Source organism: Chitinophaga sp., from assembly GCF_039596135.1.
In the GTDB taxonomy this organism is placed as follows: domain Bacteria; phylum Bacteroidota; class Bacteroidia; order Chitinophagales; family Chitinophagaceae; genus Chitinophaga.
Map to the genome: position 1 here is coordinate 230,687 of NZ_JBCNKH010000002.1, position 57,671 is coordinate 288,357.

At 45.7% G+C, this 57,671-nt stretch carries 39 protein-coding genes (2 of these 39 running past the window's edge); 24 read left to right on the forward strand and 15 right to left on the reverse strand.

Annotation, left to right across the window (positions count from 1 at the left end; genetic code table 11):
• Positions 1-874 carry the 3' portion of a TolC family protein gene (locus tag ABDW16_RS02930; protein ID WP_343667619.1) on the forward strand. 560 nt of this gene lie to the left of the window's left edge, so 874 of the gene's 1,434 nt are visible here — the last part of the coding sequence; the start codon falls outside the window, past its left edge; its stop codon occupies positions 872-874.
• A gap of 166 nt (positions 875-1,040) precedes the next feature.
• Here ABDW16_RS02930 and ABDW16_RS02935 read toward each other — a convergent pair whose 3' ends face one another.
• Positions 1,041-1,586: a hypothetical protein gene (locus ABDW16_RS02935; protein WP_343667620.1), complete on the reverse strand. Its 546-nt coding sequence runs from the start codon at positions 1,584-1,586 to the stop codon at positions 1,041-1,043.
• A gap of 232 nt (positions 1,587-1,818) precedes the next feature.
• The gene (locus ABDW16_RS02940; protein ID WP_343667621.1) at positions 1,819-2,505 is read right to left on the reverse strand and encodes a DUF4397 domain-containing protein; all 687 of its coding nucleotides are present in this window, start codon (positions 2,503-2,505) and stop codon (positions 1,819-1,821) included.
• Positions 2,506-2,742: 237 nt separating this feature from the next.
• Here ABDW16_RS02940 and ABDW16_RS02945 point away from each other — a divergent pair, with 237 nt between their 5' ends.
• From ABDW16_RS02945 to ABDW16_RS02955, 3 genes are all read left to right on the forward strand, one after another.
• Positions 2,743-3,546: an AraC family transcriptional regulator gene (locus ABDW16_RS02945; RefSeq protein WP_343667622.1), complete on the forward strand. Its 804-nt coding sequence runs from the start codon at positions 2,743-2,745 to the stop codon at positions 3,544-3,546.
• 120 nt (positions 3,547-3,666) lie between these two features.
• Positions 3,667-5,127: a serine hydrolase gene (locus ABDW16_RS02950; protein WP_343667623.1), complete on the forward strand. Its 1,461-nt coding sequence runs from the start codon at positions 3,667-3,669 to the stop codon at positions 5,125-5,127.
• 448 nt (positions 5,128-5,575) lie between these two features.
• A complete protein-coding gene (locus tag ABDW16_RS02955) occupies positions 5,576-9,415 on the forward strand; it encodes a gliding motility-associated C-terminal domain-containing protein (RefSeq protein WP_343667624.1) in 3,840 nt (1,279 codons plus the stop codon).
• A gap of 100 nt (positions 9,416-9,515) precedes the next feature.
• On the opposite strand, the gene ABDW16_RS02960 is transcribed toward ABDW16_RS02955, so the two are convergent.
• The 3 genes from ABDW16_RS02960 to ABDW16_RS02970 all read right to left on the reverse strand — a co-directional run bounded on the left by ABDW16_RS02960 (position 9,516) and on the right by ABDW16_RS02970 (position 11,810).
• Positions 9,516-10,307, reverse strand: a complete 792-nt coding sequence (locus ABDW16_RS02960; RefSeq protein ID WP_343667625.1) for an AraC family transcriptional regulator — start codon at positions 10,305-10,307, stop codon at positions 9,516-9,518.
• Positions 10,308-10,310: 3 nt separating this feature from the next.
• Positions 10,311-11,387, reverse strand: a complete 1,077-nt coding sequence (locus ABDW16_RS02965) for an aldo/keto reductase (RefSeq protein ID WP_343667626.1) — start codon at positions 11,385-11,387, stop codon at positions 10,311-10,313.
• Positions 11,388-11,477: 90 nt separating this feature from the next.
• Positions 11,478-11,810 (reverse strand): MGMT family protein, encoded by a 333-nt coding sequence (locus tag ABDW16_RS02970; protein WP_343667627.1) that lies wholly within the window; start codon positions 11,808-11,810, stop codon positions 11,478-11,480.
• A 148-nt stretch (positions 11,811-11,958) separates the two neighbouring features.
• Between ABDW16_RS02970 and ABDW16_RS02975 the strand changes: the two genes are divergently transcribed.
• Positions 11,959-13,425, forward strand: a complete 1,467-nt coding sequence (locus ABDW16_RS02975) for an RICIN domain-containing protein (RefSeq protein WP_343667628.1) — start codon at positions 11,959-11,961, stop codon at positions 13,423-13,425.
• Between the two features lie 77 nt (positions 13,426-13,502).
• Here the strand turns inward: ABDW16_RS02975 and malQ are convergent, their stop codons facing one another.
• Positions 13,503-14,873, reverse strand: coding sequence for a 4-alpha-glucanotransferase (gene malQ, locus ABDW16_RS02980; RefSeq protein ID WP_343667629.1), 1,371 nt, complete (start codon positions 14,871-14,873; stop codon positions 13,503-13,505).
• A 114-nt stretch (positions 14,874-14,987) separates the two neighbouring features.
• Positions 14,988-15,701: an NUDIX domain-containing protein gene (locus tag ABDW16_RS02985; protein WP_343667630.1), complete on the reverse strand. Its 714-nt coding sequence runs from the start codon at positions 15,699-15,701 to the stop codon at positions 14,988-14,990.
• A gap of 185 nt (positions 15,702-15,886) precedes the next feature.
• Between ABDW16_RS02985 and ABDW16_RS02990 the strand changes: the two genes are divergently transcribed.
• The gene (locus ABDW16_RS02990; protein ID WP_343667631.1) at positions 15,887-17,296 is read left to right on the forward strand and encodes a sugar MFS transporter; all 1,410 of its coding nucleotides are present in this window, start codon (positions 15,887-15,889) and stop codon (positions 17,294-17,296) included.
• Here ABDW16_RS02990 and ABDW16_RS02995 read toward each other — a convergent pair.
• From ABDW16_RS02995 to ABDW16_RS03005, 3 genes are all read right to left on the reverse strand, one after another.
• On the reverse strand, positions 17,293-17,970 hold the full coding sequence (locus ABDW16_RS02995; protein ID WP_343667632.1) for a DUF1361 domain-containing protein: 678 nt from the start codon (positions 17,968-17,970) through the stop codon (positions 17,293-17,295). The two genes, ABDW16_RS02990 and ABDW16_RS02995, sit on opposite strands and share 4 nt — an antisense overlap.
• A gap of 20 nt (positions 17,971-17,990) precedes the next feature.
• Entirely contained in the window at positions 17,991-18,758 is a 768-nt protein-coding gene (locus ABDW16_RS03000) for a ferritin-like domain-containing protein (protein WP_343667633.1), read from the reverse strand.
• Positions 18,759-18,906: 148 nt separating this feature from the next.
• Positions 18,907-19,854, reverse strand: coding sequence for an aldo/keto reductase (locus tag ABDW16_RS03005; RefSeq protein ID WP_343667634.1), 948 nt, complete (start codon positions 19,852-19,854; stop codon positions 18,907-18,909).
• 100 nt (positions 19,855-19,954) lie between these two features.
• Here ABDW16_RS03005 and ABDW16_RS03010 point away from each other — a divergent pair, with 100 nt between their 5' ends.
• Positions 19,955-20,908, forward strand: a complete 954-nt coding sequence (locus tag ABDW16_RS03010; RefSeq protein ID WP_343667635.1) for an ABC transporter ATP-binding protein — start codon at positions 19,955-19,957, stop codon at positions 20,906-20,908.
• Complete coding sequence (locus ABDW16_RS03015; protein WP_343667636.1) at positions 20,896-21,657, forward strand: methyltransferase domain-containing protein; 762 nt, start codon at positions 20,896-20,898, stop codon at positions 21,655-21,657. Before ABDW16_RS03010 ends, ABDW16_RS03015 begins: the two co-directional genes overlap by 13 nt.
• A gap of 45 nt (positions 21,658-21,702) precedes the next feature.
• Here ABDW16_RS03015 and ABDW16_RS03020 read toward each other — a convergent pair whose 3' ends face one another.
• From ABDW16_RS03020 to ABDW16_RS03030, 3 genes are read right to left on the reverse strand one after another with little or no spacing between them, the layout of a single operon-like run.
• Complete coding sequence (locus ABDW16_RS03020) at positions 21,703-23,949, reverse strand: nitric-oxide reductase large subunit (protein ID WP_343667637.1); 2,247 nt, start codon at positions 23,947-23,949, stop codon at positions 21,703-21,705.
• Between the two features lie 33 nt (positions 23,950-23,982).
• A complete protein-coding gene (locus ABDW16_RS03025) occupies positions 23,983-24,345 on the reverse strand; it encodes a group III truncated hemoglobin (RefSeq protein ID WP_343667638.1) in 363 nt (120 codons plus the stop codon).
• Between the two features lie 41 nt (positions 24,346-24,386).
• Complete coding sequence (locus tag ABDW16_RS03030; RefSeq protein ID WP_343667639.1) at positions 24,387-24,818, reverse strand: Rrf2 family transcriptional regulator; 432 nt, start codon at positions 24,816-24,818, stop codon at positions 24,387-24,389.
• Positions 24,819-24,964: 146 nt separating this feature from the next.
• Here ABDW16_RS03030 and ABDW16_RS03035 point away from each other — a divergent pair, with 146 nt between their 5' ends.
• The 4 genes from ABDW16_RS03035 (at position 24,965) to ABDW16_RS03050 (ending at position 30,025) form a co-directional block, all read left to right on the forward strand.
• The gene (locus ABDW16_RS03035; protein ID WP_343667640.1) at positions 24,965-27,181 is read left to right on the forward strand and encodes a DUF5703 domain-containing protein; all 2,217 of its coding nucleotides are present in this window, start codon (positions 24,965-24,967) and stop codon (positions 27,179-27,181) included.
• Positions 27,182-27,306: 125 nt separating this feature from the next.
• On the forward strand, positions 27,307-28,830 hold the full coding sequence (locus tag ABDW16_RS03040; RefSeq protein ID WP_343667641.1) for a carboxypeptidase: 1,524 nt from the start codon (positions 27,307-27,309) through the stop codon (positions 28,828-28,830).
• A 119-nt stretch (positions 28,831-28,949) separates the two neighbouring features.
• On the forward strand, positions 28,950-29,519 hold the full coding sequence (locus tag ABDW16_RS03045) for a Crp/Fnr family transcriptional regulator (RefSeq protein ID WP_343667642.1): 570 nt from the start codon (positions 28,950-28,952) through the stop codon (positions 29,517-29,519).
• Positions 29,520-29,584: 65 nt separating this feature from the next.
• A complete protein-coding gene (locus tag ABDW16_RS03050) occupies positions 29,585-30,025 on the forward strand; it encodes a carboxymuconolactone decarboxylase family protein (RefSeq protein WP_343667643.1) in 441 nt (146 codons plus the stop codon).
• Positions 30,026-30,114: 89 nt separating this feature from the next.
• Here ABDW16_RS03050 and ABDW16_RS03055 read toward each other — a convergent pair whose 3' ends face one another.
• Together ABDW16_RS03055 and ABDW16_RS03060 are read right to left on the reverse strand one after the other, a co-directional pair.
• On the reverse strand, positions 30,115-32,220 hold the full coding sequence (locus tag ABDW16_RS03055; protein ID WP_343667644.1) for a prolyl oligopeptidase family serine peptidase: 2,106 nt from the start codon (positions 32,218-32,220) through the stop codon (positions 30,115-30,117).
• Between the two features lie 147 nt (positions 32,221-32,367).
• Complete coding sequence (locus ABDW16_RS03060; protein WP_343667645.1) at positions 32,368-33,033, reverse strand: response regulator transcription factor; 666 nt, start codon at positions 33,031-33,033, stop codon at positions 32,368-32,370.
• Between the two features lie 1,347 nt (positions 33,034-34,380).
• On the opposite strand from ABDW16_RS03060, the gene ABDW16_RS03065 reads away from it, so the two are divergent.
• The 12 genes from ABDW16_RS03065 to ABDW16_RS03120 form a co-directional block, all read left to right on the forward strand.
• The gene (locus ABDW16_RS03065) at positions 34,381-36,114 is read left to right on the forward strand and encodes a gliding motility-associated C-terminal domain-containing protein (RefSeq protein ID WP_343667646.1); all 1,734 of its coding nucleotides are present in this window, start codon (positions 34,381-34,383) and stop codon (positions 36,112-36,114) included.
• 31 nt (positions 36,115-36,145) lie between these two features.
• The gene (locus tag ABDW16_RS03070) at positions 36,146-37,156 is read left to right on the forward strand and encodes a type IX secretion system membrane protein PorP/SprF (RefSeq protein WP_343667647.1); all 1,011 of its coding nucleotides are present in this window, start codon (positions 36,146-36,148) and stop codon (positions 37,154-37,156) included.
• A 57-nt stretch (positions 37,157-37,213) separates the two neighbouring features.
• Positions 37,214-39,454, forward strand: coding sequence for an OmpA family protein (locus ABDW16_RS03075; protein ID WP_343667648.1), 2,241 nt, complete (start codon positions 37,214-37,216; stop codon positions 39,452-39,454).
• Positions 39,455-39,895: 441 nt separating this feature from the next.
• Positions 39,896-44,005: a glycosyl hydrolase family 18 protein gene (locus ABDW16_RS03080; RefSeq protein WP_343667649.1), complete on the forward strand. Its 4,110-nt coding sequence runs from the start codon at positions 39,896-39,898 to the stop codon at positions 44,003-44,005.
• 270 nt (positions 44,006-44,275) lie between these two features.
• A complete protein-coding gene (locus ABDW16_RS03085; protein WP_343667650.1) occupies positions 44,276-46,078 on the forward strand; it encodes a carbohydrate-binding protein in 1,803 nt (600 codons plus the stop codon).
• Between the two features lie 27 nt (positions 46,079-46,105).
• On the forward strand, positions 46,106-47,707 hold the full coding sequence (locus ABDW16_RS03090) for a glycosyl hydrolase family 18 protein (RefSeq protein ID WP_343667651.1): 1,602 nt from the start codon (positions 46,106-46,108) through the stop codon (positions 47,705-47,707).
• A 54-nt stretch (positions 47,708-47,761) separates the two neighbouring features.
• Entirely contained in the window at positions 47,762-48,919 is a 1,158-nt protein-coding gene (locus tag ABDW16_RS03095) for a carbohydrate-binding protein (protein ID WP_343667652.1), read from the forward strand.
• A gap of 36 nt (positions 48,920-48,955) precedes the next feature.
• Positions 48,956-51,040: a T9SS type A sorting domain-containing protein gene (locus tag ABDW16_RS03100; RefSeq protein ID WP_343667653.1), complete on the forward strand. Its 2,085-nt coding sequence runs from the start codon at positions 48,956-48,958 to the stop codon at positions 51,038-51,040.
• Between the two features lie 330 nt (positions 51,041-51,370).
• On the forward strand, positions 51,371-51,961 hold the full coding sequence (locus ABDW16_RS03105; protein WP_343667654.1) for a sigma-70 family RNA polymerase sigma factor: 591 nt from the start codon (positions 51,371-51,373) through the stop codon (positions 51,959-51,961).
• Positions 51,962-52,187: 226 nt separating this feature from the next.
• On the forward strand, positions 52,188-53,186 hold the full coding sequence (locus ABDW16_RS03110) for a FecR domain-containing protein (RefSeq protein WP_343667655.1): 999 nt from the start codon (positions 52,188-52,190) through the stop codon (positions 53,184-53,186).
• A gap of 413 nt (positions 53,187-53,599) precedes the next feature.
• Positions 53,600-57,235, forward strand: coding sequence for a SusC/RagA family TonB-linked outer membrane protein (locus ABDW16_RS03115; protein WP_343667656.1), 3,636 nt, complete (start codon positions 53,600-53,602; stop codon positions 57,233-57,235).
• A 16-nt stretch (positions 57,236-57,251) separates the two neighbouring features.
• Positions 57,252-57,671 carry the beginning of a RagB/SusD family nutrient uptake outer membrane protein gene (locus ABDW16_RS03120; protein WP_343667657.1) on the forward strand. 1,032 nt of this gene lie beyond the right edge of the window, so only the first 420 of its 1,452 coding nucleotides appear in the window; the start codon lies at positions 57,252-57,254; its stop codon lies off the right edge, out of view.

A 57,671-nucleotide genomic window follows, 5' to 3' on the forward strand; every position in this document is an offset into this window, starting at 1 on the left:
AAATTCATATTATGAGTTGCTGGCGTTGGATAACCAGCTGGAGATTGTGAAGAAGAACATCGAAATTCAGACGAACGCACTTGAGATTGTAAAATTACAGAAAGAGGCAGCGAAGGCAACCGAGCTGGCGGTGCGTAAATTCGAAGCGGAGGTGTTGAATACACAGAGTTTGCAGTATGATATCAAGCAGCAGATAACAGAGACAGAGAATAAGATCAACTTCCTGTTAGGTCGTTATCCACAACCGATCGCCAGAAATACACAGGGCTTTAATGAGCAGGTGCCGGCGATAGTACATGCGGGTATTCCGGCAGATTTGTTGTCGAATCGTCCTGATATCAGGAAGGCAGAGTTGGAGTTGGCAGCGGCGAGACTGGATATCAGGGTAGCGAAGGCGCGGTTTTATCCGTCATTGGGATTGAGTGGTGGTATTGGGTATGAGGCGTATAGTCCTTCTTATTTGTTCTCTACACCAGCTTCGCTGATGTATTCATTGGCTGGGGATTTGGCGGCGCCGTTGGTGAATAAGAATGCGATTAAGGCTTCTTATTTGACGGCGAGTGCTAAGCAGGTTCAGGCGGTGTATAATTATGAGCGGACGGTGCTGAATGCTTATAGGGAGGTGACGAACCAGTTGTCTAAGATTGGAAATTTGGAGAAGAGTTATGAGTTGAAGTCGAAAGAAGTGGATGCACTGACGCAGAGTATAGATATTTCTAATGACTTGTTTAAGTCGTCCCGGGCGGAATATTTAGAGGTTTTGATGACCCAGCGTGATGCACTGGAGTCGAAGTTTGAGCTGATCGAAACTAAGAAGCAGCAGATGAATGCGGTGGTGAATATTTACCAGGCATTGGGCGGCGGCTGGAATTGATCGCGGTTTTAATTTTTACGAGGTGAAGGGCCGGGGGAGTATTTCTCCGGCCTTTTTTTAATTAGTCTATTCAAGCCATGACTGTTTTCTACGCATATCCTGCGTAGAATAAGGAATTCTTCCTTAACAAATGATTTGCAAGGAATCACACTGAGTTAAGTAATGTTTATTCCAACAGCAACTCCTTCACACTCACATTCCCCGGCAAATCTTCCACCAACACCCTTATCCGCCCTTTTTTCGGCATTTGCGTCACCTTAAAACTCCAATTCACGCCATTCCTTTCCTGCACCGCCCTTCCTTCCTCAATTACCTTTCCTCGCTCATCCTGTACTCTCACGCTCACTGACGCTACCCGAAACTCATTCTTCGCTGCCACCACAACTACATCTGTGGATTCTATTTTAATATCCTGTATCTGTGGCGAATGAAACGCATCCCGCACAGCCATATTATATGCATTCTGCCCAGGCCCCGCCAGGGACTTATAATAAGCCTTGACCACAGGATCCTGGATCGCCACTTTCGCATATGCGCTGGCAACAGTCATTTTCCATCTCACATCGAGCTGTTTCTGAGTCGGTTTCTTTGTGGATTTTCCGCGTTTTACGGCTACGATAATCTGGCCGTTTCGCTCATAGATGGTGATCTGGTCACCTAGTGTGCCCCGCACGTGTTGCAGGAGCAGATTGTTGTCTTTTACAATGGCCATAAGGCTAAAATTTGAGGTTCAAACAATACACTGAATGTACGACTTTAATATGAAGAGATCATCAAATTGATAAAATAAAGTCACTAAATAGGCACCTCATTATCGATTAGATAATGAGGTGCCTATTTAGTGACCTTGTAATGACGATAAAATGATGATATCTTACCGAAGCTTCGCCATCCTTTCTCCGTCAATCCCTGTTTCTTTATTCACAAATGCTGAACTATTATTTTTAGTTATGCACGATCAAATGAGCAGTGGTTCCAGTGCTGGAAACACCAGCCAAATAAACGGTATAGACCTTACCTGCCAATAAATCGGAAAATTCATAGTTCCCGACATTCCCATTCAATGCTGTACCATATACCCGTATAGAAAGGGTGCCAGGGTTTACGGTCTTATAGCCACTTGCTATATTCCTCGACACATTCGTAACCAGGTCATTTCCGGCCGAATCTTCAATCTTTATATCTGATGGGGCATCGTCACTTAAATGGATAAATCGTACTCTCACTTTACCACTGGCAGGAGCAGAAAGGTCATCCTCAAATACTTTCACACGCTCGCTTCCATTCCCACCTGCTAAGAACACAGTATAACTTTTACCATCGCCCACCCACAATTCACCTTCTGCATAAGTACTACCGGTGCTATCATTCCTATACTCTGCTACCAGCCGGGTACCAGAGACAGTTTTAATATAACCGGATGCATTGGTGAATGCAAGTCCGCCATTTACCAGGGCTGTTCCTGCCAGGTAAAAGCTTTGTGGAGTGGAGACCGGACCAGCATTTACTACTTTTAGGTCAATGGCCCCTGTTGCGTCAATATTATTTTTTTCGCAGGATGTAAATAGCACAGTTAATGCTAAAAGAGATTTGGCTAACCATACGCTGCCAGCATTTTTTGTAATTTTCATAATTGATCTTTTTGTTTTTTAGATACGGCCATGGTACAGTACGATGGCTATGTACGGGCATAGGTATCCCCGGATTGATAGAACTGGTTTGATGATATAGTGAAGGTAAAAGCTGTGGGAGGGGAGGAGAAGGGAAATTGTAACGAAACGGACAAAATGTAATCTTAAGCGGATAATTTGCGTAGATTTAATTATTATGGTAATATCTTGAATTGTAATGCCAGAATAATCCGGACTATGATCGCTCGCCAGACAGGACAATTTTACGGCCAGACCAACCAGTGCTTACAGCAAAATGGCCTGACCCTGACCGACACGGAATACACCCTGCCGGAGGTAGACTGGCATTACCATGAAAATGCCTACTTTACCTTTATCCTGCAAGGGCATGTCATAGAAGGAAATAAGCGGGAAATCTATCATTGCAGCCCCGGCGACCTGCTCTTTCACCACTGGCAGGATGCACATTATAATATCAAGCCACCCGGTTTTACCCGTGGGTTTCATATTGAAATTAACCCCGGTTGGTTTGCGCAATATGACCTGCCTGACAATCTTATTGAAGGGAGTGTGCGGCTCAAAGATCCGCGTCAAAAATTACAGATGTACCGGATATTCAGGGAGAGTAAGGAACAGGATTGCAGTGCAGCTATTGATACGTTACTGATAGAATTATTCACCACTACAGGTGTAGTGCCTGCCAATCTCCCTGCATGGGTAAAAAGACTCGATGCGCTCTTGCATGATGACAAGGAAAGTCATTTGTATACCTTGAAAGAACTGGCTACTGCTGTACAAGTACATCCTGTACACTTATCAAGAACATTCCCTGTTTATTTTAAGGCACGCCTTAGTGATTATCAGCGGCAACTCAAATTGCAGAAAGCCCTCAGCTTAATGGGAGATAAGAATCATACTTTGAGTTCCATTGCTGCCGCCTGTGGATTTGCGGATCAAAGTCATTTTATCCGCCAGTTTAAACAGGTTCAGCAAATGACCCCACTGGCTTATCGCAAAATGTTAACAGGATTCTATTTTTAAGAACGGTCCATTTTTAAATTTGAATGTTAACGAGATTCTATTTTTAAGAATATCCTGTCTTTTGAATTTAAATGTTAACAGGATTCTATTTTTAAGCACTTCCCATCTTTAAATTTGACCATGCAAAGATACCTACTCATTATTTGTTTATTACTGACGGCGCAAATTCATGCCCAGTCCATCATATTTTCCGGCGATTCTGTCTTTACGAATAAATCGAATTTGTCTATCACAGTAAATCTCAAACAACCGCTGATTAATTATTTAAAAGAACTGGCACCTGCTGATTCCCTGTGGAAAAAAGGGAACTACCAGTTTTCATTTTATGTGGATAACCACCTGGTTTACCATACAGAACTATGGCCGGGATTCCCTGATCCCCATGAGCAGCAATGGACAAAGCCACTCATTGATTACCAGCATGAAGGTGCCTACTGGAGCCAGTTTGCCTGGTACCGTTTCATGAATAACGGAGGTGAAAAAGCATTAACAGAAGGACCTCACACACTAAAAATTGAATTACGTCCCTATGTAACAATCCCCGATCTGAAAATAGGAGAGATCATTGCCGAAGGACAGTTCACCCTACATGTAAAGCGTACAACTCCTGCAGCGCCATTACCACTTGCCAAAGTTCAACCTTACAAAGACTTGCCTGTTTCTAAAGAGAAGTTTGATACCAACAAGTTAAAATTATTAAAAGGCCAGGTTGAAGCCGGTGTATTCCGCCATATCACCAGCCTGGTCGCTATCAAAAATAACAGGATCTTATTTGAAGAATATTTCGACGGCAACAACCGGAATAGCCTGCATGATGTTCGTTCTGTAGGAAAGACCTTTGCAGCGGCATTAACAGGTCTCGCTATCCGTGATGGATATTTAAAATCAGAAAATCAAACCTTAGGTGAGTTTTATACACTTCCAAAGGAAAAAGCAACCATCACATTGAAACAATTGCTCACTATGAGTTCTCCCTTTGATGGTGATGACAGTGATGAAAACTCACCGGGCAATGAGGAAAACATGTACCCTACTGAGAACTGGGTACAATTTACTTTGAACCTTCCTGTAGATACGCTCAAATACCATGGTCAGTGGCATTACTTCACAGCAGGTGTCATGCTCCTGGGAAGTACGCTTGATAAAATCATTCCCGGAGGGTTGGAAAAATATGCCGATAAAGTACTTTTCGCTCCACTGCATATTACTAATTACCAATGGCAATACACCCCACAACACGCTCCCAATACCGCAGGCGGTATACGTATGAACAGCCTGGACTTTGCAAAGTTTGGATTAGCCTATGCGAATGAAAAAATTATTCCTGCTGAATGGGTGGAGAAAAGCCTTTCTCATCAATTACCAATCACTGGCAGGGAAAATGAATTTTATGGCTACCTGTTCTGGAATAAGAAATATGGAAAGTATGAAACTTACTATTGCTCAGGCAATGGGGGGAACAAGATTTATATTTTTAAAGACCTGGTGATTGTGATCACCGCTACCGCTTATAATATGCCTTATGCACATGGACAGGTGGATAAGATGATGGAAGAATATATACTCCCGGCAATTTATTAAACCACAAAAACGTGGATAAAATGATGGAAGAATACATTCTCCCGGCAATTTATTAAACCACAAGAATGTAGATAAGATGAGGGAAGCGTATATCCTCCCGGTAATTTATTAACCCCCAAAAACGTGGATAAGATGACGAAAGCGTACATCCTTCCGGCAACTTATTACCCCCCCCAAAAACGTGAATAAGATAATGGAAGAATACCTCCCCCCTACAATTTTATGCCCCCCTAAAATGCTTCTACCAGAAATAACTCCAGGAACCAGATGACCCTCGCAAGCTGACATCCTCATATTCCCGCCTGCGCACGCCAAATTCCCGCTTACATCAATTAAAGAGCAGATATATTAAATGTAATTTAATCTAAATATTATTATACTTTTGTCTGAAGGGGACCGCCAACATTTAGAAGCATTTCTACGACCCTGAATTTTAATCAGATAACAAATGTCCAAACTACTAAGCCTATGCCTGTGGCTGATTATTGCATTGTTTCCTCTGCAAGCGGCATTTTCTTTCAACCGTATTTACGTCAATGTGAACAACCCTACACCCGGTACCGGTACGAGTTGGGCTACTGCCTACAATGACCTGTCGGCAGCATTAGCCGCGGGGAATCAGGCAGATACATTCTGGGTGGCGCAGGGTACATACCTGCCTACAACCACCGGCGACAGAACAATTGCATTTTCTCCTAAACCTTCGCAGGTGATCTATGGCGGGTTTAATGGTACAGAAGTGTTGCTCTCGCAGCGGAACTGGAAGACCAATATCACCATCCTGAGTGGAGATATCGGGGCTACCGGCATTGCGTCGGACAATTCCTATAGTGTACTACGCATCATCAACGCTTTGGTAGATGGCGTTACGATCAGGGATGGTCAGGCTGATTACAATTTTCCTGACCTGACGGCTAATATGTACAATACAGGCGGCGGCGTGAACCTCTATGCAGATGCTGCACAACCGACAGTGGCAGGAACGATTGCCAACTGCACGTTTACAAATAACTACGCTATTTACGGGGCTGGTATGGGTGGCATTGGCATTGCTACAGGCACCAGCACGCCCTATATCACAACCAAGGTATCAAAATGTATCTTTCTGAATAATACCGCCTATACTGCAGGTGGTGCTTTGTCTTTTAATTTCAAAGGTGCCTGCTGGGGGAATAATTATACTGACAACTGTATCTTCATTGATAATAACGCCACCTCCGGGCATGGTTCTGTCGTGGCCAACATCCTGGATGGAACTACCAGTGCTCACAGACCCTGGATGGACAACTCCGTGTTTTGGAACAATGGAGAAGACCTGGCATACAACTCTCTGGCGAATGGGGCTACAGGTGGACCTTATATAGAATTTGCCATTGTGTGGAGAACGGGTGCGGAGTATGGTGCTTCTAACTTCAGTGATGCAACAATCACCTGGCACGACAATGATATTTATACAGCCAGTGCAGGACTGCCTTCCAGCAATATAAACAGTGATCCGCAATTTACAGATGCATCAAATTATGATTTTCATGTGGCCCCCTGTTCACCTGTGATAGATGCGACGATTATTCCTATGATTGGGAGTAGTACGACGGATTATGATGGGAATCCACGTGTGAACAAGACATTGGATATAGGTATCTATGAATCTACAAAAACGATCTCCGCTGCGCCGACGGCCAGTCTGCAATACTTTTGTGAGAATATGAATGCTACCCCGCTGGTAGCAACCGGCGATAACCTGCTCTGGTATACTGCTGCCACAGGTGGTACCGGGTCTTCTACTGCCCCTACGCCAGTTACCACTACTGCTGGATATGCTTATTACTATGTAACGCAAACGACGGCGGGTGCTTGTGAAAGTAGCCGTACCAAGGTGACAGCATATACAAGCACGCAGCCTACAGCACCAACAGTTACTGATGTTACTTATTGTCAGGATGCTGTTGCGGTGCCATTAGGAACTACGGGTACAGCTTACTTATGGTACACCACGGCTACCGGTGGCACAGGTACTACCACAGCGCCTACACCATTCACTACTACACCGAGTGTAACTACTTATTATAAAGTGACAGTGTCCAGTGGGTGTGAGAGTACGCGTTCTCCACTCAATGTAACGGTAACGTCTACATCTGCTGCACCTGTTGTATCAGATGTGACTTATTGTACAAATGCAACAGCTTCGCCGCTGACTGCCACAGGCACTAACCTGACATGGTATTTATACGCCACAGGCGGGGTTGGTTCTGCTATTGCACCTACACCTGTAACAACTGTAAATGGTACCACTTATTACTATGTGACACAGACAGAAACAGGTAGTTGTGAGAGTGTGCGTACACCAATAAAGGTGACAGTGACCGGTAATGCACCAGCACCGGTAGTCACAGATGTGGCTTACTGTAGATATGAAACAGCTGCGGCACTGACAGCAACAGGTACGAATTTAAAATGGTATACTGCGGCGACAGGTGGTACAGCGCTTAGCGCAGCACCAGTGCCGGCTACCACAGTAATAGGCGTAACTTATTATTATGTATCGCAAACAGTAGGCTGCGAAAGTGATCGTGCACCACTGCAGGTAACTGTGAAAGGCATTCCGGCTGCACCGGCAGTATCGGATGTGACTTATTGTATAGGTTCAACAGCTGCGCAATTGACAGCGACCGGTACGAATTTAAAATGGTATACGACTGCTGCCGGTGGTACAGGGTCTGCTACGGCGCCTACACCATCAACAGCGGTAAATGGCACGACTACTTATTATGTAACACAAAATCCGGGATGTGAAAGTAACCGTGCAGCGTTGACAGTGACGATTGGTAGCCAGGCGACGCCGCCGATCGTGAATGATTTTACATATTGTCAAAATGCGCCGGCGCCGGCATTGTCAGCATCAGGTACTAACTTATTGTGGTATACTTCTGCTTCCGGTGGTATAGGTATATCTATTGCACCTACACCTAACACAAATAGTTTGGGTACTACTCATTATTGGGTGACCCAGCAGGATGCCGGTGGTTGTGAGAGTGAACGATCTGAACTGTCAGTGACTATTAGTGCGCAGGTACAACCGCCCCTGGTGAGTGATCTGGATTATTGTCTGAACCAGGCGGTGCCGCAACTGACAGCTACGGGTACGAATTTAAAATGGTATACATCTTCTACAGGCGGTACGGGATCTTCTACAGCGCCGATACCTGTTACATTGTCAGTAGGGGCAACGACTTATTATGTGTCTCAGACTGCAGGATGTGAAAGTGATCGTGCAGCACTAAAGGTCACGGTGCGTGCGTCTTCATCACCAGTTGTAACGCCATTGACTATATGCCAGTATGCTACGGCAACACCGGTTACAGCAGAGGGCGTGAATTTACTGTGGTATACATCCTCCTCCGGTGGTACAGGGTCCGCTACAGCGCCTACACCTTCAATATTGATACCGGGTACGATTACATATTATGTGAGTCAGACGGATGGTTGTGAAAGTGCGCGGGCCCCGATGACAGTGACAGTGAAACAAAGTCCGGTGGCAGACTTTACGACCAGTGGTGGTTGTGCGGGAACACCGATGACGGTGACACTGGTACCGGCGCAATCGAAAACGGCTTTCTATACCTGGAATTTTTATAATGCCGTGAGTGTGAGTGGCGATGATCCCGGGCCTTATGAAGTATTGTGGCATGATCCGGGAGAGTATACGGTTTCAATGATTGCATATGATGGTCAGTGTGAAGTGAAGGTAGAGAAAGTGGTATCAGTAGGAGTGGCGCCGGAGATCCGGGTGACACCGGTGACGGGGACTTATTGTATCAATGATACAGTGACATTGAGCGCGACTGGTGCAGCGACTTATGAATGGAGCCCGGCTACGAATTTATCTGCTTCTTCCGGGGCCGGTGTACTTGCAACTTTTAAAGGCGATGTAACTTATACAGTGACAGGTAAAGATGCCATTGGGTGTATGGGCACGGCAGCAGTTCATTTGAGTTTGAGTCCTGATTGTAAGATTTATTATATTTTACCTACGGCGTTTTCACCGAATGGAGATGGGTTGAATGATGTGTTTAGGGTGAAGACGTCTGACCTGCCGATGGTGTTCGTGATGAAGGTGTTTAATAGGATAGGGCAGCTGGTGTTTGAGTCGCACGATGTGAATGCGGGGTGGGATGGAATGCAGAAAAGTCAGCAGGCACCATTAGGAGCGTATGTGTATATGATTAGTGCGGTGACATCGGAAGGGAAGCATATTGAACAGAGTGGTAGTGTGGTGATAACGAGATAGTATTTGAATGATAATGTAAACCTGCGAAAGATTACTTAGCTCTGCAAAAAAGTATTCCACCCAATGAAAGCGCTTTTGCCGTAGGCAAAAGCGCTTTTTGCTATTTAGCAGTAGTAGGATTATACCCATATTGTTTTTTAAAAGCAAATGAGAAATGTGATAAGTTCTCAAAACCTGTATCCAGGTACACATCAGAAACCTTTTTCTTTTGCACAAAAATCTGGTAATGCGCCAGCTCTAATCTTTTTTGCGTCAGCCATTTCCCGGGAGTAGTCTGATAGATATGTTTAAAATCTTTTTTAAACGTCGTGAGACTTCTTCCCGTGAGGTAGCCGAATTTTTCTAATGGCAGGTTATACATATAATGCTGCTCCATATATTCTCCCAGGTCTATCTTCCCTGGTTCATCGAAGGTAGCCAGCACCTGGCTGGTTTGCTGATCTACTCTTTTCAGAATCGTTATTGTCTCATCTATTTTGAGTGCGGCGAGATCCGCGGGCAATTCTTCATGCATAGAAAAATAAGGCCGGAGCGAATTGAACAGACTTTCCAGCAGGGGATGGTGGGCGATTTTAAGATGACCGGTATGTTTACCCCCCATATGAGGTTCGAAATGTTTTCGTAATTGCTCTTCCGGGAATAAAATGGAAATGGATGTAAATTGTTTTTCACCCACCGGGTACTTGGCGAGCCTGCACAACTGATTGCGGGGAATCAGGACAGTGTCACCGCTGTTATATACCTTCTCCTGCGTGCCGTAATGAACACGAAGCTCCCCATCAAAGATGTGTAGCAGCGCATGCTGAGGGAGGATCACTTCACGGCTATAATGCTTTTCCTTTGAACAGGATAGAAATACACTTCCTTTGATGGGGGCTCCGTTATATTCCATATCTTAATATTTACCGGGTGTCATTTGTTGAAACGCAGGCAGTGGTGCGGCTTTCAGACCATTTATTTCAATGCCGCCGTGCACGAAACTGCGGCTATATTCTTTGTAATTTGTTACAAAGGTAGGAGGTGGCGTTGAAATAGTGTCTAATTCATTCATTTCCTGTTGGGTGAGGGTGACCTCCAGGGCGGCAATGTTTTGTGCCAGTTGTGCTGGTGTACGTACCCCGAGAATGATGGAGGTAGTAGATTGTTTTTGCAGTACCCAGGCGAGGGCGATGGCAGCGGGAGTGGCGTTATGCCTTTGTGCGATTTCTTTTACCTTTTCAACGACATTCAATTCTTTTTCACTGAGTTGGTATGCGTTCCCCATACGACTGTCGCCGGTTTGATTACCGGGTTGATATTTCCCGGAGAGAATACCTCCTTTTAGCGGAGACCATGGGGTGATACCTAAACCTAATTCAGCTGCCATGGGTATGAGTTCATCTTCTATGGAACGCTCTAAGAGGGAGTATTCTATTTGCAGGCCAATGAATGGTGTCCAGTCTTTTAAGAGGGCGGTAGTTTGTGCCTGTGCAATTTTCCAGGCCGGGGCATAGCTAACGCCGATGTACCTTACTTTTCCGCTGGTGACGAGGTGGTGGAGGGCACGCATAGTTTCTTCAAAAGGCGTGTTCCAGTCCCATTGGTGAATCCAGAGTAGATCGATATAATCTGTTTGTAACCGGCGAAGGGATTCGTGTACATTATAGAGGATGGATTGGGTGCTGCCTCCGCCGGCGTTAGGGTTACCGGGCAGGGTATTGGCGCTGCATTTGGTGCCGATTACTGTACGGTTGCGTTTGGAAGAGTATCTGCCTATGGTATCGCCGATTATTTTTTCGGAGTGGCCATTGGTGTAGATATTGGCGGTGTCGATGAAGTTACCGCCAAGATCGGTGTATTGCTGGATGAGTTGAGCAGCGGTGGCGGCGTCTGCGCCCCAGTTCCAGTCGTCGCCAAGGGTCATTCCGCCCAGGCAGAGAGGGCTTACTTTGAGGCCGGAGCGGCCGAGTGTTTTGAAAGCGTCGAGTTGCATTTGCGTATAATTTGTGATAGCAAAATTAGACGCTGCGGGGGTGAGGTGGTTTGTTTAAAAGGCGGAATTGCTTTGTTTAAAAGTCGGAATTTAAATATCAATTTCTTCAGATGGATCCCAGAAGATATTTCTAAAATTCACCACCTTATCGTTCTTTATTTCCACCCCTTCTTTTTCAAGGAGTTTTCTGCGAACAGCAATATGCCTGGGATCGCCGGTTAGGTAGCCCTGACTATTGACTACCCGCTGAAAAGGAACGGGCTTTTTTTCACCATCTACAAGTCCCATTGCACGGCCTACCATGCGGGAGAGGTTGCCTTTGCCAAGGGCTTTGGCAATAGCGCCATAAGAGGTGACACGACCTTTGGGAATGGAGCGGGCGATGTCGAAGACGAGTTTGTTGAAGTCCGGATCGTTTTGCATATTTCAAATGTAGGAAACCTAAGGTAATTTGCCCAGTCCACAGTTGGTAAAATGATCTCTCAAATAGACAATTGAGATGATTCACATGATAAAATGATTTCTCAGAATAGTTTTTTAATTGTAAATTATACAATTAATTCTCACGATTATGAAAACCAAATTAACCCTCATTGCAAGCGCAATGCTTGCCTTTGCCTGCAATAAAGAACAGGCAGATCTGTCGACACTCCAATTGAACAACACCACTGCTGTAGTAGCTGTAGCCGTTGCCTCCAGCGATTTCAAAGGCGTCAACTGGGCCGATAGCAGAGACAATTTTGCCGATGATGCGCTGATCCTCTCGGGCACTGTCTCTACAGATACCTACGCCAGTATGCAAACCAAAGCCGACTACATTCTCAACGGCTTTATTGCTGCCGGCGCGAATACCGTACGGCTACCTGTCAATCCTGCTACGGTAGTGAGTTCTTTCTGGTCTACTTACAAAGGTGCTATCGACAAGGCAACTTCCAAAAACATGAAAGTACTATTGGGTTATTGGGAAGGCTCTTCCTCCCGCGATGGCCTGATTGACAACACCACTACTTTCTGGCAGATGTGGGACACGATTGTTGCCAATTACAAATCTAACACACTCGTGTATTTTGAGTGTTTCAATGAACCGCATGGATATAGTGCGAGCGATTTGAAAACGCTCTATAATACATTTGTAACCCGGTATCCGGGTGTGCCTAAGAACCGGTTTGTATTAGATGGCGTAGGGTATTCTTCTGACGTGAATACCATCGGTGCAGATACCCGCTTTGACAGTTGTCTCTTATCTTTCCACGATTACACCTGGTTTGAATCCGGCAAAACGACCACTGCTGATTGGGAACAACCGGTAAAATCATTGTCTTATCCAACCAGAACAATCGTTACTGAATTTGGTACAGTGATGACAGATGGTACAAATTACACCGGTGCACCTGGTTCCAATGTAAACAACACCTATTTACAGGGAATGACCAATTCACTCCATGACCAGGGGGTAGGTTGTGTATACTGGCCAGGATTGAGAACCAGCGATACTTACAGTATGTTCACTTCGACTGGTTCTGCATTGACTACCAATAATACATCCGGTCTTACCCGCCTGAAATATGCATGGGGTACAGGTACCATCACACCGCCATATGCATCTTTTACCTCAGGTACTTATTACAAAGTAATCAACAGGAACAGCAGCAAAGCATTGGAGGTATATAATCAATCTACAACTAACAGTGCAGCTATTGATCAATGGGATTATTGGGGTGGTGCGAATCAGCAGTGGACATTCAATGCGCTGGGTAGTAACTATCAGTCTATCATCAATAAGAATAGTGCAAAGGCGCTGGATGTGAATGGAGCGTCTACAACTGCGGGTACGGGCATTATACAATATGATTATGCAGGTGGTACGAATCAGCAGTGGCAGGTGATTGATATTGGATTTGGATATTATAAAATACTGAACAGGAATAGTGGGTTTGCGGTGGATGTGAATGCGTCGTCTACGACGAATGGGGCAACTGTGATACAGTGGAACTGGAATAGTGGCGCGAATCAGCAGTGGCAGATAACGGCGTTGTAAGATTAAAAGAGCGTGTATCTCAAGATAGAAATACACGCTCTTTCCCATGCCTTATTGCCGGAATTTGCTAATTGTATCTACCACCGGCCATATACTTTCACCCACCTTCTCAACCGTTTTATTTTTTTCTTCTTAAACTGCCCCGGCAGCATCCTCCATCTCCAATTCTTTTTACCCCCGGAAGGATGATTCATCCTTGCATTCCCCGACAATCCCAATACATCCTGCATAGGCAAAATCACAATATCTGCTACAGAAGCATAGGCGATCCTGCTCAGCATGCGGGCTACTTTTTCAGGAACTATTTTCAACCCTGTATATTGTTGAAAGTTGAACCTTGTTTTACGATCCGCATCTTCCTCATACCATCCCCGCGATGTATTATTATCATGCGTACCCGTTACCGCCACCACATTCGAAATAAAATGATGCGGGGCATGATCATTCTGTGGCATATCGTCACCAAAACCAAACTGCAATACCCGCATGCCTTTTAAATTAAACTGCTCCTGTAAAGCTCTCACCGGTGCATCGATGGTACCTAAATCTTCTGCTACAAAAGGCATGGAGGGAAATAACTCCTGCAATTTTTGAAACAAGTCTGCCCCCGGGCCGGGTTTCCATTGCCCATTCACAGCGGTGGTTTCTCCGGCAGGAATTTCCCAATAAGCAGAAAAGGCACGAAAGTGATCGAGGCGAATGATATCAAACCGTTCCAGGTTGCGTTGCATTCTGCGCACCCACCAACTGTAATTATCTGCTTTGAGCGCATCCCAATTGTACACAGGTACATTCCAGGACTGTCCTGTTTCACTAAAATAATCCGGTGGCACACCACCTTTTCCATTCAGATTGAAGAACTCCGGATGAACTTTTACATCGCTGGCATCGCCATGCATATAAAAGGGGAGATCTCCAAAGAGCAGAATTCCCCTGGCATTGCAATAGGCTTTGAGTGCAGCCCATTGCTGGTCGAATTTGAACTGGTACCATTTTTCACGTTGTACATTCGTAAATTCATCCAGCCAGTGTGCCTGTTCTTTGCAATAGGTTTCGAATGCTGATTGATCTGCAGTTTGAACGAAGTTCAGGTAAGCGATTTCCAGCAAGGCCGATTTGATAGGAATGGCCTTTGCAAAATCAGCCTGATCCGAAACAGGCATGTGGCACTTGCTGAGCTGGGCAGGGGTCAGTAAATCTTCTTTTGCCAGCAGTTCCGGGCTTATCATGAATGGCTCACCTGCCATGCTGCTGATAGGGCTGTAAGGAGATAAATGTTCAGGATGTACAAGGTTGATCGGCAGTACCTGCCAGTAGCGTTGCTTTGCCAGGTGCAGCTGATCTGCAAAATGATAGGCAGACGGACCTAAGTCGCCGGTGCCAAAAGGCCCGGGGAGGGAGGTGATATGGAGAAGTATACCGGCACTACGTTGTGAAAGAGTTGTCATATGTGAAGGTACAGCTACTTCTGTGCCAGTCCGGTGAAGGTGGTATTATTAAATTGTGGGGATGTGCATGTGCGACAGGCGCAAAGACCAAAGCCTCGTCATTTTTTGAACGGTTTATTTAGTATAAATCGCCGGATCAAACTTATACAAATGCGGCGCCTTATGCGCGCCCCCTGTTTTTGCCTCCCCTTGTTTAATCAATATATTCTCCTTCATGATCTTCCTGTAAAAATTCCCCCTATTGAACTTCTGGTTCATAATTTTCTCGTAGAGGGCTTGCAGTTGTGGCAATGTAAAAATCTCCGGCAGCAGGTTGTACCCAATCGGCTTATGATACAGCTGATCCCGCAGCTTTTCAAGCGCTTTATCGATGATCTGGCGATGATCCATGACCATTTCCGGCAATTCGTAGACCGGCATCCATTCGCAGGCATCGCTGAACATATCGGGAACAAGTGTCACCTGCGACTGGTCTATTACAGCATAATAACCAATGGTAACAAAACGCATCTTGTGCCATAGGTTGTCGTCGTACTCTACAAAATAATCCTGGGAGCGGTTAGGCTCTCCAAATACCCCGAATACTTCCAGGAACACCTTTTCCGCACCACTTCGTTCAAAGAGGATTCGCTTAGCCGCATCATCAATCGATTCTGTTTTTTGAATATAACCGCCAGGGAGAATCCAGCTGTTATCTCCTTTCATTTTTGCCAGTAGTACATTGAAGCTGCCCTGGTGATAACCAAAAACCACGCAGTCGACAGATAGGTGAGGTAGGGCATTTTTCCATAACGCCTCGCTGGCTTTTTCAATATCAGTATTCCGCATACGACAAAGATAAATAGATTTAACATTAGTGATGATTTAACCCGCGGAATTGCCTGATTCTCGTTTCTATGGCACGGAAACTTGTATGATTTTGAAAGTTTTTGGCTTTTTTTTTGACAAAAATGATTCAGATAGACGTATGTTTGTGTTTTGCCAACTTTAACAATGAAACGTAAGTCCGGGTTATGAACAATCATAAGAAAGGAAACAATGCAATTCCACTGATCACGATCACGTTATTGTTTTTTATGTGGGGATTTATCACGTGTATGAACGATATTTTGATCCCTTACCTGAAAGAGTTGTTCCAGCTCACCTTCTTTAAATCGATGCTGGTTCAGTTTGCGTTCTTCGGTGCGTATTTTATCGGTTCGCTGATCTATTTCATTATTTCTTATTACAACGGGGACCCTGTGAACAAAGTGGGGTACAAAAAAGGGATCATCTTTGGTATTATCCTGTCAGCGCTGGGTTGCGTATTATTCCTGCCAGCTGCTACGTATGGCATGTATGGCTTGTTCCTGAGCGCCTTGTTTGTGCTGGGCCTGGGCTTTACCGTATTGCAGATTACCGCGAATGCCTATGTGTCACTGCTGGGGCCGGAAGATAGTGCTTCCAGCCGGTTGAACCTCACACAGGCGTTTAACTCATTTGGTACTACGATAGCGCCTATATTAGGTGGTCACCTGATCTTTGAACTGTTCAAGGATCCAAATGGTGGTTTCAGTGCCGCAGCAACGAGAATTCCTTACCTGATTTTTGCAGGCATCCTGCTGCTGGTAGCGCTGCTGATCTGGCGTGTAAAACTGCCTGCATTTGCAGTAGATGAAGAAGACCAACCGAAAGGATTGGGAGTACTACAGTTTCCACAGCTGAAAAGAGGTGTGCTTTCCATCTTCTGTTATGTAGGTGGCGAAGTAGCCGTGGGTAGTTTTATGATTAGCTTCCTGGGGCTGCACGATATTGCCGGCTTGCCGGAAACTGAGGCTAAGAAATACCTGGCTTTGTATTGGGGTGGTGCGATGATAGGCCGTTTTGTAGGTGCTATCTCCCTGAGCCATACCATGAGTCAGGCAAGGAAAGCAGCGTATATGCTGGTGACAGCACTGGCAGTGTTTGTGGTAATTTACCTGCTGGTAGGTATGCCGTTTGACCAGATTGCGTTCTTCCTGATCTTCATTGCGCTCAACTTTGTAGGATTCCTGGTGGGTCGTTCTGCTCCTGCACGTACACTGGTTATTTTCTCCCTGATCAATATGTTCCTGCTGGCGAGTGCCATCATTAACAAGGGCGAGATTGCAATGTTCAGCGTTGTAGGTATCGGTATCTTTAACTCCATCATGTTCTCCAATATCTATACATTGGCGATTGCCAAGCTGGGTACTTATACCAGCCAGGGTTCATCTCTGCTGGTGATGGCGATCCTGGGTGGTGCGGTTATGCCTGTGATACAGGGTGCGCTGGCGGATGCTATTGGCGTACAACATGCATTGATCGTTCCGTTGATTTGCTATGCAGTGGTGCTGAGTTTCGGTGTGTATTGTATGAAGCGGTTTAAGAACCTGGAAATGACATCTGTGAAGTCAGGACACTAATATATAAAAAAGCGTCCCTCGTTTTGAGGGGCGCTTTTTTTATGATGATGTAGTTGTTGTAAAGTGTAATAGATAATCCCGAACATACCCCCAAAACCTATACTGAACGCCCATGTGCCCAGGTGATCATATGGTTTAAACAGGTGACCCGCCATTGTGAACAGCAATGCTTCCGGGTTGGTCAAAGCATCCCAGCTGTTGAACCGCAGAAAGCGGCCAATATACACCCCATACCCACAGAGAATAAAACTCACGGCTACAATCACTTTTACCCACGGACCTTTCAGGTGGCGGAACAGGAATTGCTCTACCTGCATAAGCGAGATGATACCCAGCAGGAGCCCATTCCATGCTGCTGAAGAAACGATGAGCAGGTCGAACCACTGCGGCACAGGTGGTCTTTCATGGAAGTGAAAGAGATCTGTGATCATGTATGGTGCATTAGGGAAAAACACCAGCCAGCAGGTGAGGATGCCTATAGTGCGAAGGTTGATGCCGGAAAGCTTAGCAAGTTTACGACTGAAAATCAGGGGCAACACCCCTAAAAATGTGTTCCAGATATAGAAGAGATAGAAATATTCATGATAGCGAAGCACGCGTACGACAAGAAGTGTCATCGTAAAAGCAATGGCGATACCCAGCATTTTTTCGAGTGGGGAAATTCTTTTCAACATAATGGTTAGGTTATTCATGCTCAATTTACTGTTTTTGGCTGCAGTGATGGTGCATAGGTATAGCGGGGATGTGGGATGGGAGAGGTTGCCCGGGCAATCGTCTTATGATATTTATACATCATTTTTTCGATGAAAGACGAGAAGGTATTTCCACCTGCTTTGAATAATCTATGATGACCCATCCATACGACGAGCGAGATAGAAAAGAAGGCCAGCTGGTAAAAGCCACGCCAGAAAGGGCGGTACAGCACAAATTTTTCTCTGAACAATAGCGCGAAGCGTTCTGTCTGGAATTCAATATGAGGGGCTTCGTCAATGAGGATATCTGTACAGATCTGTTTGAGCAAAGTGCAGTTGCTGGCATCTTTGAGTGACTGGTAGAATACCTGGGCGGCGCTCTCTACCGTAAGTACGGTGAGGGTCCAGAATTCCATACTGGTATTGAAGTAGCGGCATTTTCTGAAAAGGGTATCACCCCAGTCAGATTTTAGGCGAGGTTGATGGATGGCGTCGAGGTAGCGGCCTAGATTGTTACCATGTTTCTGCTCCTCTTTTATAAAGAGCTGAACGGCAGTGATATAGGCCGGGTCCTTGATTCTGTTGGCGTAGTTGGTGGCGGCGCGTAGCAGGTGGCTGCCGTCAGAGGTTTCGCCCAGTTGCCATGCCTGAAGAGAGCGGAGGATGGGGGCAAGTTCCTGTGGGGTGATGGCTGGGGGAATGGACCAGTCAACCCTGTGTTTGGTGGCATTTTGCTCAAAATGAGCGATCCATTGGGTACTTGTTTTCATGTCTATGAAAGTGCTTTGTATTACAAAGTAAATGAAATTTATTTTTACAGGGCATAAAAAAATCGCTTCTGCTGAAAAATAGAAGCGATTTTTGAAGGAGATTGGCTTGCGGCCGGCCTTTCAAGAAAAAGTTAAAATAGCAGGGCAATTATTTGCTGGCCTGATCCAGTAATCCCAGGTCTTCTGCATCCAGTTGTAATGCTGGTGCTGCTACCAGCGTTTCCAGCTGGCGCTGGCTTGTAGCACTCACTACCGGTGCTGCAATAGTAGGTTGCGCCAGCAACCATGCCAGTGCAACTGTTGCAGGTTTAGATTGATGTTTGGCCGCCACCTTGTCAAGCGCATTCAATACGGCAATACCCTTGTCATTCAAATATTTTCTTACTCCCTCACCACGTACACTCTTCTTAAAATCTTCTTCAGAACGGTATTTGCCTGTCAGAAAACCTGCTGCCAGTGACCAGTAAGGCATTACGCTCAAACCATACTGCTGTGCAATAGGCTGGTAATTCGTTTCAAAATTGCTACGCTCTACCAGGTTGTAATGTGGCTGTAAAGCCTGGTAGCGGGGCAACCCTTTTTCTTCTGCCAGTTTCAGTGATTCGGTCAGGCGCTCCGGTGTGAGGTTAGAAGCGGCAATGTACCTTACTTTACCTGCTTTGATAATTTGCTCATAAGCTGACAAAGTCTCTTCTACCTGGGTCACATTATCATCAAAGTGTGTATAGTATAGATCGATACGATCTGTTTGTAAACGTTGCAATGACTCATCTACTGATTTCAGGATGTGTGCTTTGCTCACGTCTACTTTATGTTCCCTGTTCTGAGCGCCTACTTTGGTGGCCACGACAACCTGGTCCCGGTTACCCCTGGCCTTCATCCATTTACCAATAATAGCCTCTGATTCGCCACCTTTATTCCCATCCACCCACCAGGAGTAGGTATCTGCCGTATCAATGAAGTTAAAGCCGGCATGGACAAAAGCGTCCAGCATTTCAAATGATTGTTTTTCGTCTAAAGTCCAGCCAAATACGTTGCCACCAAAGTTGATAGGGGCCACCTGCAAATCTGTTTTTCCTATGGTAATCTTTTTCATCGTGTATCAATTTGAGAGGATAAAAGTACCTCGAATGGCAATGGCAGGGTTTGTAAAATGGAGGCAATTAATTGTAGATTTCTTTTACTTTTGTTTTATTATGAGTTTTTTAACAGTAACAGGGATCCGTAAACAGGAGAATGGTGAATGGGTATTGAAAGGCATTAATTTTTCGCAGGAAAAACACCAGCAGATTGCAATTGTAGGCGCCTCCGGTTCCGGAAAAAGTACCTTACTGAAGATTATAGCCGGGTTAATGCAGGCAGATGAAGGGGAAGTACGATTCGAAGATGTGCGGGTAAAAGGCCCACATGAAAGACTGCTTCCTGGTGAACCCGGTATCGCTTACCTGAGCCAGCACTACGAGCTGCGATTGAACTACCGGGTAGAACAAGTGCTGGAATATGCCAATAAAATGACGGACGAAGAAGCGGCTGAGCTTTATGACATATGCAGGATCAGTCATTTGATGAAGAGAAGAACCGATCAGCTGTCTGGTGGAGAAAAACAACGCGTGGCGATGGCCCGCCTGTTAATTGGTAACCCTACATTATTCCTGCTGGATGAGCCTTTCTCCAACCTGGACTATTCACATAAAGAGATACTGAAAACTGTTATCCGCGACATAGGTGAAAAGCTGGACCTTACCTGTCTGCTTGTATCACATGATCCACAGGATACACTTTCCTGGGCAGATGAAATACTGATAGTGAAAGATGGTTTGATTGTGCAAAAAGGCACGCCGGTTGATGTATACAATCATCCTGTAGATGAATATACAGCTGCATTGTTTGGGCCTTATAACCTGGTAGATGCGAAAGTATTGGAGCTTACAGGCAAAGAGAAAGCATTTATCCGGCCGGAGAATTTACAGTTCACCTATAAATCCGGGATTAAAGGCATTGTAGAAGAGGTCAATTACATGGGGAGTGCTTATGAGGTGCGCGTAAAGGTGCCGGGAGGGTCCCTGCTTGTAAGAACTACTGATGTACAGCCTAAAAAGGGAAGTACTGTATATCTGGCTATAAAACCTGATAGCATATGGCGTATTTAGACAAGTTAAACTCCAAAGAAAGATTTTCAGACAGGGTAGAGAACTACAAAAAGTACCGCCCTACCTACCCTGATGCGTTACTTGATTTTCTGCAGGTAAAAGGTGGGTTGACCAGTGATGCAACGGTGGCAGATATTGGGTCAGGTACGGGTATACTGACAGAATTATTGTTAAAAAAAGGCTGGACTGTGTATGCCATAGAGCCGAATGCAAAGATGCGTGAAGCGGCAGAAGCACAGTTGAATGACTACCCCAATTTTTCTTCTCTCAATGGATCAGGAGAAGCCACTGGTTTACCTGATCAGTCAGTACAGCTGATTACGGTGGCACAGGCTTTTCACTGGATAGATCCCGTGGCGGCGCGCAGGGAATTTGACCGGATCTTATTGCCCGGTGGTCATATAGCGCTCCTTTGGAACCTGCGTACTTTGGATTCTTCGTTTGACAAAGGGTATGAAGATATCAAGGCTAAGTATGGTACAGATTATCATGAAATCCGGAAGGCACATGAACCGGAGCTGACAGCGTTTTTTGCACCTGCTGCGATGGAGGTACAATACTTCAGGCATAGCCAGCAGCTGGACTTTGAAGGGCTGAAAGGACAGGTATTGAGTTCTTCTTATATGCCGCAACCCGGGCAGAAAAATTATGCGGAGATGATGCAGGCGCTGACAGAATTGTTTGAGGGGCATCAAAGGGATGGTGAGGTAACGATTACTTATAATACGAAGTTGTATATCAACAAATAAAAAAAGAGCCTGCCGCAGGAGAACCTGCAGCAGGCATTGCATCTTTTAACGCTCTTCTTTTAAAGACCAGCCAGTCTTTAATCCAATTACAAAAATCACCAACAGGGATTCACCCGCTGCCAGCAATATATCGCCTGGCACTCTTAACCAGCGGAGCGCCTGCATAGTATCAGTATGCATAAACTCAGCAGATCTGGCGTACCAGTAACCATGTTGAATAGAAGCGATCGCCTGCAGAATACCCATTGGCAGCATACTCACCGTCACCATCACAAGCAGACCTACATTAGTGAGCCAGAAAGACCAGCCCAGCAGTTTATCATTCCACTGCCTGTCAGGATATAAGCCTCTCAGCACGAACAGCATGAGCCCAATACCCAGTATACCATATACCCCGAACAATGCGGCGTGACCGTGTACAGCAGTGGTATTCAGACCCTGAATGTAGTACAGTGCGATAGGCGGGTTGATGGCAAAACCAAAGATACCGGCACCCAGGAAGTTCCAGAAGCACATGGCCACCAGGCAATAGATCGGCCATTTATAGGCTTTGATCCATGGAGTAGACTTGCTCAGCGTGTAGTTATGATAAGCTTCGTAGCCAATTACTACCAGCGGTACTATTTCCAGTGCACTGAAGGTTGCACCCAGTGCCAGTACGGAGATTGGCGTAGCACTGAAGTACAGGTGATGGAAAGTACCAATGATACCGCCAAAAAGGAAGATGATGGTAGAGAAGAGTACCGCAGTAGTGGCATGTTTGATTTGCAATAATCCCAGTCTGCAGAAAAGGAAAGCCCCCACCACTGTGGCGAATACTTCAAAGAAACCTTCCACCCACAGATGCACTACCCACCAGCGCCAGTACTCAGCAATGGCCATGTGTGTCTGCCTGCCATACATCAACCCGGCTGCATAGAACACAGCAATTGCAATAGAAGCAATGACGAAAAGGGTGAGCAGGTGGCGGCTTTCATCTTTCTTCCGCAATGCAGGCAACAGTGCCCTCAGCATCAATACCAACCAGATCACCAGTCCTGCGAGCAACAGTACTTGCCATATTCTTCCCAGTTCTATATATTCATAACCCTGATGTCCCCAGAGGAAATTGTCGACCAATCCTAATTTCTGCATAACGCCCAGCCATTGCCCGATCAGGGAACCTACTACAACAATCAGTAACGCACCAAATAAGACATTTACACCCAGGCGCTGGAACTTAGGCTCCTGGCCGGATACAGCAGGTGCTATGTACAATCCGGTAGCAAGCCAGGAAGTTGCAATCCAGAAGATGGCCAGTTGTACATGCCAGCTACGTGATACAGACGCAGGCAGGAATTTATCTAACGGTAACCCATAGAATGCATTCCCTTCCACGCCATAGTGTGCCGTGATTACACCTGCCAGCATTTGTACGATGATCAGTGCACTCACGATCCAGAAGTACTTTAAGGTAGCCTTCATGGACGGCGTAATCACGGTATGGCGTAAGGGATCTTCGGCAGGTAGGGTAGTGGGTGTTTCTTCTGCATTGCGTGCGTGGTAAAAGATAAGCAGACCAGTACATGCTAGCAGCAGTAACACGCTGAATCCTGACCAGAGGTGCAGGGAGGAAGAAGGAACGTTGCCAACGGTTTCATCTCCGGGCCAGTTGTTGGTATAGCTCACTGTGCCGCCAGGGCGCTTAGTAATACAAACCCAGGTAGACCATGCAAAGAATGCATTCATTTTGCGCATGCGTTCAGGGTCTTTAATGGTATTTGCAGGGATGGCGTATTGTTCACGGAGTTTGGCAAAAGCCGGATCTCCTTCATGCATAAACAGGTTGCTATAGTAAATGGAGAGTTCGTTGAAAGCGGCTACTCTGGCAGGTGCGAATACGATGGTGCTGGTGGCGGCATCGAATGTATTTTTGCGGATTACGCTTTTGAGTCTTTGCTGGTACATGGCCTGTATATCGTCAGGCTGTTGTGCATAGTCTTTTTGATCAGCAGTGGCGAGTGCATGCAGCATGATGGTTGATTCGCGGTGCAGGTAATCTGCAGTCCAGTCAGGAGCGATGTAACTACCGTGGCCCCAGATGCTGCCCACTGTCTGGCCGCCGATGGATTGCCATACGTTTTGTCCGTCGCGGATATCCTGGCCGGTGAAGAGGACATTACCTGATTCGTCAGTTACTTTATCCGGAATAGGAGGTAGTTGGTGATAAATGTCTTTGCCAAAGTAAATTAACACGGCAAAACTGGATAGTAAGACCATGGCAAGGCCTATCCATAGTTTTCGTACGGTCATTTTTAGTGAATTTAGATAAGAAGAGATTTAGTATTATGCCGGGCGGGCCACTACATGTTGCATGACGGCCGATATTTTTTGTGCCCTGTTTTTGGCTGCCTGCGCGGTTTCGCCGGCAAACAGTTCATCTACAGTGCTGTTGAAGATGGAGAGCCAGGCGTTGAAATGCACAGTATCGATAGCCATTCCGCGGTGTACACTCATTGGATCGCCCTCATACGTTTTGGTATAGAGCAGGAGTGTACTCCAGAAGTTACATAGTTTCTGCAGGTGTGTATCCCAGTCTTTGATGCGGGAGTTAAAGATGGGACCTATGGTATTGTCTTCTCTTACTCTTGCATAAAAGGTATGCACCATTAGTTTTATGTCGTCTTCGGTTGTTATATCGGTTAGCATTATTTAATACCTTTTTGTCTTTTATTAGTATAAAAAAAATGTCAGCGTTTCAGGAACCCAATGTCTTTGGCGAGTTTTTCATGAAACTCGTCCAGTTTGGTATTGGTGAGCATCCGGGACATGTCTTCTCTGATTTTTTTAAACTCGTGGTGGATAGGGCAGGGCTTGGTTTCTGAGCAGTAATCCAGGCCGAGTCCGCAGCCGGAGAAGATTTTGTCGCCGTCGATAGCTTTTACGATATCGGCGATAGAGCATTGAAGGGCTTTTTCGTCCAGGTAAAAGCCGCCGGTGGGGCCTTTGAAGGAGAGAAGTAAGCCTTTTCTGGTGAGTTCCTGCAGGATTTTGGCGATGAAATATTCAGGGGAGTTTATACCGGCAGCAATGTCCTTAACGCCTACTTTGACGTTGTTTTTGGACTGCTGTGCAATATAGATCATTGCCCTGATGCCGTATTCGCAGGTTTTTGAGAACATAGGGCAAAGATAGGGGGAAATAATAAAAGACAAAAAAGTATTTTATTGAGAGGAGGAAATCCCTTTATTCTGTATTTTTAAGTGTATCATCTACAATCAATTCCATGTTATATAGATTTTTGTTATCCTGTTTATTGATTTTTTGTTTGAAAACCAATGCCCAGCTGGTATGGACCACGCAAAGCCGGCATGCCGGCGAATCTATGCCCTGCGGTGGTGGAGATATTGGTTTGAATGTATGGGTGGAGAAGGGAGACCTGTTGTTTTATTTATCACGTAGCGGCACATTTGATGAGAATAATGCCATGCTCAAGCTGGGCAGGGTGCGGGTACGAGTTTCAGGGCACCCCTTTGACAGTAAGGATTTTCGGCAGGAATTGCATTTGCAGGATGGGAGTGTAATAGTAAGTGGTGGTGGGGTGAAGATTGTGTTGTGGGTAGATGTATTTCATCCTATTGTGCATGTGAGCATGGAAAGTAGGCAACCTGTACAGGTGAGTGCGGCTTATGAATCATGGAGATATGAGGATCATTTGATTACAGATGCGGTGGAATGCCGGGCGAATTCTTACAAGGTATTGCAGGCGTTTCCCATTACTACTTATAAAGATTCGGTTTCTTTTGGGCAGGATGGGGTGGTATTTTATCACAGGAACAGGGATGATAAGGAAGATATTTTTGATTATACCGTGAGGATGGAAGGGATGGCATCAGTGAAAGATCAGTTATACAATCCTATCCGGCATAATACATTTGGGGGTGTGATGGTGGGGAAGGGAATGGTAGCAGGTGCAAATGCTTTGGGTCAGTATGCAGATACAAAATATCGTGCTTGGGAAATAAAGACGGTTAGGCCGGTACGTGCGCAGGAGATCACGATTGGGTTGCATGTAGCACAGACAGGAACATTGGAAGAGTGGCAGCGGGGCCTGGATGCATTGGGAGGAGTAGAGGCATCAAAGAAAAAGCGTGCATTGCAGGGAGCGCAGGCACAACGGCAGCGCAGCCGGGAATGGTGGCAGCAATTCTGGAATCGCAGTTATATTCACATAAATAATAAAGATACTGCTGTACGTGCAATAAGCCGTAATTATGAATTATTCCGTTACCAGTTAGCATGCAACGCCTTTGGCGAATGGCCTACAAAATTCAACGGTGGATTATTTACATTTGATCCTTGCTATGTAGATAGCAGTAAACATTTTTCTCCTGACTTTAGAGCCTGGGGCGGCGGTACAATGACTGCACAAAATCAGCGGCTGGTATATTTCCCCATGTTGAAAAACGGAGATGGAGAAATGTTAAAAGGACAATTTGATTTTTATCTACGCATGTTGCACAATGCATCTCTACGTAGCTGGGTATACTGGAACCATGGCGGGGCCTGCTTTACAGAACAGATAGAAAATTTTGGTTTGCCAAATGTAACAGAGTATCAGCCTAAACGGCCTGCAGGCACTGACCCCGGTGTAGAGTATAACAAATGGTTAGAATATGAATGGGAAACCGTGTTTGAATTTTGCCTGATGATGCTGGAAGAGCAGCGGTATGATGGTGTAAGCATACAAAAGTATTTACCTTTTATGGATAGTTGCCTGTCTTTTTATGATGCACATTATCATAAATTCGACGTGCAGGGGCATTATATTTTTTATCCTACTTCTGCTGCAGAGACCTATAAGATAACTTATAATTCCACTACGGTGATTGCAGCGATGCAAACGATTCTGCAAAGACTGAAATCAGTTGCACCTGCTCCCAAATGGGATACAATGCTGGCACATCTGCCCCCCATTCCCTTAGGTGAATATGAAGGACATACCACTATTCTACCTGCAGAGAAATGGGAAAGAATTCAGAACAGGGAAACGCCGCAACTCTATCCTGTATTCCCCTGGGGCATATACGGCATTGGCAAACCCGGACTGGATACGGCCATCAATACTTATAAATACGATCCACAGTCAGTAACAGAATGGGATTATATAGGCTGGAAACAGTATTCCATCTTCGCTGCCAGATTGGGCCTGACAGCCGATGCGGCAAAATTGAGTTTACTGAAATTCAAAGATGGTCCACATCGCTTTCCTACATTCTGGGGACCGGGTTTTGACTGGACACCAGATCATAACTGGGGCGGATCTGCCATGATCGGGGTACAGGAAATGCTGCTCCAGACAGATGACAGGAAGATCTATTTATTACCCGCATGGCCAAAGGAGTGGGATGTGTCTTTCAAATTACATGCACCTTATCAAACTACGGTGGAGGCGGTAGTGAAAGGAGGGAAAGTCATTTCTTTAAAAGTCACTCCTGCGGCAAGGGAGAAAGATGTGATTTACCCCAACCGGGGTGGGATATGATTTAGTTTTCCCGGATCGAGCTATGCAAACCGGCCGGCATTTCCACCGGTATATATAATCTAATGGATGGAAGGTAATAGCCAAGGGCTAAAACTTTTTATCTTTACACTCTCTAAACCTGAATTATGACCAAAATCCTTTGTCTCTCACTGGCGCTGTCAGGCGCTATACTCGGCCAGTTAAAAGCACAGAATAAAGAGTCTTTTAAAAACGATGCACCGGTATCACCCAGCCGGATACTGAAAATTGATTCTGCTATAGTGACCCATCATGAAGTCACTATCAAAGGACAGCGGGTACCTTACTCCGCTACAGCTGGCAGTATGCCAATCTGGGATGAAGATGGCCGCCCACTGGCAGGTGTGTTTTACACTTATTACGAAAGGGAAGATATCAAGGATAAATCTAACCGGCCACTGGTCATCTCCTTCAATGGTGGTCCTGGTACGCCTTCTGTCTGGATGGAAATCGGTTATACCGGTCCACGCCTCCTCAACATTGATGACGAAGGATATCCTGTACAGCCATTCGGTATGCGCGACAATCCGAATTCCATCCTGGATGTGGCAGATATCGTATACGTAGACCCTGTGAATACAGGCTACTCCCGTCCTGTGAGCAAAGACGTTCCCGGTTCCCGCTTTTATGGCGTGAATGCAGACATCAAATATCTTGCAGAGTGGATCAATACCTTCGTGACCCGCAAGGGCCGTTGGGCTTCTCCAAAATTCCTGATTGGCGAAAGCTATGGTACCACCCGTGTATCTGGTTTAGCACTGGAACTGCAGGATGAACAATGGATGTACCTGAATGGGGTGATCCTCGTTTCTCCCACTGATTTGGGCATAGAGCGTAGTGGTCCGCTGGATCAGGCATTGAGTCTGCCTTACTATGCAGCAACTGCCTGGTATCACAAAAAACTCCCTGCCGACCTGCAGTCCAAAGACCTGAACGACGTATTGCCAGAAGTTGAAAACTTTACTATCAACGAACTGGTACCTGCTATTTCAAGAGGCGGTTCCCTGGACGATGCACAGCGCAAGGCATTGGCACAGCGTATGAGCCGCTACAGTGGCCTATCTGCACAGGTGTTCCTGGAAAATAACCTCATTGTTTCCTATAACTTATTCTGGAAAGAACTGTTGCGTGACCAGGGGTATACCATTGGCCGCCTGGATTCAAGGTACAAAGGTCTGGATAAGCAAAACGGCGGCAGCAGGCCTGATTACAATGCGGAACTAACGGCGTGGTTACAGGCTTTTACACCTGCTATCCATATTTACCTGCGTGATGAACTGGAATACAAAACGGACCTGAAGTATAACATGTTCGGACAGGTATGGCCATGGGATAATCAGAATAATAAAACTGGTGAAAACCTGCGTCAGGCCATTGCACAGAATCCTTTCCTGCACCTGCTGGTACAGTCAGGTTACTATGATGGGGCATGTGATTATTTCAATGCGAAGTATAGCATCTGGCAACTGGACCCTGGTGGTAAGCTGAAAAACCGTATCAAATGGGAAGGGTACAGAAGTGGGCATATGATGTACCTGCGCAAGGATGATCTGGCTACAGCTACAGAGAACCTCAGGACGTTTATTAAAGAGGCGACGCCTGCAAAGGGAACGCCTGCGAAATACGAATAAATTTTTACAAGAGGTTGTCTCAGGAGTAAGTTTTACCTGGTTATATTCGGGTACCTGATGGAACGAGATGTCGAATAAACGAGATTACTTTTGAGGCAACCTCTTTTTTTTAGACCGTTATGGAAAGACTGCTACAACATGTACAACGCTTTGTAGAATTAAACAGCGAAGAACAGGAGCTGTTGTTATCCTGCATGAGATATGAAGAAGTGAGCAAGAAAACACATTTGCTCAAACAGGGAAAGATCTGTACGGGGAGATATTTTGTGATAAAGGGACTGTTGCGGCAGTATATTATCGGCGAAAACGATGCGGAGCAGATTACGCATTTTGCGCTGGAAAACTGGTGGATGACGGATTATGACAGCCTGGAAAGGCGACAGCCTTCGGAGTTTTTTATACAGGCTGTAGAGCCTACTGAATTGCTGGTATTGGATAAGGAGATGGAAGAAGAATTATTTCAGAAAGTACCCAAAATGGAGCGGTATTTCAGGCTGGTATTACAGCGATCGTATGCTGCTTCCATGATGCGGATCAAGTATATTTTTACCACGAGTGGCGAAGAAAGGTATAATCATTTCAATAGTTTGTTCCCGGAGTTTATACAGCGTGTTCCACAATATATGTTAGCTTCTTACCTGGGTTTCAGTGCAGAGTTTCTAAGTAAAATCAGGGCTAAGAAATCTTGAACTAGTTCAAGATTTTCAAGGGCAGTTCTACCCCAACTTTGTGTCAACAACAAAAACAAATTGACATGCAAAACAGAATTGACCTCGGTAAAGTAGAACCCGAAGCTTATAAGGTAATGATGGCTTTTGAGAAATATGTACATGGTACGAAGTTGACCCCTATTCAACGTGAATTGATTAAGATAAGGGCTTCACAGATTAATGGTTGTGCATATTGCCTGGATATGCATACAAAAGATGCGCGGAAACTGGGAGAGACAGAGCAGCGGATTTATACATTGTCTGCATGGCGGGAGACGCCTTTTTTTACAGCGGAGGAAAGGGCGATATTGGCGCTGGTAGAGGAGGTGACAGAGATTAGTAAGGGGCATGTGAAGGATGAGACGTATGCAGCGGCAGCGAAGGTGCTGGATGAGCAGACGATTGCGCAGGTGATAATGGCGACGATAGTGATTAATAGTTGGAATAGGATTGGGATATCGACGAATATGCAACCGGCGTTGTAGTTATGGCAACCTATGCCATTCTGCCTTCGGCAGAATGGCATAGGTTGCGGAGGCCATCTCTCAGCGACCGGAGGTTGCTGATAGAGGGATTATTGGACTGAGGTCGCTGAGTTGAGTTGCTTTATTAAGAATTCAGCAGCAGCCTTATTGACCTTGAGTTCATTGCTGTATTTCATCCAGTGATGTGTATCATCTGGAATACTCAGGGTTTCATAATGAACACCTTTTTGTTCTAACCGGTTAATGAGATCAATGCTTTGGTTGAAGTTTACATTCCTGTCATCATCTGCATGAATCAACAATACAGGTGAAGTCCATGTATCTACATGTGCCACAGGGGATGACAGCCAGGCCACTTTTTCCGCAGTATCGGCATCTGGTGCCGGGGTAGCAGTAGGAGGTGTGGAAAACTGCATCCGGTTATGTACCCCATGAATATCTACACCAGCTGCAAATAATTTAGAATCCCGGCCCAATGCATGGGCAGTGAGAAAACCACCATAAGAACCACCATAGATACCTATTCGTTTTGGATCTACCTGCGATTGTGCTGCCAGCCATTCCCCGGCTGCTTTCACATCCTGGTATTCTGAAGCACCTAAAACCCCTGCACTGGCAGGCTTATGGAACTCATAGCCATAGCCGATGCCCAGCCTGTAATTGATAGCCAGTACAATAAAACCGTTATCTACCAGGTATTGGTTTAAAGCATAATCAATAGAATAATAATCCATCCAGTGCCAGCCTAACACCATCTGGCGTTGAGGTCCACCATGTACATATACAATAGCCGGCTTCTTTGCAGCACCACCTGTGGGTTGATATAATTGTGCATGTATGGGGGTACCATCCGGGGCTTTGAAGATCACCTGTGTAGGTGTCACCAGTTTTGCAGATGGAAAATTGGCAGGCAGCAAAGCGGCTCCTGTCAGTACAGGTTTCCCTTTTCCGAAAGGCATTTTCGCCGTGAGCAGGGGCTGCTGTGCATTGGAGGTAAATAGGATCACGGATTGGCCATCGCCTGTTACCACAGGATAGGTTTCAATTCCATCACCGCTGGTGAGCATTTCCATGGTTGCTTTATCAACAGGTACACGGCCAATGTGGCGCCTGTCTATATCCTGTGGAGAGGTGCCATTGTTCGCACTGAACACCAGCCATTTTTTATCGGCAGTCAGTGAGATCTGTTCACACATAAAGTTGCCGGGCGTGAGTAATAGCGGCGTACCACCGGTACCTGGAATAGAATAGAGATGTGGCCATCCGTCATGATAAGAAAGGAAGGTCACGCGGTTGTTCGCGGCCCAGTGCAGGTTGGTAGCTCCATCTGTAGTAGGAATAGAACCACTTAATGTGGTGGGTGCTTTCCACAGTAATGCAGATGTGCCGTCACTGATATTGGCAGTTCTTATTTCCCATGGTTTATGACGACGGGGCAGGATAGAGTCGGTTGCACCGCCGGTACCGGGTGTACGGACAAAGGCAATCTGCTGTCCATCCGGCGACCATCGGGGAGAATTATCCTGCGCAAATCCGGGTGAGATCCACTGTATAGGAGTAGTGGCATTTGAATACACACCAATAAAACTATGACCATTGCGATCAGATACAAAAGCGAGTTTGCTGCCATCGGGAGACCATTCCAGAGAACTGCTGGTGCCTTTGATACTGAATAAAACATGGGCAGGTGAAGAGCCATCGACGGGCACGATATGCACGAGACCACCTTTTACAAAGGCTACACTGTCGCTGTGTGGTGACAGGGCAGGATAGTCGCCTTCAGACAATACTTTGGCAGGGCCGCCATCAAAGGGAACGGACCAGATTTCTGTTTTGGGAGGTATGGGATCCTGTGCAGGGTTGACGGCGTTGAAACCGTCTCTGCCGCTATGATCACCGCCACGGGTATATACGACCCATTTACCATTGTCAGATATGGAGAGGCTGGTGATTTCCTGTCCGTCATCCCGGGTATAGTTACTGAGTTTACGGGGAGAAAAGTCGGGGCCGACGGCCACATATACATTTCTTTTTCCCTGTTCATTCACAGCCCATGCCACTTTAGCACCCTGAGCCGAAGCGGTGAGTTCAGAAGGGAAAGGGTAGGCGGTTACGGCTTCCATGGTGTAATGTTGGCCATAGGCCATGGATGCGAAGCATAAATAAAAAGCTGTTAGTAAAGATGGTTTGCGCATGCATTATCTGGTTTACAATGGTGGGATGGTGGTGGGGCTAAGATAATGTCAATTTTTAAAAAAAGCAGCTAAACATCGCTGAAGCATGACACATCAGCGATGTTTAGTTGGACCTGCAATGATTTAGCAAAACCAGTTACAGTGGAATTAAGGTTTTTGTTGCTGGATAATGTTCCGGATCACGAATTCGGTGAGTGCGTTACGGCCGGAAACGCCTAGTTTGCCGGCAATTCTGTAGCGATGATTCTCGATTGTGCGGATAGACACGCCCAGTTCTTCTGCCATTTGCCTGGTGCTTTTACCTTCAGCGATCATTTTTATAATTCTGCTTTCTGCCTTACCTAGTCTGTGATACAAGGTTTGTTGTGCAGTATTGGGATCAGCGAGGGAAACGGCACTGGTTTCTTCAGGAGGTCTGACATGATTAAATTTAGCGAAGCGACCCAGGCGGGAGCGGATGCTGAGGAGCAGGTCCCGTTTTCTGAATGGTCTGGCCAGGTAGTCGTCGGCGCCAAGGTTCATGGCCATACGCATCTCCTGTCGGTTGTCCCGCAAGCTGATGAATATGAGCGGGATGTGATCATAAGCCGGATCATTTCTGAGGGCCATAATAAAATGGTGTCCCCCGGTACCGCGTAAGTGGGCTCCACAAATGATAAGGTCCGGTTGATGTTGTTGACAGATGATGATCCCTTCTTCCTCTGACGCGGCTGTGTATGTGTCATATGATTGTGATACAAGTAACTGCCGCGTTTGTCTTACAAATACCTGGTCTTCATCTACAAGTAATATTTTATAGACTGCAGTGTTCATTAGAAAAGTTGATATACAGGTATGAAAAATTTAACAGGCGCAACGTCAAAGTATTGCCTGCTCATGCCTGGGTAAATAAATGGGGACAGGAACTGAGTCTTGATAGCGCATAACGCCCGAAAAAAACGGTGTAATCGTGTACATCTTTTACTTGGTTAATATTAAGTTTTACCTCAGGTGATATACAGATACAAACGGACTTTTTAGAGCCTGTCGGGATCTGCCTCCATCAGTTGATATAGTCAGGTTTCTTTCAAAAAAGATATGGGAGTGGTCTTTCTACTGCGTAAATATGTATGAAATAACGGGTGTGGCTTCAAGGAATACTATCGTATACCAGTAAAATAAGCGCTAGTACTCAAAAATAGATGTGCTGATACTCATTTAAACGACGCAAAAATGAAAAGAAATCCCGCTTCCAGCTTGATTTGCCATCTTTGCCGGGCTATCAAAATAAGCACACCAATATCCTTATAACCACTCACTGGCCTGGTCTAACGTAAGTACGCCAGGCCTTATTTTATATGTAACCTTCCTCATTTTCTTGTAGCTATAGGAGCATAGCTATTATCCACGGTACAGAAATAGAACCATTTGCTTATAAACCAGATCATTACCTAATAAGCGGGTCACAAATGTATTAGTAAATATACTAATTTTTAAAGTTCTCAGCAGATGATCTGTAATTATAAAAACATGTTAAAATAGCATCATATTAAAAAATGTTCCTCTTTTATAGACCATCGCTTAAAAAAAAGTTATCCACATTGTACGCATTTCCTAACCCGGCATTTTTTGTATAAACCCGACCCCAAAACTGAATCGGACTTACTCTTATGGCTATCCGAAAAACCATAGTGTGCAACATATTAAAATTTCCATCAATCCTTTACCGGGAGTACTTATCGGGGTAAAAGAGGATGGTGAGTACTACTCATTAATTGTAAATGTAGATCTGAATTTGGAACGGAATCAACCAGGTATGAGGAGTGAATAAATTTGTAATAGTTTGATTTATAATAAGCAAATGAGGGTATTTATAGGGTATTAATTTTCTAAAAAATATTGTTTTATCAATAAATATAGATATTTTTATATTCGAATTAACTATATCCTTGACAATCGGGAATTTATAGTCAAAAAACCATAACCAATGATAAACGCTGCATTATATCAGATCTGGACCGCTCTGAACGAGTTGCTGAGGGGGCCATCTTACCGCCTCAGACCTGTGCGGGTACATTATATATATAATAAGGAGAGGGAGCAACGTAGGTTCATATAACTGAGCAAATCATTGGGACAAATATTCGAAACTTACCACTAGTTTATAGTAATCCTATGCCTATGCGCAAACATTACAATTCCGCTCGTTTCACCCTGCCGTTTTCAAGGCAGCAGCGAGTAGGCCTGATTCACACTGGCGCCAAAAAGATCTCAGATTATTGTCTGGCCCTGATCCTGCTTATTGCAGGTCTGGCCTGGATTCCAGCCAGCGCTACTAATGTAGCTATCCATAGCGGTCGCCCCACAGCAGGTACTGTTTCCACCTGGATAACCGCCAATGGTTCCCCAACAGGAGCAGATGGTTCCTACGCCAGTGGTAACACAATTACTTATTCTATTTATGTACAGAACAATGGTGCTACTGCCATCACCAATGTGACTGTAGTAGATACCCTGCCTGCCAATACCTCTTTTTATGGTGCTACCTACAGTGTAACACCAGATGCTAATGGCAAGATTACCTGGACAATCCCCAGTATCGCAGCAGGGGCTACTGCCTTTGTAAACCTGACGGTGACAGTAGGTTCCAACCTGAGCGGGGTTGCGTACATTAAAAATACTGCCTATGTAGATGCGGGTGATGGAAATGGGCTGTTGCCAACTCCGGCCACCCAGGGGGGTACTTATACTTCCTGGCCAGCACTCTCTACACCTGTAGATAATGGAGCCAACTCCATTGCATGGCTCAGTGTTTCTTCCTCCAGTTCTGCAGGTACCGTGACCGCAGGCGACGTACTTACTTATACAGTTCACATCCGTAACAAGGGTACTGTAGACCTGACTAACCTGGTCATCTATGCATATGTACCTGCTTATACCATTTTTGTGGATGGAGATAACTCCGTTACTGCTGATGCTAATGGCCTGGTTACCTGGACCATTCCAAGTTTGCCTGTAGGTAGTGCAGATGTGACCAGGGCATACCGTGTAAAAGTGTCTACTGACCTCACCGGTGCCTCTGCCATTACCAACACTGCTTATGTAGACAATGGCAATGGTAAGGGAAAAATAGCAACTTATCCTGCCGCTACAGGTGATGCCAGCAACCCGAATTCTGCTTCCAACGCGGGTGTTTCTACTTCCATCAGTGTTTCCAAATCATCCAGTTTCGATACATGGATGATCGTACTGAATGAAAATGGTAACAACTATGTAAGCTCCAGCGATGTACTGACATATTATATATATACACGCAATACCGGTAGTGTTACTATTCCAACTGTACAGATCAACGTAGTGGTGCCAACAGGTACTGACTATACACAGGGTTATGATGGTGCTACCCACCCATTGAATACTGATGTACAAACAGTGTACTGGACAGTAAGTAACCTGGTAGCCGGCGCCATCAGTACCGTGCGCTATACAGTAACAGCTTATGAAGATCTGACATCCTATCAGGCGATTACAAGTACTGCTACCGTAAACAACGGTGATACCATCAAAAATACGATGAACTGTGACCCGAACGAGAGTGGTTGTGACGGTAAAACAGTTACAAGTATCAGTGTTCAGGGTGGTAAGCCGGGTCTGTTTGTAAGTAATGTGGTAACGCCAAATGGGGATGGTAAGAATGACTACTTCTATATCAGAAACCTGGATGAGTACCAGAACTCCAAGCTGTATATCTTCAACCGTTGGGGTGCGCAGATCTACTACTCAAATAACTATCAGAACGACTGGAAAGGAACAGGATTGGCAGAAGGGACCTATTATTATAAAATTGAATTACATACCGGGACCAATCCCGATCAATACACAACTTACAAGGGTTGGGTCATGATTATTAGATAATTGAATGAACTGTATTTCTAAAAGTGCAAATATGTACACAAGAAAAAATTGGTTTACTGTAGTATTATTACTTTGTCTGGGAGCAGGCGCCAAGGCACAACAAAGTGTTCAGTTCAGCCAGTATATCTTTAACGGCCTGTCCGTCAACCCTGCGTATGCCGGTTACAAAGATGTAATGTACCTGAATGCAACTTACCGCGATCAGTGGAGTGGTTATCCTGGTGCACCTAAAACAGGAATGGTATCACTGGATGGTCCGTTGAAACGTCCAAACAGAGATGCAAACGTGGGTTTGGGTGTTCAGGCCATGATGGATAAACTGGGGCCACAGAGCGCTATCTCCATCTATGGATCTTATTCTTACCGCATTCGCCTGGATGATGAAGATACCAAACGCATCTGCTTCGGTATCGGTGTGGGTGCTACCCAGTATGGCCTGGATGGTACTGCACTCGAGTACCTGGATTCAGGTGACCGTATCATTCCTGATGGTAGTGCAAAGGAAACAACTCCCGATGCACGTGTAGGTGTCTACTATTATTCTCCTACCTTCTATTTCGGTGTATCTGCACTGGACCTCTTTTCTAAATTTACCGCCAGTGGTTATAAATGGAGAGGATATACATATGAAAGTATTCGCAGAAGACAATCTATTTACCTGACTGCGGGCTATATGTACAGCCTGTCAGAACAGGTATCACTGAAACCTTCTGTGATGTTTAAGAGTGACTTTGCAGGTCCTGCAGGTTTAGACCTGAACCTGATGATGTACATTGATAATCTGTTGTGGATCGGGGGATCTTACAGAACTAACGTAGGCGTATTTACAAACAAAGCGATTTCTTCCGCTACACCGGTAGAATCTTCCAATGCTGCAAGTGCTATATTAGAGTACTACATTACGAGCAAATACCGCATCGGCTATTCCTATGATATGACTTTAAATAAACTGGCTGGTATGCAAAGCGGCAGCCATGAAATTTCAATCGGCATTCTATTTAATTCTAAGCAATATAGTACTTCCAATCCCCGGTATTTTTAATCTTAAGATCATCGAATTAATATGCTACGTTGTTACGCAATTTTATTATGCACACTTTTGGTCGTCCCTGTCACACTCTTTGGACAGGAATCTAAGAGTGTGCGTGAATTGGCTGACGATGCTTACGACAGGCAGGAATTTGCCACAGCCGGCTCCTTATATTCGAAACTGGCAAACAAAAACCGTAATAAGTCAAATGTCGAGCTGCTGCAAAAAATAGCAATGTGTTACCGGGAAGTCGGCTACTACGAGGAAGCCGCTAACTGGTTCAAAAAGCTTGATGCCTTACCTAACTGTCCTAACGTTGTACATCTGTTATATGGAGAGACACTAAAGAACCTGCAGAAATATGAGCAGGCAAAAGTACAGATAGCAAAATTTGTTACTACCAAGCCAGATAGCGTACGCCTGAAAAATGTAATGAGCGCAGGATGTGATAGCGCCATTATGTGGAAAGCGGATCGTGTAGACATGGCGATGGAAGATATTAAAGAATTGAGCTCCTCCGGCTCCGACTATGTAAGCGGAGTAACCAGGCAGGGGCTTTTGCTCGTATCAAACGGTTACCGGAAAATGGCAATTTCCAATGCTCCGGAAAAAACACCACAGATTGATACGCGCACAGGGCAACCCTATTTTAAAGCATACCTCTTTAAGCAGTATGCACAGGGTGTTGCCAATACCTATGTTGAAGAGATATTACCAGAGCTGCTGGGCAAGATACCTTACCACGTTGGCCCTGTATGTTTTAATCCAAGAGAGGATACTGTCTACGTAACACTGAACTCCTGGCAGCAGGATATTGCGAACAAGACAAAGCGTGGCCCTGTAAACGGTGAGCGCGTAATGATCGTGTTCTGGTCTTACAAAACAGGTGACTCCTGGGCGCCGCTGGAACCGCTGAAAGAAATCAATGCACCAGGTTTTTCTTCTGGTCACGTGGCCCTGAGCCGTGATGGTCAGCTGATGTATTTCACTTCTGACAGAAAAGGTAGTGTGGGTGGAATGGATATCTGGTATAGTGAAAAACAAAAGAATGGTAAATGGGGCAAGCCTAAGAACTGTGGCCCTATTATTAATACACCATTTGACGAAGCATTCCCTACTTACAACGAAGCGGGTATGCTTTACTTTTCCAGTAAAGGACATCCGGGCATGGGCGGTTTCGATATTTACCGTGCCACCGGTACCGGCAGTAACTGGACCAAGCTGCAGAACCTGCGCTGGCCGTTTAACTCCGGTGGAGATGACCTGGGTTTCATTATGATAGCGAATATGTATGAAGGTTACTTTGCCTCTAACCGTCCTGGTGGTGGTGGAAGTGATGATATCTACCGCTTCATGGATACTCACTTTGCTGAACGCTTTAATGGTGATGGCGGTATGCAACCTTACCAGGCGCCACCAGCTGCAATAGATACCACACCGGTAATGATGGCAGCTGCGGATCCTGTAAAAAAAACGGAAGATGTAAAACCGAAGGATACACCTAAACCTAAAGAGGAGAAAACTTCCAAACATCATAGAGGAGATAAAGAGAAATCAGTACCTGCATTGCCTGTAGTGCCTGCACTTCCTGTACCAACGCCGCCGGTACCAACACCAGCAGCTCCGGCTAAGCAGGAAGAACCAGTGGTGACCAGTCCGATGCAACAGGTAACTGTTCCATATACAGAACCAACACCAACAGCTAGTACACCAACACCAGAACCGGTGGCACCAGTGGTTGTGGAAGAGGTGAAGAAACCGGAAACGAAAAAGCCGGCTACCAAACAATCAACGCCGAAACGCCCGGTAAGACCCGAGCCGAAAGCGACACTGCCTGAACCTAAGCCTGAACCGGTAGTACCAGTTGCAGAACCTGTGAAGGAACCAGCTCCTGAACCAAAGTCAGATTATGTAGAAGAGCAGCCATTCAGCGAAATGGATAATGCGATTATCGATAAGCTGGAAAAACTGATGTTCTTCTACGATTACAACAGTGCGATCCTGACTACTAAGTCAAGAGATATGCTGGATAGGGTAGCAGTAGTGCTGAACCAGTTCCCTAACTGGAAACTGAAGATCACCTCTTATACAGATAGCCGTGGTTCTGATGCTTATAATAAAGACTTGTCTGCAATGAGATGCTATGCAGTGATCGATTACCTGATTAAGAAAGGTGTGGCCAGCAGCAGGTTGTATTATGAAAACATTGGTAAAGATCCGAACGATCCTTGTAAAGGAGGAGCAAATTGTACGGAAGAACAATATAAGTTCGCCAGACGTACCATGTTGAAGATCATTCGTAAGAATTAAGATAGAAATAAAGGAGAGAAATCCCGGTCAGCGCCTGCCGACCGGGATTTTTTCTTTTTAAAAAAAATATAAGTACCCGATAGTACCATTTTCCCTATCACCCGACTCCTATATAGTGACTTTATAACCATATTCATTAAAAGAAGATAATATATCAGGCCAAAGCAGACCGCTTCATCTGCCTAACCCGGTATCATTATTAAAAACAATTTTTCTATTCTGTGAAACACCGGCTTTATTGGCCTACAATTACAGCTCCCAAAAACCTTGAAAACCCGGCCCTGTAATTACAATAAAGCATAACCGTCAGAGAGTCAGACGTGTGCCTATACCCGCTACTGCCATTTCAGCCTGAGTGGATCCCTCCCACCAGACAGCGAGCAGGGTAGATAATGTGAGCGGCGCAGTCCTATCCATATCGTCTACAAAAATCCAGCGATAATGAAAGTAAACTTTACCTTTCGTGATGCATGGCTATGCACCTATGCAAGACATGCAATTCTTTTCCTTCTGCTACTAACCGGCCTCGGTAAGGCCAGGGCCCAGGTAAGCCCTTCAGTAACCGCTACCACAGCAAACCACAAAAAACAGGTGATAGGGTATATCACCCAGTGGGATGCCTGGAAAGAAGTATCGGGTATCGTTCCCAAAGGTGGCTACAACCAGCTGAACGTGGACTATTCCCAGTACACCATCCTCAACTTCTCCTTTTTTGGCGTAGCCAAAGATGGTTCCCTCCACAGCGGCGATTTCCGCAACAAAAACATTTACCAGGTAGGCGCCGTTCAGGAACCAGCCGCACTGATAAATGAAGATATTTACAGTAGCTGGGACCTGTACCTCCTCAAAGGAGAACTGGACGCTCCTATTTATTATATTTCAGATGGCAGCTATGCCTACTCACTGGGGTATCGTAACTCAGGCAGCGGCTGGACTAACGTAAACACCGGTAAATCTGGTAGTTTCCCGTTAAGCGTGCCTAAACAGGGTGGCGCACCAGGTCTGATCGACCTCTGTCACCAGAAAGGTATCAAAGTGATGGCCTCTATCGGTGGCTGGAGTATGTGTAAACACTATCCTTCTACCGCCGCCGACGCCACTATGCGTGCCAGATTTGTAGCTAATTGCGTAGACCTGATCAATATGGGTTTTGATGGTATCGACTTCGACTGGGAATATCCAAACGGAGCAGGTATGAATATCGAAAACTACAGCCAGGCTGACTATGCAAACTTCGCTACCCTTGTAGAAGCGGTGAGAGCTGCTATCGGTACCAGCAAACTGATTACCGCTGCTTTTTCTGCTGTTCCCTCCAAACTTTCAGGTTTTGACTGGACCCGCCTGAACAAATCTATGGACTACTTCAACCTGATGACCTACGACTATAATGGTGGCTGGTCAAACATCGCAGGGCACAATGCGCCCCTGTACGATTATCCAGGTGCTGAATATTCCGGATTCTCTATCGATGCGACTGTAAAAGGTGTGAAAGCACTGGGTGTGAACATGTCTAAAGTAAACATCGGTGCGCCCTTCTATGGCCGTGGTGTAGTATGTACCGGCACAGCAGCGCTGAATGGCGCTACTACCAAACGGGCTGAAACCGTACAGCCGGATGGGCCTATCTCTACCTGTGCTGACTATACCAACTGGGCGCTGAACCTGTGGGATGGTACACCAAACTATAGCTACATCCTGCAGCAAACCGGCTCCGGCTCTGGTTGGACTGACCACTGGGATGACAATGCGAAGGTGCCTTACATGACGAAAGGTAACTACTTCCTTAGCTATGACAACGAAAAGTCTATTGGCCTCAAAGCTCAATACATCAATGACAATGGTCTGGCAGGTGTGATTGTATGGCAGGTATTTGGCGATATGCTGAACATGACCAGCAGCACGACTGCAAAAGGTAAACTGATCTACTGCCCTGCTACTACCTCTCCGCTGGTAAATAAGCTGAATGCTGTATTTGCAAATGGTACAGGTACTACCAACCAGTCACCTACAGTGAGCATTTCCTCTCCTGCAGGTGGCGCTTCTTACACTGCCGGTGGTGCTATCACTATCACAGCAACTGCTGCTGATGCTGATGGTTCTGTAAGCAAAGTGGCATTCTACAATGGTGCCACACTGCTCGGCACTGTTACTGCTGCTCCATATACTTATACCTGGAGCAATGTAAGTGCAGGTAGCTACTCCATCACTGCCGTTGCTACCGACAATGCTGGCGCTACTACCACTTCTACCGCGGTAGCTGTAACCGTTAAATCTTCTACTTCAGACAATACTTCCGGTAAAGTACTGGTGGGTTACTGGCACGACTGGAACCTGGCATCTGCACCTTACATTCGTCTGAAAGATGTGGATTCAAGATATAATGTCATTGAAGTGGCATTTGCTACTACAGGTAGTGACTACGCTACAGTAAGCTTCACACCTGATGCCAGTCTTACTTCCGAAGCTGAAATCAAATCTGACATTGCTACTTTACAGGCACAGGGCAGAAAGGTTTTACTGTCTATCGGCGGTGAAAACGGTACCCTGCTGCTCACTTCTGCTACAGCAAAAGCCAGCTTCATCACCAGCATGAAAGCGGTGCTGGACAACTACAACTTCGATGGTTTCGACCTGGATATTGAAGGTGGTACTTCCCTCCAGCTGGATAACGGAGATAAGAACTTTACGGCGCCTACTACTGCCAAAGTAGTTAACCTGATCGCTGCATGTAAAGAAATCATCTCTTACCGTACAGCACAGGGTAAAAACTGCCTGCTGACCATGGCGCCTGAAACATATTATGTACAGACTGCTTACGGTGCTACTTATTCTCCACTGGTAGGTGCTTACCTGCCTATTATTTATGGTCTGAAAGATCAACTGTCATGGATTCAGCCACAGCTGTACAACACTGGTTCAGTAACTGCCCTGGATAATAAAGTATACAGCTCTGCTACAGCTGACTTTATTGTATCTATGACAGAAATGCTGCTGACAGGTTTCCCTGTTTCCGGTACCAGCCTTACATTCCCTGCATTGCGTCCTGACCAGGTAGCCTTTGGTCTGCCAGCGGCTCCGGGTGCAGCAGGTAGCGGATACACTGCCCCTGCGCAGGTATTGAATGCCTTGAATTATTTAGTAAAGGGTCAGTCCTATGGTGGTACATATACCTTACGTAACAGCGCTGGTTATTCCGGTCTGCGTGGTATCATGACCTGGTCTATCAACTGGGATGCGGTGAATAACAAAGAATTCGCCAGCAACTATTATCCATTCTTCTTTGGTACTACCGGTGGCAATCAGTCTCCATCCGTGAGCATCACTTCACCAGCTGCCAATGCTTCATTTACAGCACCAGCTTCTGTGACTATCACGGCTACGGCTACTGATGCTGATGGTTCTATTGCCAAGGTAGAATTCTACAACGGTTCTACATTGTTGGGTACATCTACTACCAGTCCCTATACCTATACATGGAGTAGTGTAGCAGCAGGCAGCTATTCACTCACAGCTAAGGCGACAGACAACGCCGGCGCCGTGACAACTTCTGCCGCTGTTGCAATTGTAGTAACAAGTAGCACAGGTGGCGGTACTTGCGACGGTATCGCTGCCTGGACTGCTACCGGTATCTATACTGGTGGCACCAAGGTGGTTTATAACAGTAAGATCTATACTGCTAAATGGTGGACACAGGGAGAACAACCTGATACCCATTCCGGCGAGAGCCAGGTTTGGACATATACAGGTGATTGTTCCGGTGGTGGAACCGGTACCGGCTCTGCACCAACTGTAAGCATCTCTTCTCCATCTGCAGGTGCTTCTTACACTGCTCCTGCTACTGTATCTATCACAGCTGCTGCATCTGATGCTGATGGCACTATCGCGAGCGTAGCCTTCTATAATGGTTCCACACTGCTGGGTACTGTGACTACTTCACCTTACACTTACAGCTGGACCAGCGTAGCTGCAGGTACTTATTCCCTGACAGCAAAAGCTACAGACAACAGTGGTAACACTACTACCAGTGCTGCTGTAAGCATCACCGTAAACGGTTCTACCAGCACTGGCAACTGTGCAGGTGTGGCTACTTACCAGCCTTATCCTGCTGTGTACAACGCTGGTGATAAAGTGGTATACAATGGTTACCTGTACGTAAGCCTTGCAAATGGCCTGTACAATGTAACGCCTGGTACTGCTGACTACTGGTGGCAGCCACTGGGTGCTTGTACCGCTTCTGCCGCAAGAACTGCTAATACAACTGTAGTTGCTGCTGAAACAACTGCCAAAGATCAGATCCTGGTGTTCCCTAACCCTGTTACGGGCAACAACCTGCAGGTAAGCCTAACCGCTGCTGCTGGTGAAAAGATCTGGGTAGAACTGTGGAGCATCAACGGTAGCACTCCTGTGATCAGAAAAGAATATGTAGCCGGCGCCAAAGGTGCACAGGTGATTACACTGGATGTAAGCCGTTTACCTCAGGGTACATGGATTCTGAAAACATCCAATGCGAAAACCGGTCGCAATGGTGCTGCGAAGGTGATTAAAATGTAATTGGACAAGCTCCATCTATCCTTTTAGGAACTACGGGTGATTAAAAAGGCCCGTAGTTCCTAATTCTAATTTGAAAAACTACCGCAGTCAGATTTTTTACTTTTCCCTCACCGCAGGAACCGCCCTCAAAGCGGGGCGGTCTCCGATGCGGCTTTTTATTCACCCTTTAAAAAATGAACCTGCATGAATTGAATCTTTACACTCCTACCATTTTATTCTTCATTTTTTCCACGTTAATCCACATTTATTAACAGGCTAAAATCATTCTTTATGAATGCTAAGAACTGTATCGTACTGCTGATTATAGCACTATTGAGTCATACCGCGCTCTTTGCCCAATCAGGTATTTATGCTGGTGGACCTGTATATAAAAACAGAAGCTACTCCATCAGTGAACTCAGAAAATCAGGTTTTACATATGTAGTGGTATGGACCATACATATCGATGCCAGTGGCAACTTTAATTTCAATGCTGAATTCCCGTTAGTGCAAAATGGATCTTATGTGGGTGCAAGCACCTATCCTAATTTTGCAAATGATATTGCCCTGCTGAAGTCAGCACCGACTTCTATTAACAGGGTTGAGTTTTGTATCAGTGCATGGGGCTCCGGCACATTTGCGAATATTAAAAACCTGATTGCTGCACAGGGTACCGGTAGTACGAGTATCCTGTACAAAAACTTCCAGGCATTGAAGAATGCTATTCCTGCTGTAGATGCCATTGCCTTTGATGATGAAAGTACGTATGATGTAAGTTCTTCTACAGCCCTGGCAGTGATGTTGGGCAACCTGGGTTATAAGGTAACATTGGTTCCTTATACGAATAGCAGTTACTGGACCAGCGTAGCTACAAATACCAACAATCAGCTGGCTGGCACTGTGACCCGTGTAGACCTGCAGTGCTATTCAGGTGGTGCTGGAAATAGCCCCTGCAGTAGCAGCTGGAGCTTTGGCTCTATTCCTATTTATGCAGGTTTGTGGGATTCAGAAAAGTCTACCTCACAGGTGACCAGTACATTGAATTCATGGAAAAGCAGTTGCAGCAGTAAACTGGGTGGTGGTTTTATCTGGTTGTACGACGATATTGACAATTCCAGTTCCACAGCCAGTTATGCAGCTGCTGTGAACAATGTGTTTGGCGGGGGGAGTCTGAATACAGCCGCGGCTACTTTTTACAGGGATTGTAATTATAGTGGGCTAGGAATTAGCCTGCCGACAGGTAATTATACACTCGCACAACTGAGATCGCATGGTATCCTGAATGACGATATCTCTTCTATACAGGTGGCCGGCGGATATCAGACTACGGTATACGCCGATGATAATTATGGTGGCAGTTCATTGCTGGTAAATGCCAATAATTCCTGTTTGGTGAATAACAGCTTTAATGACATTGTCAGCTCTCTCAAAGTATCCACTGTTACATCTGCTTCCACTACAAAGATTCAGGCAGAAAGCTACAGCTCTATGTCAGGTATTCAAACGGAAAGTACTACGGATGTGGATGGTGGGTTGAATGTAGGTTATATTGATACCGGCGACTGGCTGGCGTATTCCAATATCAATATTCCGGCAACCGGTACTTATCGTATAGATTATCGCGTAGCGAGTGAATCAACCGGTGGTCAGTTATCGCTGGATCTGAATGCAGGTGCTACTGTGCTGGGGTATCAGGCAATTCCGGTAACGGGTGGCTGGCAAACCTGGCAAACTGTATCACAGACTGTGAATATCACGGCAGGTACATATGCCTTTGGCATCTATGCCCAATCCGGCGGCTGGAACCTGAACTGGTGGAGTATTACACCGGTATCCACAGCAAGAGTGGCCGCTTCAAAAACCATCACGCCAACTACCTTTAGTATATACCCGAATCCTGCACAAAATGAATTAAAGACCAATGTTGACCTGGCAGGCGCTTTGATACAGATCTACGATGTAAAAGGTAACCAGGTAATCAATTTAAAACCAAGTTCTAATACAATAAATATATCCCGGTTGATACCCGGAACGTATACACTGGTAGTCATCAAAGGTGGTAATCGTATCACCCGCCAGTTTATCAAACATTAATTTTTTCACTCCCTCAAAATAAACCATATGCAAACAAACAAATGGATAAGGGCTGCATTCCTCAGCATTGCAACCCTTATTTCTTCCTCACAGGCATTCTCGCAGTTCAAAGTGGTGGGATATATGCCTTCATGGTCTGGTGATGTAAATGCTATACAGTATAGCAAACTGACCCACATCAACTATGCCTTCCTGCTTCCTACCGCTACTGGTGGTTTGCAATCCATTGAAAACCCCTCCAAGCTTTCCAGCCTGGTCTCTCTCGCGCATGCGAACGGAAAAAAAGTACTGATTGCTGTAGGTGGATGGAATAATGGAGATGACAGCGGTTTTGAATCTATTGCAGCCAACAGTAGTTACCGTACTACATTCGTGAATAACCTGCTCAGTTTCGTGAGTCAGTATGGCCTGGATGGTGTGGATATAGACTGGGAATATCCGGATGCAGGTGCTTCTGCCAACAATTATGTATCGCTCATGACACAGCTGTCTACCGCCCTGCACAACCAGGGTAAACTGCTCACTGCTGCTGTAGTAGGTACTGGTGGTGAGAGTATCCTGAGCAGTGTATTCTCACAGGTAGATTTCCTGAACATCATGGCATACGATTACAATAACTATGACCACTCTACATATTCCTATGCATCACAGGCTATCACTTACTGGAAGGGTAGGGGACTGGCAGCGGGTAAAGCGATACTGGGTGTACCATTTTACGGACGTCCTTCCTGGGAAACTTACGCAGCACTGATTGCCAGGGGTGCTGACCCATATAGCGATACATACAGTGGTGTAGGTTACAATGGTATTACTACCATCAAAGCTAAAACTGATCTGGCTTATAATTCAGGTGGTGGTATCATGATATGGGAACTCTCCGGCGATGCTACAGGTACCTATTCACTGGTATCAGCTATCAATACTGAACTGGGCGTATTGCAGGGAGGTACAGGTGGCGGCACTTCCACACTGATCCAGGCAGAGAACTATACTTCTATGTCAGGTGTGCAAACAGAAACGACTACTGATACAGATGGTGGTCTGAATGTAGGCTACATCGATACAGGCGATTGGATGGCGTATGCAAATATCAACTTCCCTACTACCGGCACATATAAAGTGGAATACCGTGTAGCCAGCGAAAGTACTGGCGGACAGTTATCCCTCGATCTGAATGCAGGTTCTATTGTACTGGGATATTTAAATGTACCGGTAACGGGTGGATGGCAGACATGGACGACCATCTCTCACACCGTGAGTGTAACAGCAGGTACTTATGCACTGGGCATTTATGCACAATCCGGCGGCTGGAACCTGAACTGGATTAAAATTACCAAAGTATCATCTGCCGCTAAGTCAGCAGCCCCAACTACTACCATAACCGCTGCTGATACGCATGAGGGCAGCGTGATTATATACCCTAATCCTGTAGCAACCGATCTGCACCTGAAGGGAGAATACACCCAACCAGGCGGTTACCTCACTGTTTACGACCTGAATGGCAAGCAGGTATTAAACGTACAGAGTGGGGTACAGCAGATCGCGGTAGCTGGATTACCAGCAGGTACATACCTGTTGATCTATACAAAAGGTGAAAAACGAATCACACAGAAGTTTGTAAAGCAATAGTCTTAGCACGCCATATCAATTTTTATTAACCATTTAAAACCAAAACCCTCAATTATGATTCGATCCTTGAAATTCCCTCTATTGTTAACCGCTATGCTGGCGCTGACAGGTAGCGCTGCCATGGCACAAAACTGGCAACTGGTATGGTCAGACGAATTCACCAACAGCATTGGTGCTGATTGGGTATTCGAGACAGGTGCCGGCGGCTGGGGCAATAACGAGCTGGAATACTACCGGGCAGAGAATGCCAGTATCGAGAATGGTCAGCTGGTGATTACCGCAAAAAACGAGAGCTACGGCGGAGCCAGTTACACTTCCACCCGTATGAAGACTCAGGGCAAAAAATCATGGACATACGGCAAGATTGAAGCCCGTATAGCACTGCCCTCTTTCTCTGGTTCATGGCCTGCATTCTGGATGCTGGGCAACAATATCGGCTCTGTAGGCTGGCCGGCCTGCGGTGAAATCGATATCATGGAACACATTAACACCGATGCCAACGTGTATGGTACTGTACACTGGGTAGGCACCAATGGTGGTCAGGCCGATTACGGCAGCAACACTCCTGTGTCCGTGACCGGTTACCACGTTTATTCCATCGAGTGGACCCCTACCTATATCAGGTGGTTCGTAGATGGTGCACAGTACAATGAAATCAACATCGCTAACAACGTAGGCAGTACTGAAGAATTCCAGAAGGCATTCTTCATCATCCTGAACTTCGCTATTGGCGGTAACTGGCCAGGTTTCAACATCAATAATGCTGCATTCCCGGCCAAGATGTATGTGGATTATGTAAGGGTATACCAGGATGGTGGTACCAGCTCATTTACCAAACAGGTAGAAGCAGAATCTTACAGCTCTATGTCTGGTGTACAAACTGAAACAACTACCGATACCAATGGTGGTTCAAACGTAGGTTACATCGACACCGGCGATTGGATGGCTTACAACAGCATTACTATCCCTACTACCGGTACTTACAAAATTGAATACCGTGTAGCTTCATTGAGTGGTGGCGGACGTCTCTCTCTTGACCTGAATGCAGGTTCCACCGTATTAGGTTACCTGGATGTACCATCTACAGGTGGCTGGCAGAACTGGACTACGATTTCCCATACCGTAACCATCAATGCCGGTACGTACAACTTCGGTATCTACGCCCAATCCGGAGGCTGGAACCTGAATTGGTTCAAGATTACAAAACTGTAAAAGAGCATTTGTTTTAATCTATCAACGCAAACCCTTATGAGCACAATTGTAAAATTTCTATCTGGCGCAACCATGCTGATGATGTCGGCAGCACTTGCTTTCGGGCAACAACAACCGTATCGCTTAGGCTCTCCTGCGGGCCTTCGCGACGATATCAGGGCACAGGCAAAATCTTCAAATGCACGTTTGACCAGCGCTGCAGAATTAAAAGTAGGTCCTAATACTGTATTGACTGGTAAGGTAAACGCCCGTCGTACAGATAATAAAACTGAGGAATTCATGGCCGGTGAGATTGATGGTGTAGCGGGTTCATCTTTCTACCTGGAAGTAAAAGGGGAAGATGTACGTGGTTTCGTGATTCTCCGTAAAACCAAAACCGGTTATAAATATTATACTGAAAACGGTACTGCCTATGTGAAACAGGTACCACTTGATTCTATCCTTTGTATCGATTACACACCGGCACCTGCTCCTCAGGGTGGTGCTAAGGTGGCGTCTGCTACTGCTACCAGCAGTGTAGCTGCACTGGGTTCCCTGCAAAGTCTGCCAAATGCCAATGGTGTGGTACTGCTGGATTTCGATGGCCAGGTTGTAACCAGTTCTTACTGGAACAATGGTGTGACCATCAATGCTGCAGCAGCTAACCTGACTGATGCGCAACAGCTGGAAGTATGGGAACTGGTAAGTGAAGACTACCGCCCATTCCAACTGAATATCACGAACGATGAAGCAGTGTACAATTCATATCCTGCCAACAGAAGAATGCGTTGCATTTTCACACCTACCAACACAGCTGCTCCCGGCAGCGGTGGGGTGGCTTACATCGGTTCATTCAACTGGGGTAATGAAACACCCTGCTGGGTATTTAATGGTGGTGTAAAAGGTGCCGGTGATGCAGCCTCACATGAAATAGGCCATACATTTGGTCTGGGTCATGATGGTCGTACCAATCCTTCTGAAGGTTACTATCTGGGTAATGGTACCTGGGCACCCATCATGGGGGCAGGTTACTATGTACCAGTTGTACATTGGAGTAAAGGTGAGTATCAGTATGCAAACAATACAGAAGATGACCTGGCTAAAATTGCCAGCTCTACTTATGGTGTAGGTTACAGAGCAGACGATTATGGTGGTTCCATTGGAACTGCTGCTTCACTGGGAGTAAGCACCAGTGGCGCTGTAAATAAAAGTGGTGTGATTGAGCGTACAGGCGACCTGGACTTCTTCTCCTTCACTACTGGTGGTGGTGCATTGTCCCTGAGCATAGCAACCCCTACACGTCAGCCAAACCTGGATATACTTGCAACTTTGTACAACAGCAGTGGCACTGTAGTAGCGACTGGTAATCCTTCCGGACTGCCTGCTACACTGAGTGCAACGCTTACAGCAGGTACTTATTATGTATCTATCACGGGTACCGGTTACCTGGATCCTGCTACTACCGGTTATTCCAATTATGGTTCACTGGGTAGTTACCAGATTACGGGTACAGTGCCTACCCCTTCTACAGCTGCAGCTACTATCTATAAAGATTGTAACTATGGCGGCTATGCAATTACGCTGGGCGTGGGTAGCTACAACATGGCTGACCTGATTGCACTGGGTGCAGCGAACGACGATGTTTCTTCTATTAAGATTGCAAGCGGTTACGAAGTGATCCTGTACAAGGATATCAACTTCGCTGGTGATGCTTACCTGTTCAGGGGCGACTGGTCCTGCCTGGTATCAATAGGTTTGTCTGACGGTTCTACTGTGAACCTGAATGACTGGACTACGTCACTGGTAGTACGTGCTTCTACAGCCTCTGCTGCCCGTACCGCTGCACCTGCTACTGCTGCTTCTGCAGAGAAAGTACAGGATGGTGTAACGGAAGAGACTAAACTGTCTACATCCCTCACTGTTACGCCTAACCCAACTGCCAACGAAGTACAGGTAAAAGCACCGGCCAAGGATGGCTACCTATATGTAAGCATCTACACCCTGGATGGCAGAACTATCCTGGCACCAAAACGCATAGTAAGCGGTGAGAAGGTAGATCTGTCCAAAGCAGCGCCTGGTGTTTACCTGGTAAGAGTATTCAATGGTGTTGAAACAGAAACAAGAAAGATTGTAAAATACTGATGATGAATTGCTAAGCGAAAACGGCGCGGAAAGCAGTTGCAGCGTGGCTGCGTTGTAACGAGCAAACCCTGCCAATAGTAAAACCACCGGTTACATTGTTAACAGGTGGTTTTGCTTTTTAATACGTACATTACTTTGCATCGATGTTACAGGGGTAAATACATTTCAATTAGTTTTAATTTAATTTTTTATGATAAAATAGTGCACAATAAAAAGAAATGTTACTATTTTATCTGTCGGATTGATGGAGCCATTGTATTGAAACCCGGACCCATTTAAACAGCCATATAATTTGTATTAGACAAATACAGATTATATAAATGTCGTGATATGAATACACAAGATGCCGAGTTAGTAGTATTGTTACAACAGGACGATGTAAGTGCTTTTGATTCGCTGTACTGGAAATATCACCAGGCAGTGTACCGTAACATTTTCAAGTTTGTAAAGGAACCTATTGGAACTGAGGATATTCTCCAGGAGGTGTTTACCAGGTTGTGGGAGAAGAGAAAGGAAATTAATGCTACCCAGTCGGTGGCCGGATGGCTATTTGTAATCAGTTTTAATTTATCGGTCGACTATGTAAGGCGCAAGCTGCGCGAACAAACCATTCACAAAGAGCTATATAATATAAATCCTGACGATGACCTGGGGCTGGATAATAAGAATGTGTATGAAGAGCAGTATCAGTTACTCGAAGAGGCGATTGCACAGTTATCTCCCAAAAAGCGAAAGATCGTAACGATGTGTAAGCTGGAGGGGAAGACATATGAAGAAGTCGCGGCGGAGATGAATATTTCCCGGAATACGGTGAAGGAACATCTGTCGATAGCGATGGCTAAACTGAATGAATATATTCAAAAAAACAAAGAACATAAATACATAGTATTATTCCTCCTTTTCCTGAATTATCACGACTAGGAGAACCTTTAAGCTATCTTGATCAGGCCCTCTCTACAGGAGGGCCTGTTTTTTTTCGTATATACCTGCATAAAAATACACCGTAATATCTGCAATATACAACTGTATCTTTTCACAAATCTTTGGTCCCAACATATTAGTATTAAGAATATGTAAATTTTTTTCAAAAACCACCCACCCACAAAAACCACCCTTACGTATTTAGTGTAAATAAGCAATCAAAATAGTGCAGAACAGGAAGGAATACTTCAAACATCTGTTGCATAATAGGAACTGGACACAGGAGGACAGAGCGTGGTTTCTGCAATATTTGGATGAAAAAGATCTTACGGAATTACAGGAATTTGCCGCAGCTGAATTCAACGCGGACCTGTTTACAGCCGAGCCGATACTGGCCAGGGAGGACGCTGAGAGGATATTGAAAAATATTCATCAGCGCATCGCACCAAAGCCACAACCGATAGTAAGAAGGCTATGGTGGAAGGTAGCGGCAGCGGCTATGCTGGTACTGGCGGCAGGCATTGGGTACTACAGGGTCTCTCACCCACCTGTAAACGAATTGATTGTATTATCAGGAGCGCAACGAAAGCAAGTGACGTTGCCCGATGGATCGAAGGTATTTTTGGAACCCCGATCCTCATTAAAATATAAAGGAGATTATGGTAAAGCGGAGCGCGAAGTGGCATTGTCAGGAGAGGCGCTGTTCGATGTACAGCACGACAATGCACATCCTTTCATCGTCGCGTCTCCATTAATAAATACACGGGTACTGGGTACTTCTTTTAATATAGAAGCCCGGGATGCCCGGGAAGCAAAAGTAGTGGTTTTGACAGGAATGGTACAGGTACAGGCTATAGATGGAAATCGTAATGATGGTCAGGAAGTGATTCTCACCGCCAATAAAAGAGCCGTATACAACAAAACTACCGACCAACTGCAAATGTCAGATGCTTCCGATGATGCGAGATTTTATTTACAGAAGCAACAGGGCCGATTCGCATATGATGGCACTGAGCTCATGAAAGTGGTAAACGACCTGCAAAGGTATTACAATATTAATGTTACAGTAGACAAACGCTTACAGCATTGCGCCTTTTATGGTGACTTCAATACTATTGATGAGCCGGAGAAAGCCCTGAACGTAATTGCTTTATCGTTGAACGCCAGAATCAATAAGGACAGCACCGGAAACGGATTCACCATCAGTGGAGGTAGCTGCCGGTAGAAAAGAAAGTAGGAAAAAACAAACACAAGCAGTTAACCGAGACAACCTTATGAGAGGATAGGACCAGCATTTTGTACTGTGAAAGAATGCCTGCCGGGGTTTAGTACGCACCCCGCTACAGGCCGGCATCCGGACCCTGTACTGCCTGATTACAATCGGCCTGTTGTAATCACTGTGAAACCCAACCAAGGTTAGCCATTTTACTGTGAAATGCAAACATTGCAACAACCAAAATGAATCGCAAAAACATGACGAAATCTAAACGCACGCCGTCCGGGTAACCATTTTCTAAAAATCGGTTAATCCATGAAAAAAACATGTACTGCACCGCAGCAGGTGCGCTATTGCCCTGGCTTCACAAGAGCCGGAATGGGCACTCTATTTCCTGAAACGCACAAAACAATTTATGACCAATGCTTAAAAAGGCGACCCTATTCCTTCAACTAACCGTGTTCGCGTCCCTGTTATGTATACACGCTGCCGGTTTTGGTATACAGGATGCACTGGAGAAGAAAATATCCCTTGAGTTAAAAGATGTATTGTTAAAAGAAGCATTGGACAAGATCGGGAATCTCGCCGACGTATCATTTATATACGCTGGCAACTCTGTCACCGCCATCGACAAGGTCGATGTGAATGCTCATAATGAAAAGGTAGGGACGCTCCTCAATAGATTATTAAAACCTTATTCACTGTCGTATACCGTACTGTATGATCGTATCATCATCCGGCAGGCAGACAAAAAAATCAACTCAAGCGTGACCAGCACAGGCCATGCAGTGGCTTTCCGCACACAGGACATTAAAGGTGTAGTGCTCACCGCAAACAAAGAACCATTGCCAGGTGTGGCAGTAATGATCAAGGGGACAACCAGGGGGACTACTACCAACGACAAAGGTGTGTTCGAGCTGAAAAATATTCCGGCAAATGCCGTACTGGTTATCAATTTTACTGGCTATGAATCGCAGGAGATTCCGCTGGCCACCTTCAAAGGTGAGTTGCTGACCGTGCTCCTGAAAGAGAAAACAACCAAACTACAGGAAGTAGTTGTAACAGGGTTTCAGAACATCGATAAGAATAAGTTTTCCGGTGCTGCTACCCGTATTAAAATGGAAGATGCGAAGATTGACGGTATGCCCGATGTGAGCCGTATGCTGGAAGGTCGCGTAGCCGGTGTGTCTATTCAAAACGTATCCAGCACATTTGGTTCTGCACCTAAAATCCGTGTACGTGGTGCTACTTCTATCAATGGTGACAACAAACCGCTGTGGGTGGTAGACGGTGTGGTACTGGAAGACGTGGTGAACATCTCCAACGACCAGCTTTCCAGCGGCGATCCTACTACCCTGATGGGTTCTTCTGTAGCTGGTCTGAACCCTAACGATATTGAGAGCTTCGACATTCTGAAAGATGCTGCTGCTACCGCACTCTATGGCGCCCGCGCTATGAATGGGGTAGTGGTGATCACTACGAAGAAAGGAAAAGTAGGTACGCCCTCTATCGTATACAGCGGCAACTACAGCACACAGCTGAAACCCAATTATGGTAATTATAATATCATGAACTCAGCCCAGCAGATGTCAGTACTGGCAGAACTGGAACGCAAAGGCGCGCTGACTTCAGATATCCTTTCCCGTGCTGATAACGGGGTTTATGGAAAGATGTACGAAAGACTGAATGCAGATGACAACGGTGACTTTCCATTAGAAAACACCCCGGAGGCGAAAAGGAATTTCCTGCTGAGATATGCTTCTGCCAATACGGATTGGTTCAACATCCTGTTCCGCACCAGCTTTATCCAGGAGCACTCCCTCAGTATCTCCTCCGGTACAGACAAGTCTCAGTCCTATTTCTCCACCAGCTATTATCACGATAATGGCTGGACGGTAGCCGACAGGGTAAGCCGGTACACACTTAACTTCAGGAACAACTATAAGTTGTCTGACAAGGTCACGGCCGGCTTCTCTGTCTTAGGCTCCGTACGTCAGCAAAAAGCCCCCGGTGCCCTGAGCCGTACCAGCAACCCGGTGGAGGGGCAATATGACCGCGACTTTGATATCAATCCATTCAGCTATGCACTGAATACCAGCCGTACGCTGACAGCCTTCGATGAAAGCGGTAAGAGAGAATATTTCAGAAGAAACTTTGCACCGTTCAACATCCTGACTGAAGTAGAAAATAACTACCTCAAAATAAACATGATGGACCTGCGCCTGCAGGGAGATTTTTCATGGAAGCTCACGAAGAACCTCCGCTATGAACTTGTAGGCGCCCTGCGCTATGTAAAATCTTCACGCGAACACCAGATCACGGAAAACAGTAACATGGCGAATGCTTACCGTGCAGACGGCAATTCTACCATTGCTGAGAACAATAAGTTCCTCTATCGCGACCCGGACAACCCTGATGCATTGCCACAGGTGGTATTGCCTTACGGTGGTTTTTACAACCGTACAGAAGACCTGCTGGTGAACTATGATTTTCGCAACAGCCTGAACTACTCCCTCAATGTGGCAGACAGGCATAACCTGAATGTGCTGGTAGGGCAGCAGGTAAAGTATGCTGACAGGCAGAACTCATCCAACACAGGTTATGGTTACCAGTATGATAACGGTGGTGTGGCATTCACAGATCCCCGCATTCTGAAGCAGACGATTGAAAGCAATTTCCCTTACTATGGCATGAGCCAGGACTACGATCGCTTTGCAGCATTTTATGCCACTGCTACTTATGCTTTCAAAGAGAAATACAACCTGACTGGTACTACCCGCTATGATGGATCGAACAAACTGGGGCGTTCTAAAAATGCCCGCTGGTTGCCTACGTGGAGTATATCGGGAAGCTGGAACATAGACAAGGAAGGTTTTATGAAACAGGTTACCTGGGTAGATTACCTGGCATTGCGCGCAAGTTATGGTCTGACAGCCAGTATGGGACCTGCTACCAACTCCAACATTGTATACCAGACCGTCAATACCAACCGTGGTCACCTGGATGAAGTAGAATCAGTCATTAAAATTGCACACCTGCAGAACGACGACCTTACCTGGGAGAAGATGTACACAACAAACATTGGCCTGGATGGTACCTTCTTCGACAGACGACTCAATTTCTCTATCGATGCTTACAGGAAAAAGAGCTTTGACCTGATCAGCCTGATCAAGACATCAGGCATTGGCGGGGAGCTATACAAAGCAGCCAACTATGCAGATATGAATTCCAAAGGGATTGAAGTGATGGTAGGTGGTGATGTGATCCGTAAAAAGGATTGGGGCTGGAAGGCGAATGTGACCTTCGGTTACAACACCAACAAGATCACCAATGCAAAGAACATCCCTGCCATTTTTGACCTGGTAGTGCCAGAAGGTGGTAATAAAGAAGGATACCCGGTAAGAGGGTTGTTTTCTATCAAATACGAAGGGCTGGATCCAAAGAATGGTTATCCCCGTTTCCTCAACCAGGATGGCGAAATCAGTGCGGATGTGTACCTGCAGGATCTGAATACTTCTCACCTCGTATATGAGGGCCCGGTAGATCCCCCGGCCAACGGTGGTCTGTCTAACACTTTCCATTACAAGAATTTATCCCTGAATGTTTTTATCACTTACCAGTGGGGCAACAAGATCCGCCTGTACCCTGCGTTCAAGACAAACTATTCTGACCTGGATGCAATGCCCAAAGAGTTCTACGACCGTTGGGTAATGCCTGGTGATGAAACAGTGACAAGAACACCATCTATACTCGATGCACTGGAGCAAAATGTGATTTACGGTACTTATCCATATAACAACTATAACTATTCGACCGATAGAGTGGCCAAAGGCGATATGATCCGTTTGAAAACAGTATCCCTCACGTATCAGCTGCCGCAGCATTTAGTCAAAAGGGCCGGGCTGAATAACCTGTCAGTAACAGGGGCTGCCATCAATCCATGGCTGATTTATTCAGACAGCAAGCTGAGAGGACAGGATCCTGAATTCTTCAACACGGGCGGGGTAGCACAACCTATTCAAAAGCAATTTACACTTTCATTAAAAGTAGGACTCTAAAAAGAAGAAGACTAACATGAAAAATTTTACACGGGTATCATTGATCAGTCTGGGCCTGCTTGCTATGAGTAGCTGCAGTAAATACCTGGACCAATCTCCTGATAGTACCTGGACAGAATTAAATACACCGCAAAAGGTATCCCAGTTGTTAGGCACTGCGTATCCGCAGGCCAACTACATTGTGTTTTGTGAAGCGATGTCTGACAATGCAACAGACAAAGGGGCCGGGCAAATAGAAAGGACAAATGAAGATCCATATTTCTTCAATGATGTAAACGACATCAAGGAAGATTCTCCTGAGTGGTACTGGACAGCATGCTACAAAGCCATCGCTGCCTGTAACAATGCACTCAAGGCATGTGAAAAAGCTACTGACACCACGCAGTACCAGGCGCAAAAAGGAGAGGCGCTGGTAGCCAGGGCATATGCTCATTTT

Coding starts and splice junctions, on each gene's coding strand:
- ABDW16_RS02935 (WP_343667620.1), bottom strand. CDS start 1,586: ATGGCCATTGTAAAAGACAACAATCTGCTCCTGCAACACGTGCGGGGC.
- ABDW16_RS02940 (WP_343667621.1), bottom strand. CDS start 2,505: ATGAAAATTACAAAAAATGCTGGCAGCGTATGGTTAGCCAAATCTCTT.
- ABDW16_RS02945 (WP_343667622.1), top strand. CDS start 2,743: ATGATCGCTCGCCAGACAGGACAATTTTACGGCCAGACCAACCAGTGC.
- ABDW16_RS02950 (WP_343667623.1), top strand. CDS start 3,667: ATGCAAAGATACCTACTCATTATTTGTTTATTACTGACGGCGCAAATT.
- ABDW16_RS02955 (WP_343667624.1), top strand. CDS start 5,576: ATGTCCAAACTACTAAGCCTATGCCTGTGGCTGATTATTGCATTGTTT.
- ABDW16_RS02960 (WP_343667625.1), bottom strand. CDS start 10,307: ATGGAATATAACGGAGCCCCCATCAAAGGAAGTGTATTTCTATCCTGT.
- ABDW16_RS02965 (WP_343667626.1), bottom strand. CDS start 11,387: ATGCAACTCGACGCTTTCAAAACACTCGGCCGCTCCGGCCTCAAAGTA.
- ABDW16_RS02970 (WP_343667627.1), bottom strand. CDS start 11,810: ATGCAAAACGATCCGGACTTCAACAAACTCGTCTTCGACATCGCCCGC.
- ABDW16_RS02975 (WP_343667628.1), top strand. CDS start 11,959: ATGAAAACCAAATTAACCCTCATTGCAAGCGCAATGCTTGCCTTTGCC.
- malQ (WP_343667629.1), bottom strand. CDS start 14,873: ATGACAACTCTTTCACAACGTAGTGCCGGTATACTTCTCCATATCACC.
- ABDW16_RS02985 (WP_343667630.1), bottom strand. CDS start 15,701: ATGCGGAATACTGATATTGAAAAAGCCAGCGAGGCGTTATGGAAAAAT.
- ABDW16_RS02990 (WP_343667631.1), top strand. CDS start 15,887: ATGAACAATCATAAGAAAGGAAACAATGCAATTCCACTGATCACGATC.
- ABDW16_RS02995 (WP_343667632.1), bottom strand. CDS start 17,970: ATGTTGAAAAGAATTTCCCCACTCGAAAAAATGCTGGGTATCGCCATT.
- ABDW16_RS03000 (WP_343667633.1), bottom strand. CDS start 18,758: ATGAAAACAAGTACCCAATGGATCGCTCATTTTGAGCAAAATGCCACC.
- ABDW16_RS03005 (WP_343667634.1), bottom strand. CDS start 19,854: ATGAAAAAGATTACCATAGGAAAAACAGATTTGCAGGTGGCCCCTATC.
- ABDW16_RS03010 (WP_343667635.1), top strand. CDS start 19,955: ATGAGTTTTTTAACAGTAACAGGGATCCGTAAACAGGAGAATGGTGAA.
- ABDW16_RS03015 (WP_343667636.1), top strand. CDS start 20,896: ATGGCGTATTTAGACAAGTTAAACTCCAAAGAAAGATTTTCAGACAGG.
- ABDW16_RS03020 (WP_343667637.1), bottom strand. CDS start 23,949: ATGACCGTACGAAAACTATGGATAGGCCTTGCCATGGTCTTACTATCC.
- ABDW16_RS03025 (WP_343667638.1), bottom strand. CDS start 24,345: ATGCTAACCGATATAACAACCGAAGACGACATAAAACTAATGGTGCAT.
- ABDW16_RS03030 (WP_343667639.1), bottom strand. CDS start 24,818: ATGTTCTCAAAAACCTGCGAATACGGCATCAGGGCAATGATCTATATT.
- ABDW16_RS03040 (WP_343667641.1), top strand. CDS start 27,307: ATGACCAAAATCCTTTGTCTCTCACTGGCGCTGTCAGGCGCTATACTC.
- ABDW16_RS03045 (WP_343667642.1), top strand. CDS start 28,950: ATGGAAAGACTGCTACAACATGTACAACGCTTTGTAGAATTAAACAGC.
- ABDW16_RS03050 (WP_343667643.1), top strand. CDS start 29,585: ATGCAAAACAGAATTGACCTCGGTAAAGTAGAACCCGAAGCTTATAAG.
- ABDW16_RS03055 (WP_343667644.1), bottom strand. CDS start 32,220: ATGCGCAAACCATCTTTACTAACAGCTTTTTATTTATGCTTCGCATCC.
- ABDW16_RS03060 (WP_343667645.1), bottom strand. CDS start 33,033: ATGAACACTGCAGTCTATAAAATATTACTTGTAGATGAAGACCAGGTA.
- ABDW16_RS03065 (WP_343667646.1), top strand. CDS start 34,381: ATGCGCAAACATTACAATTCCGCTCGTTTCACCCTGCCGTTTTCAAGG.
- ABDW16_RS03070 (WP_343667647.1), top strand. CDS start 36,146: ATGTACACAAGAAAAAATTGGTTTACTGTAGTATTATTACTTTGTCTG.
- ABDW16_RS03080 (WP_343667649.1), top strand. CDS start 39,896: ATGAAAGTAAACTTTACCTTTCGTGATGCATGGCTATGCACCTATGCA.
- ABDW16_RS03085 (WP_343667650.1), top strand. CDS start 44,276: ATGAATGCTAAGAACTGTATCGTACTGCTGATTATAGCACTATTGAGT.
- ABDW16_RS03090 (WP_343667651.1), top strand. CDS start 46,106: ATGCAAACAAACAAATGGATAAGGGCTGCATTCCTCAGCATTGCAACC.
- ABDW16_RS03095 (WP_343667652.1), top strand. CDS start 47,762: ATGATTCGATCCTTGAAATTCCCTCTATTGTTAACCGCTATGCTGGCG.
- ABDW16_RS03100 (WP_343667653.1), top strand. CDS start 48,956: ATGAGCACAATTGTAAAATTTCTATCTGGCGCAACCATGCTGATGATG.
- ABDW16_RS03105 (WP_343667654.1), top strand. CDS start 51,371: ATGAATACACAAGATGCCGAGTTAGTAGTATTGTTACAACAGGACGAT.
- ABDW16_RS03115 (WP_343667656.1), top strand. CDS start 53,600: ATGCTTAAAAAGGCGACCCTATTCCTTCAACTAACCGTGTTCGCGTCC.